Below are 56168 nucleotides of genomic sequence, written 5' to 3'. Positions count from 1 at the left end.
AGACGGTCAACCGCTCGACCCCGCCGTCCTTGTCGACGACACCACGAGCCGGGTGCAGCGGGTCGGCCGGCTGGGTGTCCGTCGGATCGTTCAGTGACCAGAGACGCTTTCCAGGCGCGCCGTCCAGCTCGCTCCACTCCAGCTCGGAGTAGCCCCGTTCGTCGGTGCCGGCCGGCGTGGGTTCGATTGCGAAGAAGTTCACCACTCTTTCCCTGGCATGCCCCAGGTAGGGCGCGTACACGCGGATCAGTCCGCGGGGCCCGGGCAGCGGTGCCAGCCCGATCTGCAGGCCGTCGGCGTGGCCCCAGCGCGGCTCGGCCGGCGCCTCGGCGGTGGGGCGTACCCACGGGCCCTCGGTCTTGGGGAGATTGCCGAAGGTGCTCACTTCCCGATCACCTCGCCGCTGCGACGTTCACTCGGCGCGGGCACGTACGCGGTCATGGGTGATCCTCCCGAAGCGGCAGCTGGTGGATGTCGTGCGTATGGAGGCGGACGGGGCCGCCGGCAAGGCGCCCGAGCCGCGGATGGTGGATGACGAGGCTGTGGAGATCGAGGTGGCCGCCGTACAGTTCGACTTCGGCGCCGCCGGGGGTCAGTCGTAGTTCTCCCCAGCCGGTGCCGGTGGTGAACGGCAGCCGCGTCCCGCCGGCCGCCGCGTGCGGATCGCCTGCGGCCGGCGGCTGGTCGGGCCGCAGCCGGGGCTGGAACGTGAGCGTGCGGGCGGGCGCGTCGTAGTCGGCTCCCGCGAGCGCCACCACCATCCCCCAGCTGGCGAGCGATCGGGCGTAGTGGTTGCCGCATTCGGCCTCGTTCCACGGGTTGCGGCGAATGCCGTCGTGGCGGTCACGGACCCCGCGGACGATCTGCAGGGCCTCGTCGACGAGCCCTTCGAGGATGAGGTGGGTGGCGACCTGGTACTCGACGCCCGTCCACACCTCGTCGCAGTAGACGAAGGGAATGCGCGGCCGGCCGCCGTTCGGCCATGAGCAGAGCACGAGGCCGGACTCGCCGTTGAGGGCGTAGGTGCGCTGCACGCTGTGCTGTCCGGTCAGGTCGGGCCGGAAGTTGTACCGGTGGACGGCAGTGATCGCGCTGCGGACATGGTCGGCGGGCAGCACGTGGCCCACCCCCGCGAGGTGGCCCAGCAGCTGACCGAAGACCTGGTCGCTCAGGCAGCCGGTGCCGTACTGGTAGCGGCGTTCGTCGACGTCCTGGATGTGCTGCTCGTAGTACTCGCCGTTGAAGAGCAACGCGTCCATGCGCTCGGCGCCTAGCTTGGCGGCCTCCCGGTAGCGCCTCGCCGTGTCGTCGTCGGCGAGGTACGCGGCCATCGCCGACGCGGCCGTCAGCGCGGCGAAGAACATGGAGTTCGCCAGTGAACTGACGCCGTAGAACTCGATGTCGTACGTGTTGTGCTGTTGGCTGTCGAGGACGAAGTCGTCGTCGGAGTCCCACACCCGGAACGCGTAGTCGACTGCCCGCTTCGCCGCCGGCCAGCACTGTGTCAGCAGGGTGTCGTCACCGCTGAACCGCCATTCGCGGTAGAGGCGGACCACCGCGCCCAGCTGGCCGTCGACGGCCGGGTGGAAGTCCCACGGCTCGTTGCCGAAGACACTGTTCGCGCGGAAGTTCATCCGTCCGTCGGCGCGTGTCTCGTGCAGGAACTCGGTACGCCTGGCGTCGCGCTCCAACGTGGGGAACAGGAAGGCCGCCGCCTGGGCATAGTTCCACACGTGTGTGCAGGTGCCTTCGCAGCTGCCGGAGTGGTCGAAGCTGCCCTCCCACGCCGCGAACCGGCCGCCCTCCAAGCGGAAGCATGTGGTGCTGCGCAGTACCACGAGGTTCGAGGTGGCCGCGTCGATCACCTCCGGCGGGAGCGAGCTGCCGAACAGCGCCCGGTGGAAGTTCCGGGTATGCCGTTCGAGTTCCGGAAGGTTGTCCACCAGGTGCGCGGCCACCGCCCAGGCGTCGTCGTACGAGGTCGCGTAGTGATTTCGGACGACCTGGTCGGCGTGGGTGTTGTCGAGGTTGATGTTGCCCTGCCAGGCCCGGCGCCGGTTGGGGAAGTGCCAGGTGAGCACGAACTCGAACGCCTGGCGTCCCGCGGGCGGCAGCCGGTGGACGATGCCGATCGACCCGACCCGCAGCTTCGTGAACCAGTCCGGATAGGGCGGTTGATCGAGGCTGAACTCGGTCTCGGTCTCGAGGCGGCCGTCCTCGCGCAGGTCGTCCCAGAACGCCTGTACGCCGTCCTGCCAGAAGCCGGACAACCATTGGGGTTTGACGGTCACCGAGGGGTCGGCGGTGGCGAGCACGGCGCTGCCGTAACCGAAGTCGTCCGGTGCGAGGTCGGTGCCGAAGCGCAGGCCACGCAGTCGGGGCTCGTCGAGCCAGGCGATCTCCGGCTGGCCGGCGTAGCGGGGGAAGTGGAAGACGTCGTGCCCGGTGATGCCGACGGGGTTCGCCAGCGAGCCGACGACGGTGACGTCCACCGGCTCGGGCAGCGGATTGGTGACCTCGTACCGCAGCACCGCCCCGGGTATGCCGGAGGCGTCCGCGTCGAGCGGCACGAACGGCGTGAAGGCCGTCAGTTCGACGTCGACGCCCAGGTCGGCATCCTCGAAGGCGATGCGCAGCAACGGGTACTCGCCCTGCATCCGGCTGGCGTCCAGTCGCGGTAGCCCGGCCAGCTTGCCCGCGTAGTACCCCTGATCTCCCTCGTGCGGCCCGGGCAGCCGTGCCTCCAGGACCTTCGTCACCGGTGGGTGGCCCGTCCGAGCGGCGCGGATGGCGAAGAACGAGAAGGGCAACTGGGCGCCCTTGTCGGGTCGATTGGCCAGCTCCCAGTCGCGAAGGTCACCCCGCGCGCCCACGGAGACGTTTCCGGTTCCGATCCCGCCCAGGGGGAACGCGGCCACGGTGGCGTCGGGACCGTGGACCCTCATCGCGCGCCGCCCTGGTCGACGAGCGCGCCTCTGCTGCGGGAGGGGCCGGTGTCGGTCCCGATCACGGGGGTGTGGCTCTGCATGCGCTACACCCTGGCAGAAATCGATTTCACTCGTCAACGGCGTCGAACCAGGAATGCGAGTCGGTTGACGGCTTACGCCGCCTGGTTGCGCAGCACGATGGTGCGTGGCGGCTGGTCGTCGCCGTTGATGCGGTCGAGGAGCAGGTTCGCGGCGGTGACGCCGAGGCGCCGGGCCGGCAGTGGAATGACGGTGATCGCCATGGGCGCGATCGGTGCGAACGGCAGGTCGCCGAAGACGGCCACACCGAGCGCGGGCGGCAGTTGGCCACTCTGGGCCAGCACCTGCAACGCGCCGACGCCCATCAGATTGTTCGCGACGAACACGGCGTCCGGGGGCTCCGGCATGTCGAGCAGCTCACGCATCGCCTTGTTGCCGCCGTCCACCCGGAAGTCGGCGTACTTCAGATAGCGCTCGTCGACTCGGCCGGTGGTGCGGGCCGCGTCCCGCCAGCCGTCGGCGCGATGGACGGCGGTCTCGACGTCGCGTGGGCCGGTGATGCAGGCGATTCGGCTGAAACCCTGGCTCTGCAGGGCGGCGGTGGCGGTCCGGCCACCGGCCCGGTTGTCCACCATCACGGCGTCGATGTCGAATCCGTGCGGGCTGCGGTCCACTGCCACGACCGGCCGATTGCGTTCGATCAGCCCGCTCAGGTCGCAGTTGTCGCCGGCCGCGGCGAGGATGACACCTGCCATCTTGGCCTCGATGGCGATGTCCAGGTACCGGGCCTCCTTGGCGTGATCCTCGTCCGAGTTGCAGAGCACGACCGAGTATCCGGCCGCCTGGGCGACGTCCTCGACGCCGCGGGCCATGGCGGTGAAGAACGGGTTCTCGATGTCCGGGATCACCAGCGCGATCACCTCGGAGGTCTGCAGTCGCAGCGTACGGGCGATGCGGCTGGGCGTGAACGACAGCGCCTTGGCCGCCTCGCGTACGCGCTTGGCCTTCTCCGCGGAGACATTCTGGCCGTTGAGCACGCGGGAGACCGTCGAGGGTGAGACGCCGGCCATCGATGCGACCTCGTAAATCGTTGCCATCACGTTCCTCAGGGGTGCTCACTGGGCCACGGGCGTTCCGGCCGGCAGGGGTGGCGGATGATTGACACGGCCGCCCCGCAACTCTAGCGTAGTGAAATCGATTGCAAGGACAGGCCCCGCCTGGTGCAACCAGCGCGCCCACAACCCGGTTGGAGAACGATGGCCAACGCCGACCTCGCCACGATCGCACGCCTGCGTTCGGTTCAGACACGGTCGATCAGTCCCGAGAACTTCGACGGATCGGCTGGTGGCGGGGGTCGCGCCACCACCGGGACCGGCGCCGAGTGCGCACGTGACCTCGGACCCGGCTGGAAGATCTCGCCGAGCGTGGACATCGCGGCAGGTGCCACCTTCGACCTGGCAACGATTTCGGGCGCAGGCCAGATCAGTCACATCTGGATCACCACGCACAAGGACAACTGGCGCACGCTTCTGTTCCGGGCGTACTGGGATGGCGCCGACGAGCCCGCGATCGAGGTGCCCTACGGTGACTTCTTCTGCTCCGGCTGGGGCGAATTCACGCAGGTCAACTCCCAGATGATCGCCGCGAACCCGAACGGTGGCTTCAACTCCTACTGGCCCATGCCGTTCCGCGACGGCGCCCGGCTGACGCTGGAGAACCTGTCGACCGTCCCGGTTCGCGTCTACTTCCAGATCACCTACGAGATCGGCGGCGACTACTCCGGCCTCGGCTACCTGCACGCGCAGTGGCGGCGCAGCAACCCGCTGGAGTACATGAAGCCGCACACGATCATCGAGGGCGTGACGGGGGCCGGCCACTACGTCGGCACGTATCTCGCCTGGGGTGTGAACAGCAACGGCTGGTGGGGTGAAGGCGAGATCAAGTTCTACCTCGACGCCGACGACGAGTACCCGACGATCTGTGGCACGGGCACGGAGGACTACTTCGGCGGCGCCTGGAACTTCGACGTCCCCGGCCGCGGCTACACCGAGTTCTCCACGCCCTACCTCGGCATGCCGCAGGTGATCCGCCCCGACGGGCTCTACGTCAGTCAGCAACGCTTCGGCATGTACCGCTGGCACCTGCCGGACCCGATCCACTTCGCCGAGCGGCTGCGGGTCGACATCCAGGCGCTCGGGTGGCGTTCCGGCTGGCGCTACCTGCCGCTGCGCGACGACATCGCGTCCACGGCCCTGTTCTACCTCGACCGGCCCACCGCACGCCGGCCGCGCACGCCCAGCGCCGACGACATGGAGGTTCACCTGGGTAGCGCACCGGTGCCGGACCTGGGCGCGCAACCGCCCCGCCCGCCCGCCTGACGGCGGCGGCGCAGAGACGACGGAGCGCCGGCCCTCCGGCCACTTCCGTGGCCGGAGGTCTACATCGGGTAGGGGCGGGCGCTCCGGGTACAGGGAGGAGCACCTTCCGTGTTCAGACTGATCCGCCGCGACGCGAGATCCATCCCCCGCGCCGCCACGGCGTTCGTGTTGGCCGCCGGCCTGGCCGGCGCGGCGATCCTCGCGAGCGCCGAGCCGACGTACGCGACGAGCGCCAGGACCAGCGCCACGCTGATCGAGAAGATCACCGGCCCGGACTCGCCGAATGAAACCTACGGCCGCTGGAACGTCAAGGCGACGGACCTCGGCATCATGTGGGACAACAACGCCGGCCAGGTCCTGACCGCTTTCGGCGACACCTTCGGCGACGCCTGGACCGGCCCGGGCGGCGGAGTCCTGGGCGGCGGCGACGCCAACTGGCGCAGCAACGTCCTGCTGCGCTCGTCGGACACGACGCTCGGCGATGGCATGGACTTCGCCAGCGCGGTGACCGGCCCCGACGGCCGGGCCCGCGAGATCCTGCCCGGTCTGCACCAGCCGGACGGCACAGGCGAAGTCACCAAGATCCCCACTGCGGGCATCGCCGTGGGCAACCGCCAGTACGTGTCGTTCATGTCGGTGCGCCACTGGGGCCCACCCGGGCAGTGGGACACCAACTACGCGAAGATCGCGTACTCCGACGACAACGGCGACACCTGGTCCACCACCGGTACGCCGACCTGGAACAACCCGTCGCTCACCGACACCTTCCAGCAGCAGGCGTTCGCCCGCAGCGGCGGCTACGTCTACGTCTACGGCACCCCGAGCGGGCGCAACGGCAACGCCTACCTGGCTCGCGTTCCTGAGGCGCGGATGCTGACACAGTCGGCGTACCAGTACTGGAACGGTAGTTCCTGGATCGCCAACGATCAGGCGGCCGCGGTCGCCGTGGTGAGCGCGCCGGTCTCGGAGCTGTCTGTCCGCTACGACTCCTACAGCGGCCGCTGGCTGATGATGTACCTGCAGGGCGAGGACATCGTCCTGCGGACGGCGACCAGCCCGCAGGGGCCGTGGAGCGGCGCGCAGATCGTGGTCAGCTCGGCCGACTATCCGGGCCTGTACGGGGGCTTCCTGCACCCGTGGAGCTCCGGCGGCACGCTCTACTTCACCATGTCCCAGTGGGATCCGTACAACGTCTACCTCATGAAGGTGCGGATCGACGCAACCGGAACCATCATCGCCCCGAACCTCGTGAGCGACCCCAGCTTCGAACGCGGCGCGCTCACCAGCACCGGCACCGGCGGTTCCTGGGCGTGCGGCGGCAACTGCGGCATCGACAACTCGTACTGGGGCTACACCGGCGTCCGCAACGGCTTCGCCCGTCACGACCGAGGCTGGCAGGACGTGCACCAGACCGTGCCGGTCGAGGCGAACACGGCGTACCAGCTGACCGGCTTCATACGCACGTCGTCGAACAGCCGGAACGGATTCATCGGCGTCCGCACGCAGTCCGGAGCCGTGATCAGCCAGGCCCACTACACAGCGATCGGTTCGTGGACGCGAATCGTCGTGAACTTCAACAGCAAGGCCAACACCTCCGTGGTGGTGTACGCCGGCGTGCGGACCGACAGCGGAGACATCTGGATCCAGCTCGACGATTTCTCCGTCACCAGGCGGTGATCAACCTGTTGGTGCGGCGGGCCGGTTGTCGGCCCGCCGCACTCCGGGATCGGACGGCGGCGGGCAGGTCTCAGGAGGCAGCCAGCGTTTCGAGGGTCGCCCGGGCGCCGTCGCGGTGCAGCGATTCCAATGCCCATCGGTACGCGGCAACGAACCGCTCGTCCGCGGCCAGGTCTCCGAACACGTCACTCTGCTTCAGGAAGGCGACCGGGTCCGTGCGGGCGGCCGCCGCGTAGCCATCACGCTGTCCCGGCGCCGGTCGACCACGTCGATCGGCCGTCCCTGCTCGTCCAGGCCCGTGGCGTAGCGAGCCCAGCTCGCCACGATCGCCGCCGACCGGCGGATGGTCCGGTCCGCGGCGAGCTGGTCCCTTATCACGGGAACCAGCCAGTTCGATATCCGATCGGAGGAGTCCGCGCACAGGCGCGCGATCGTGTCGCGGATGTACGGATTCGCGAAGCGGCCGAGCAGGGTCTCCTGGTAAGCGGGCAGGTCCACGCCGGGCACCGCATGCAGCGTCGGCGTGGCCTCCTCGCGCATGTACCTCGCCAGCAGATCCACGATCAGCGGGTCCTGGGCCGCCTCGTGGGCATACCGGTATCCGAGCAGGTGACCGAAGTAGCACAGACCCTGGTGCGAGCAGTTCAGCAGGCGCAGCTTCATCTGCTCGTACGGTTCGACGTCGTCGACGAGGCGTACGCCGGCCGCCCGCTCGAGCGGCGGCCGCCCGAGCGGGAAGTCGTCTTCGATCACCCACTGCAGGAACGGCTCGGCGACGACCGGCCAGGCGTCGGCGACGCCGAACTCAGCCGTGATCTGTTCCCGGTCGGCGTCGGTGGTGACGGGCGTGATCCGGTCGACCATCGAGTTCGGGAACGCGACGGCGCCGGCGATCCAGCGGCCCAACTCGGGGTCGATGCCGGAGGCGAACGCGGCCATCATCCTGCGCGTGACGTCGCCGTTGCCCGGGATGTTGTCGCAGGAGAGCACGGTGAACGGTGGGACACCGCGCGCACGGCGGCGGACCAGCCCGGCGACGATCAGCCCGAACGCGGTACGCGGAACCGCGCCCGGCTGCCGGTCGTGGCGCACCAGCGGATCGGAGTCGTCGAAATCTCCAGTGGTGGGGTTGATGTAGTACCCGCCCTCGGTCACGGTCAGCGACACGAGGCGCACGCCCGGATCGGCCAGCAGTTCGATGACGGCGTCCGGGGCATCCGGGGCGTACCGGTAGTCGACGATGGCGGCGATCTCGCGGGCCCGGCGGGTGCCGTCGGGGTACTTGAGCAGGAGCGTGTACCGGTGGTCCTGGGCGGTCAGGACGTCGCGCATCCGAGCGTCGCCGGGCAGGACACCGACCCCGCAAACGGCCCAGTCGTGGGCGAGACCCATGTTCATGAGTTCGTCGAGGACGGCAGCCTGGTGGGCCCGGTGGAATCCGCCGACTCCGAAATGGACGATGCCCGGTCGCAGCGTCGTGCGGTCGTAGCGCGGCCGGTCGAGAGGTGTCGTCATTTCATCCCCGAGATGCGTACGCCGTTGACGATGTACCGCTGGAAGATCAGCAGCAGCAGGACGGTGGGCATCGAGGCCAACGTGGATCCCGCCATCAGCATGCCCCAGTCATTGCCGCGATCGGAGCGGAAGGTGCCGAGGAACTGCATGATCTGGGTCAGGTTGGGGTCGGTGATGGTCAGGATCGGCCACACGTAGGCGTTCCAGTACGCCAGATACGAGGCGATGCCGACCACCACGAACGGCGCGGCCGACTGCGGCAGGAACACGCGTAGGAAGACCTGCCAGCGATTCGCGCCGTCGATCATCGCGGCCTCCTCGACCGCGATCGGGAAGTTCAGGTAGTACTGCCGTAGGAAGAACATCTGTGCGGCCGAGGCGACCCCAGGGATGATCAGCACGGCCATGGTGTTCAGCATTCCGAGCTTCGACACGACGACGAACGACGTCAGCAGGATCGCCATGGTCGGGATGAACATCGGCATGATGCAGTAGACCCACCAGAACCGCTTGCCCCTGAACTCCAGCCGCGCGAACGCGTACGCCGCCATGGAGTTCACCACGAGGCTGAGCACGGTGAAGATGAGCGCCCCGACGAAGGTCACGACCATCGCGCGGGTGAAGGTGTGGTCCTTGAGGATTGCGGTGTAGTTGCTCCACCGCCACATGTCGGGGAAGAACTGGAACGGCGAGCGGAGGACTTCGTCCTTGCCCTTGAAGCCGGCGATCGCCATCCATGCCAGCGGAAAGAGGACGCTGACGGCGATCAGGACGGCGAGCACGGCCGAGCCGGCCCTGCGGAATGTGCCTACAGGCATGGCGGTTCCTTCCCGGTCAGCCGTCGACGGCCTTGTCGGACCGGATCAGCCGGAAGATGACGATGGAGATGGCGCCCAGCACGACGAACAGCAGCAGTGACGCGGTCAGCGAGTAGCTGGTGGCGTAGGGCGTGAGCTCACGGAAACTGTTGAAGATGTAGAAGTTGGGGGTCGTCGTCGCGCCGGTCGGGCCGCCGTTGGTCATGATGAGCGGCAGGTCCAGCATCTGAATGGCGAGGGTGAATCCGGTGACGACCAGGTAGAGCAGGACGTTCTTCAACAGCGGAATGGTGATGTAGCGCAGGCGCTGGACGAAATTCGCGCCGTCGAGCATCGCCGACTCGTAGTAACTGTCGGGGATGTCGAGCAGTGCCGCAAGCAGGATCAGCGTGGTGATACCGAATCCGAGCCAGATGCCCGGCACCGCGATGGCGGGCAGCGCCCACTGCGGGCTGTTGAGCCAGGCGACCGGGGCGTGGTTGACCAGGCTGAGGAACCAGTTCACCACGCCCGCGTCCTGGTACATGAAGGTGAACAGGACCGACGCGATGACGGTCGACACGACCGCCGGCAGGTAGACCGTCACCTTCATGAATGCGGCGACACGCTTGCTCAGCGTCTTGATGAAGCTCGCCAGCAGCAGTGCGACGACGATGCCTGTCGGCACGACCAGCAGCGCGTAGTAGAGGCCGATCAGGATCGAGTGCCAGAAGTCCGAGCTCTCCAGGACGTACGTGTAGAACTGGGTGCCGACGAACTTGGGTGCCTTGTAGAAGCTGATTTCGAACGTGCTGAGGTAGACCGAATAGGCCAGCGGCCACATGACGAAGACGCCGAGCAGGATCACCATGGGCGCGATCATCAGGTACGCGGTGAGATTGTCCTGGCGCCGCGCTCCGACGCGCCGGGGCACCGCCCCCGGGGCCTTCGGCGAAGCCGCGGCACGAGTTGAGTCGAGCAGAGCCACGCTCATCCCTCGCAATCGATCGGTCCCCGGGGACGTGACACGGCCACGTCCCCGGGAACCAGGGCGGGTCAGGTCATCGCCGAGGCTGGGTACCGGCCAAAGACTGCTTCTTGATGACGTCGTTGATCTTCTCGTCGGCCTTTTTCAGGGCGTCCGGGATACTCGCCGTGCCTTTCATGGCGCTCTCCACGGCGGTCCCGAAGGCCAGCGCGATGTCGAGCGGGTACGCAGGCTCCTGCTTGCCGTACGGAACCACCTTCGTGGAGATCGTCTCCATGAAGGGGTCGGAAGAGGCGTCCGGATTCCCGGCCAGCGCCTGGTCCACCGAGGTACGCACCGTGTACTTGGAGAAGCCGCTGGTCTTGAAGAAGTCCGCCATGATTGCCGGATCGCCGGCGAGCAGCCACTGGACGAACTGCGCGGCCTGCTGCTTCGCCTTCGACTTGGCATCGACGGTCAAGGTCCAGCCACCCAGGGTGGCGGTCGTCTTGGTCTGGTCGCCGTCGATCGACGGGAACGGCGCGACAGCAGTCTTGGGGATCATGTTGGGGAACTCCGCCTTGAGCTGGCCGACCACCCACGACCCACCGGCCATCATGGCCACCTCACCTTGGCCGTAGGAGGCGCCGTCGGCGTACCCGACCTTCGGTGTCTTGGGCATGAAGCCGCCCTGGTAGAGCGTCTTGTAGAGCTGCAGCAGCTTCTCGAAGCACGGATCGGTCGCGGTCGCCTTCGACCAGTCGTCGGCGATCGGCAGGTGGCCGCAGGCGTTGTACTGCAGACCCCAGCTCGACCAGGCGAGGTCCGGAGCGGCCGACGCGATCGTCATGCCCTTGACCTTGGGAGTGGTCAACTTGGTCGACCACTGGACGAGCTCGTCCCACGACTTGGGCGGATTCTTCGGGTCGAGGCCGGCCGCGGCCGCCAGGTCGGTGCGGTAGTACAACACCGTCGACGGCTCCACGAGCATCGGATACGCGTAGCGCTTGCCGTTGAGCGTGACGAAGCTCTTCACGTTGTCCTTGATGTCGTCGAACGCGCTCGCCGGAAGCAGTCCGTCGAGTTCGGCGAGTTCGCCATTGGCGACCGCTGCCGGGATGTTGCCGTAGCTGGTCGTCTGCACGTCGGGGGCCTTGCCGGCGGCCTGCGCGGCCTTCAGCTTCTGAGCCCACGTGTCGGCCGGCTGAACCTGGTAGTCAACCTTCACCTTGTCCTGTGAGGCGTTGAAGGCGTCGACCTGCTTCTTGAACCAGGCCTGCTGGTAGTCCTCGAACTTCTGCTGCCAGAAGGTGATGACGGTCTTGCCGCCCTCCGTCCTGGCGCCGCCGTCGCTGCCGCACGCGCTGAGCGCGAGGGACGCCGCGACCGCCGCTGATATCACCAACGCGAGTGTGCTACGCCGTCGAGGCACTGCTCCTCCTCTTCCTGCGGCTCGTCGCCGAACCGCCTGCCGACCAACTTTCAGACGATTGACCTGGCCGCGACCTGTGGTGAGGGGTCTGCGCCCCTGGAAGCAACGACAAGATCAGGGTTCGGCCGCGGATGCATGAAGGCCACCAAGGCCGAACCACATCGCAGGTGGTTGCGAAACCGTGTCGTGCAGGTTTCCGGCATGGGTCCAGCGCCTTCGCTCGGGGGTCGAGTGGCTCGTAGTGAACAGCATGGAATCGATTTCGTCAAGAAGTCGGAGGCTGCCCCGCTGGAACTTGGTTCTAGCTGTGATAACTACACGAAACCGATTGCAAACGTTGCGCTGTGCGGGCCGAGGCAAGGCGCCCGGAGGGGGCATGAGGCGGCTGGACGGGATCGCCGTTGGCCGGCGCTGGATACGAGTCTCCTTCAGGAGGACGTCGTCATCCGAAATGGTGGCCGGTTCGGTGCCGCTGCCGGCAGATGCCGAGCCGCTGGTCGATGACCATGAGCGACGGGCGCCGCCCGGACCGACGGCGGCACGCATGTGGTGGCGAGGACGATCCCCGCCACCACATGCTCGCCATCAGCGATGATCAGCGCTCACGGTCCGGGGCCCGACAGCTGATCGTCGGTCTGGGTTGCCGCATCGACCAGACCGTTCCTGAGTTGTCACGGGCCGAAGGTGGACCGGCCCTGGCTGACGACTACCGACAGTACGCAGATACAGGCTGGCCTGGATGCACGCGCGGATGCCTCCCAGGCGTGCGGTCACCGACCCGGATGCGCCGTCAGCAATTCGTCGACCTCTACGGCGGTCGGCGCGGTCGCCGGGCCCTGCCGCGTGACGGCCAGCGCGGCGGCGGCGTTCGCGCGACGGACGGCTTGCACCGGGTCGAGACCGTGCACGAGGGCCGCGACGAACGCGCCCACGTGGGCGTCCCCGGCGCCGTTGGTGTCCACGACAGCCACCGGGAAGGCCGGCACCCGCAGGGTTCGGTCGGCCGTGGCGAGCACGGCGCCCTGCGGCCCGGTGCGGACCACCACGCCGGCCCGCGCGCCGCGCGTCGCGAGAGACGCGGCAGCCGCCTCAGGATCGGCCTGGTCGGTGAGGATCCGGGCCTCCCGTTCGTTGCAACTCCACCAGTCGGCGCGTTCCCAGGCCGACGTGAGGACGGCTGCCGGGATCTCGGCGACCAGCGGACCCGGGTCGATCACGACGGTGACCTCCGGGGGGATCGTCGGTAGCCAGGCCGCCAGTGCCGGGCCGTTGGACGGGTAGGCCAGGCTGTAGCCGGAGACGTACACGACGTCGCCGGGTCGCAGGTCGACCCGCGCCAGGTCCGCCGGTCCGAGCCGCGCCTCCGCGCCGACGCTCGTGGCGAAGGTGCGTTCCCCGGTCGGGTCGACCAGCGCGACGCTGAACCCGGTGTCGACGTCCGGCAGCGCCGGCTGCACGAGGTCGATGCCGGCCTGGGCCAGCTGCTCGCGGGCCTGGTCCGCGAAGGGGCCGGTGCCGTGCATCCCGGCGTACGCCACGGACAGGCCCTGGCGTGCCGCGCTGACCATGACGTTGAGTCCGCCGCCGGCGGTGATCCGGCTGCTGGAGGCGAGGACGTCTCCGCCGACCTCGGGCAGCCGCGGCAGGTACATCACCACGTCGATGACGACGTTGCCGGTGTGCACCAGCCGCGGCGACGGCGCGGTCATCGCCGTGCCTCCGCGGTCGGGTCGGCGGCGTCCGCCTCGGGCCGGGCGTCCCCGCGTTGCCCCGCGGTGCTGTTCTGCCGGGCGCTCCTGACGCCGAACAGCAGGTACAGGGCGCCGGCGACGACGAAGGCGGCGACCCAGCCGAGGCCGTTGGTGCCCAGCCACGAGTCCGCGAGCGGTCCGCTGAACCAGACGTCGTCCGCCGAGGTCGAGGCGGTCAGGAAGAGCAGACCGACGACGGTACCGGCCAGCCACGGCAGCACGGCCGACCAGCGGAACCCGCCGTGGTACCAGTAGGCGCTGGTTCGGGTGGTGTCCATCAGCCCGCGCGGGTCGTACTCCCGCCGGAAGAGCATGTCGGCCAGGAAGACCGCCACCCAGGCGGTGATCGGTACGGCGAGCAGTGAGATGAAGGTGATGAACGGCCCGTAGAAGTTCCCGGCGATCAGCATGAAGTAGATGCCACCGGCCAGGGTGAGCACGATGTCCAGGCCCACCGCCATCACCCGGCGGGTTCGGATGCCGAGGGTGATCATGGTCAGTCCGGCGGAGTAGACCGAGAGGTTGTTGGACAGCAGCAGGCCGCCGAACGCGGCGAGCAGGTACGGCACCGCCATCCACGACGGAAGCATCACCTGAATCGCCGAGACGGGATCGCTGGCGGAGGCGAGGCTGCCGTCGCCGGCCGAGAGCAGACCACCCAACCCGATGAGCAGGAACAGCGGGATTCCGGCGCCGGCCGAGGCCGCTGCCACGATCCGCCCGCCACGCACGTTGCGGTGCTGGTAGCGGGCCATGTCCGCGCCGGCGTTCGCCCACCCGATGCCGGTGCCGGCGGCGATCACACCGACTCCGGCGATGACGACGCTCAGCGGGGCGGCCGGGGCGTCGAGCACGGCGTGCCAGTCCACCCGGGTGATCAGGAACGCGGCGACGACGATGTTCAACGCGCCGAAGACGTACGTCGCCCACTGCTGGATCCAGACCAGCGTGGCGTGCCCCAGGCCGGAGACGACCAGGGTGAGCGCCACGAAGGCCAGCAGGCTGATCACCGTGAGCACCGGGTTCGCCGTGAGCCCGAACGCGATGTCCAGCAGGGCCAGCAGCGCGTACGCGGCGGTCGTCGTGTTGACCGTCTCCCAGCCGACCCGGGACAGCCACGAGATCACCGTGGGCCCGTGGTTGCCGCGCGGCCCGAAGATCGCCCGGGACAACGTCATGCTGGGCGCGCCACCCCACTTCCCGGCCACGCTGATCAGGCCGACGAGGGCGAACGAACCGAAGGAACCGATCGCGGCCACCAGCAGCGCCTGCCAGATGTTCATGCCGCGCAGCGCGACCAGGGTGGCGCCGAGCGGCAGCCCCAGGATCGAGATGTTGGCCGCGAACCAGACCCAGAAGAGCTGGCCCGGCCCGCCGGTGCGTTCGGTGGGGGGCACCGGTTCGATGCCTCGGGTCTCGATGGCGCCGACCCGGTTGGTGTCGGCCGGGATCGTGCCGGCCAGGTCTGTCGTGGACATCGTCGTCCTGCCTTTCCCTGCGGTGCCGGCCGTCAGCGGGGCTGACGAAGGGCGAGCAGTTGGGTCGCCATTTCTGCCAGTGGAAGATGGTTTGCTTTCGCGATCGTGTCCCGTGCCGTCTGCGGGAAGGATTCGACTCCGTGGCCGGCGCCGGCGATCGCGCCCACCATGGCGGCGATCGTGTCGGTGTCACCGCCGAGGCCCGCCGCGAGCAGGCAGGCCTGCCACGGGTCGTCGGGGTGGACGGCGAGCACCGCGAAAGCCGCCGGAACGGATTCCTGCGTCGCCACGCTCGTCCCGACCAGGCGGTAGATCAGGTCGGTCGCCTCCTCCGGCGTCCGGCCGGCGACGAGTTCGGCGGCCCAGGCGATCCGGGCGGCGATGTCCGCCGCCGCGATCCAGTTGCCGCGTCCGGCGGCGAGCTGCGCCGCCCGTACGGCGGTGGCCGTCGCGGTCGCGGTGTCCGCGCCGTCCAGGCCGGCGCTGACCGCGGCGGCGACCGCGGCGGCGCCGGCGAGGGCGACGCCGGTGTTGTGGGTGACCCAGCTCGCCTCGACGACACGGTCGACGAGCAGGTTCAGGTCGGTTGCGGGTACGGCGATTCCCACCGGCGCGATTCGCATCGCTGCCCCGTTCGTGGTGCCGAACCGGCCGGCCTCCTCGAGGGGACGGCCGGCGGCCACGGCGGCGACCGCGGCCCGGGTCGACGGGCCGAGCAGGTCCAGCGATCCGCGCCGGCGCATGTCGTCCTCCCAGGCGAGCAGCGCCCGGGCGAGCCGGTGCCCGTCGACGTGCCCCCGGCCGTCGAGGAGCAGCTGCCCGAGTAGCAGCGCCTGCTCGGTGTCGTCGGTCACCGTGCCGGCGGGCATTCCGGGTGCGATCGGCTGGTCCGCGGGGCCCGGCTCGAAGCCGGCCAGCCGGCGGTGGCGGGCGACTATCCGCTCGCGCGGCATGGACTGGGTCGGCATGCCGAGCGCGTCGCCGACGGCGAGCCCGGTCAGGGCCCCGACGGCTCGCGATTCGATCGGCACAGCAGGGTATGAGGTGTTCATTCCGACGCCTCCCCGAAGCGCAGGTGCAGCCGGAACCTGTCGGGGTTCAACAGGCTCTCCACGTACTCGACGAATTCACCCCGCGCGTCCCGGCTCAGCCGTTGGGTGCGCAGGTAGAGATCACCGGGGGCGCAACCGAGCAGCTCGGCATCCGATTGCGTCACTCGGGACAGATCCACCCATTCCTCGCCCTGCACCGGCGTGAGTCCGGCGGAGCGCAGCGCCGCGTACAGGGAGCCGGCGAGACCCTGTTCGGGCAGGTCGCGTAGCGGGCCGGTGGCAGGAATCAAGCTCCGTTCGATCGAGATCGCCCGGCCTTCGTCGAGCGACCTGAGCCGGTCGACGGCGACGTACTCGGTTGACGCCAGATCGAACCGCTCGGCCGGCTCGGGCTCGCGGACCAGCTCGAGACGCAGGATGCGTACGGTTGTGGGGACGCCCTGTTCGGCCAGGGCCCGGGACCAGCCCAACCGGTCGTCGATCGCCCGACCGTCGAAGGTCACGAACGATCCCTTGCCGGAGCGGGTCTCGATCAGCCCCTGGCGGATCAGGTCGGCGAGGGCTTGGCGGACAGTGTTCCGGCTCACATCGAACCGGGTGGCGAGAGCGTGCTCGCCGGGCAGTTGGCTGCCGAGGGTCAGGCGGCCAGCGCGGATCTCCCGGGCGAGCTGCTCGGCGACCCGCTCGTGCTTGAGCCTTAGAACCTGTCCAAACATGTTCAGGAGGGTACCCCTCGGCTGCGCACTCGGCCAACGATCAAGATCGGCCCCATGGACGGCGCGGGGTTGGTCAGGCGACAGGAGTTCTGTGCCCGGCGCGGCGTTCGGGCCGGCCGTGCTTGTAGGGCGACGACGCCGGACAGGCTGTACTCCAACGCCAACCTGCACAGCCAGTTGCTGACCACGCTCCGGTACCCCGCGCACCCTTGACCGCCCGGACCGAGCGAACTGCGGCGTCCGTTGGTGCCGCTGGCAGGGCCAGCCAGCACATCACCGGGCATCGATTTTGTCACTCAGATCGGCGCGGGTGCCGACAATGAGGAAATGAGAGCGCAGAGGTACCTGCAGAAGGCGCAACAAGCCGCGGCGCGACGTCGTACTCCGAAGAAGCAACCGGCCTCGACTCGGCATGCTCCATGGCCACTGATGGCGGCGCTGCTCGCGGCGGGAGCGGCCGTCGGAGCCGCGGCGGCACGGCGTCGCTGAGGCGCCGGCCGCGCCGGAGCCGGGACGGCGGGATGGCCTCAGCTGTGCACATTCAAAGGACCCGGGTTCCGACGTCGCGGCGACTTCTCGGCGGTCCGCCGTCCGGCCGTCGTCAGGTCGTACGGTCAGGCGCGGGTGCGCCCCCGCGACCAGCCCTGAGCTGCGGGGTGAGTCTCGGAAGCCGCCAAGAATGGTCCACCACTGAGCGCAGAAGAGGCACCCCCGGGCGAGGGTGCCTCTTGCTGGTTGTCGGCGGATCGTCAGCGCTGCGGGATCCCGGCTCGGCGGGCGGCCTGCTGACCGCCGAGCACGGGCAGCGAGAGGTGACTGACCTTGGTGTCGACGGTGATCGCCGGTCGCGAGGAAAGCGTTTCGGCGGAGTAGCCGCGGTAGCTGCCGACGATGATGACGCCGATCCGATTGCCGGCGGAGAAGACGTAGTCCTCCGGCAGCAGGGGGATGCTGATGTCGTACATCTTGCCGGGCGTCATGGGCTCCGGGGCCGCGACCGAGTCCCGGTTCTGCCCGTCGCGGATCCCCTTGGTCACCCGCCACTGCGTGACGTCGGTCGGCCGGTATGCGACGGGCCGGTAGCAGCCGTCGTCGGATGGGCTCGACTCGCCGTAGCACTGCTCGGGCAGCGTCGTCTGGAGGACGCCGTCGCCGCTCCGGTTGTTCTGCCTGCTCGGCCCGTACTCGACGAGGATCGCACCGAAGTACGCCTCATCGAGACTCGACGACGCGACGACGTCGACCACGGGGGTGCCGGAGATACGTAGGTCCTCGGCCAGCGGCGGGGACAGGAAGGCCAGCCGGTTCCCGTTCGGCTGATCCGGGTTGTTGATCATCATGGCTTCGGTCTGGCTCGGGTTGTCGATGAACGAACGTGTCGTCGGAGCACCCTTGGCCGGGGTGAGTGCGAGGTCCCCGGCGCTGTCGGCCCCGGGTCGCAGCCAGAGGTTGACGTTTCCGGTGCCGGGGATCGGCCAGTCCGCGTACTGTTCCCAGACGCCGACGGACGGTTCCACATCGACTCTCGGCTCACTCATGATCCCGTTGTCGATGCCCTGGAGCCAGTAGTCGAACCAGTGGTGCAGCGTGTCGACCCATTCATCCCGGCGGAACTCGAACGGGTCGATGTGCCCGACGCGGCCCATCCACAGCTTGCGTGGCACGTCGTACGTCTTCAGGGCCTGCCAGAACTTACTGAAGTGGTCAGCTCGGACGTTGTCGTCCTGGATGCCGTGCACGAGGAACACGCTGGCCTTGATCTTCGAGGCGTCGTCCAGGTAGTTCCGCTCGTGCCAGAACGGCGTGTAGTCGCCATGCTCGTCGCCGTCGTCGGCCGCGATCTCGCTCCAGACCGGCGCGCACTTCGCCTGACGGGCCGGGTCGTCGGCCGTGATGGTCCGGGCGAGCGACCCGAGATAGTTGTTGCCCCGCGTGACGATGCCGTTGCCGCGGGTGTAGTCGTAGTAGTTGTACGGACCGGAGATGGGAACAACGGTGGACAGGCCGTCAACACCGGACGCCGCCGCGGCCATCGCCAGCGCCCCGTCGTACGACTTCCCGATCATCCCCGACTTGCCGTTGTGCCAGTCGACCACCACCGGATCGCCGTCGGCGTCGTGCGCGCTCCGCCGGCCGTTGAGCCAGTCGACCACGGCCGGTCCGGTGGCATTCTCGTTCGCGCCCTGGATGGTCGGGCAGCCGGTGGAGCCGGCCGTGCCGACCATGTCGACGAGCGCGATCGCGTAGCCCCGGGGCACGAAGTAGTTGTCGTAGAACAGCGGCCAGCGGTCGAGAAGGCCGTCACCGTCGGTGTCCGCCTTGAGTTCGGACTCGTTGCCGCGCCCCAAGGTGGCGTAGTACGGACTGTTGTCGATGATGACAGGCGCCTTCAGGCCGTCCTCGGTGGCGGCCGGCCGGATGAGGTCGACACGGATCACGTCCTTGACGCCGTCGCGGTCACTGTCGTAGTCGGTGTCGACCCAGACCCGTTCGCGGATCGCATCGGCGTATCCGAACACCGGCTGGGTGACTCCGTCCGCCACCGTGACCGTCGGCGTCTCGATCCGCTCGGCGGCGATCGCCGGCGTCGTCACGGCCAACATCGTCATCACCGCGCCGACCGAAATGATCGTCCTCAAAACTAGCCTCCTCGTCCGGCCTGCGGGCGACGTCTCCTGGCGCGCCGGCGCGACCACCACCGCACGCTACGAAAAGGGCGATTGATCGTCTTCCGGCAGATGCACGAAGTCCGCGGCGCGCCGCATAGGCATCTGCCGAGACGCCGGCGTGGTCGTCGTCGACATCGTTCCGCGATCTCCTCGACGTCCGCGTTACGGCGCGTCGCCATCGAACCTCGCCCGGTCGGGGCTCGGCTCGATCCAGTCCTGGGCCCGACGCCACCACACCTCGGCGGACGGCTTCAGGCCCGAGGGGTCGTCGAGGGTGCCAGCCTTGACGATCATCAGATCGGGTCGTTCGTGAAGGACCGTGAGGATCGGGGTGCCGCACTCGCCGCAGAAGAGCCTGTCTCGGAGGTTCCCGTTCTCGATGCCGACGGTCTGGTGGGACCTGGGCGCGCCCTTGATCTCCAAGGCCTCGCGGGCCACCAAAACGTTCACCGTGAACGCCGCACCGCTGTGTCGCTGGCAATGACCGCAGTGGCACAGGACGATAGCTTCTGGCTCGACGTCGAAGCGGTAGCTGACCGCTCCGCACAGGCAGCGTCCGGTTCGCGCACCGGCACCCGGCACGGAGTCGATGTTGCTCATGTGGAGATCTCCCTTGTTGAGTTCGCTGGGTTTTCGCGTTGCGGAGTTCGTCGTCAGGAATTCCGAGGGAAGGCGTGTTTCCTGCCCCAGATGACGGTCGCCGCGGCGGCGATAAGGAGGAGCAGCGCCGCCCAGGTGATCGACGCGGTGCTCAGGCCCGAGAGCAGAAGACCACCGATGAGTCCGCCGACCGCGATGGAGGCGGAGAAGACCGTGATGGTGACGGACTGGGCGACGTCGGCGGCATCGCCGGTGGCGTTGATCGCCGCGCCGATGAAGAGGCTGGGGGAGCTGCCGAACGCGAAGCCCCACGCCGCGACGGCGACGTAGACCAGCACCGGAGCATCGGTGAGGACGGCCAGCACGAGCACGCTGGCCGCGAAGACCGCGGTGGAGCCCACCACGAGCTTGCGCAGGTGACGGTCGATGTGCGTGCCGACCACGAGAACGCTGAGCACGGAGGTGACCCCGAACGCGAACAGGACCCACCCCGTCTGGCCGGCCATCCCCGCGTAGGAGAGGAAGTCGGTGATGTACGTGTAGAGGATGTTGTGCGCGACCATGTACGCGGCCAGCGCGAGCAGGATGGGACGCAGCCCGGGGATGACCAGGACCTGCGAGATCGTGAAACGTGCCTCGGCCGGCCGTCCCGGCAGGTTCGGAAGGGTCGCCAGGACCCAGGCCATGGTCGCGACGGTCGCGGCGGCCGAGGCGTGGAAGGCGAGCTGCCAGCCGCCGAGACCGCTGAGCCAGGTCCCCACCGGGACCCCGAGAGCAAGACCGATCGGGGTTCCGGCCAGGGCGATGGCGATGGCACGTCCCTGTCGCCCCGCCGGTGCGAGACGGGCGGCGTAGCCACCGAGGAGCGGCCAGATCAGTCCGGTCCCCAGGCCGGCGACGAAGCGGATGACCAGCGTCAGCAGGTAGTCGTCGGAGAGCGCGGTGAGCATGTTGGTGACGGCGACCACACCCAATGCGAGTTGCAGGACGTGCCTGCGTTGCCAGGTGGCCGTCGCCCGCGCCAACGGGATGGCGCCGAGTGCGGTGGCGAGCGCGTAGAGCGTGACGGTCTGACCGGTCAGCGAGACGCTCGTGCCGAGCGTGCGGCTCATCTCCGGCAGCAGCCCGGCGGGAAGACATTCGGTGAGGATGCTGACGAAGCCGGCCAGGAAGAGGCCGAGCAGAGCCCTGCCGGGGAGGCGGTCCCGTCGGGCGGCGGCTGGGGTCGGCGTTACGGATTCGGTGCTGGTGCGGCTCATGGTGACGTTTCCCAGGCGGTACGTGGCCCGTCACGGCACGGAGCGCCCTGGCGTGAGCCGGGACGAGCCGCTGCAGCCGTGACCTGAAGGGCCGGGGCGGGCCACGGCTCGCGGGCCGTGACTCAGGGACCCGTCGAGCCTGCTTCCGGCGCGCGGGGTCAACCAGACACCCGCTTCGTCCACGTCTCGGCTGGCTACCACCGGCAGGGATAGGCTGAGTCGCCGAATCCGAGCAACACTTGAGAAATGGCAGTTCACCGCGCCGCCCGCAGCGCCCTACCGGCCGTCCCGCAATCGGTTCCGGGGCCGGAGCCGGAACGGCCCCTCGACCCGCGCGCGGAGTTGAGCGACTTCCTCCGCACGCGCCGGGCCCGCCTCAAGCCGGCCGACGTGGGGCTCGTCGACCACAGCCGGCGGCGGCGCACACCGGGCCTGCGGCGGGAGGAGCTGGCGCAACTCGCCGGGGTCTCCGCGGCGTACTACACCCGGCTCGAACAGGGCAACGCCCGTAACGCCTCACGAGAGGTGCTGGACGCGATCTCCCGCGTGCTCCAGCTCTCCGACGCCGAGCACACCCACCTGCTGCGCCTGGCGCGACCGAAGCGGGCCCGGCGGCAACCCGAACCTCCCCGGCAGCAGGTGCGGCCCGAGGTGCGAGAGCTGCTCACGGCGATGGAAGGCGTGCCGGCCTACGTGTGGGGCCGCCGCACCGACGTGCTGGCGTGGAACCAGACCGCGGCCGCCCTCTTCGGAGACTGGGCGGCCCGCGCCCCGCAGGAGCGGAACTGGGCCAGGTTCACCTTCCTCGACCCCGCGTCCCGAAAGCTGTTCACGGACTGGGAGTCCAAGGCGTACGACGTGGTGGGACAACTGCGGTTGGGGGCCGGCCTGCACCTGGACGACGGGCTGCTCGCCTCGCTGATCGGTGAGCTCTCCCTCAGAAGCGAGGATTTCCGCAGGCTGTGGGCCGCCCATGACGTCAAGAAGAAGACGTACGGCACGATGCGTCTGTCGCATCCGCTGGTGGGCGACGTGACGCTGCGCTACGAGACTCTCGCGCTCCCCGGTGATCCGGAGCAGTCGCTCGCGACCTACCACGCCGAGCCCGGCTCACCCTCGCAGGAGGCGCTGCGCCTGCTGGCCAGTTGGGGAGCGGATGCCACGCAAGAGCGACCGAGCGGCTTCGCCGAACTGCCGGCCCCGGAACGCGGCGCGCAGCGTCAGCACTGACGCCACCATGTCGGCGCAGACACGTACGGTGATTGCGCACATGCGCTGAGTAGTACAGCCCGTTGCGCGTCGCCCCCTGTCTCGTTTCGCCCTTCGGGTGGCGTGGATCCAGCTCCATGCCCCGACTGAGGCAAACGGGGGAAGCGATGGGATCAGTCCGGCGAAGACTGTCGGTGACATCGGTGGGACTACTGGTGGCCGGTGCCGCCGGTCTGGGGCTGGCGCCGCCGGCGTTCGCGGCCCCGGGCGACGCCGCCGCCCGGGGGGGTGGTCCTCGACCTGGTCGGAAACCCCGGCGACGAGTCGGTCGAGGCCCAGGGCACCTTCGGGAGCGTGACCGCCCCGCCCGGCGGCGGTACGAACAACGAGACGTCGGTGGATGTCACCGTCTCCGATCCGGTGAACGTGGTCGCCGCCGGCACGGTCGCGGAAGTCACCGCCACCCGCGGGCAGATCACGTCGTCCGCCTCGTCCCAGCTCGCCGACTTCACGCTCAGCGTCCTCGGCGTCGAGGTGCTGGACGTCTCCGAGCTGGGGGTGACCGCCCAGTGCCGCGCCGGCAACACCAGCGCCGGAGCCACCGGTGACGACATCACTGTCTTCGGTCAGCCGATCACCATCACTGACACGGCCCAGGAGTTCAGCGCGAACGTCACCGTCACCGGCCTCACCGGCGCCACCCTGCACGCCGTCGTCGACCGGCAGCTCACCGGCACACCGAACAACGTGATCGGAATCAACGTGCGCGCGGTGCTCTCCGTCGCCGGCCTCGACGGCGTCGAACCGGTGCGGTTCTCGCTCGGGCAGGTGATCCTCGCGGAGGCCTCCTGCCAGAGCCCGTCCGTGGTGCCGCCGACGGCGTCGTCCATCTCGCCGACCTCCGGCCCGCAGTCGGGTGGTCAGCAGGTGACGATCACCGGCACCGGCTTCGCGCCGAACAGCACGGTGACCTTCGACGGCGTGGCGGCCACCAACGTGGTCGTGGCCGCCGGCGGGACGTCGTTGACGGCGGTGACCCCACCGGGGGCGGTGGGCCCGGCGACGGTGGTGGTGACCACCTCCGTCGGCACGACAGCTCCGTTGACGTACACCTATCTGGCCGACGGCGCCAGCGCCGAGGTGACCGGCTTGACGCCGGGGGAGGGGCCGACCGCCGGCGGCACGACCGTGACGATCACGGGTTCCGGGTTCACCGGGGCGACCGGGGTGACCTTCGCCGGAGTGGCCGGCACCGGCTTCACCGTCAACCCGGCCGGCACCACGATCACGGTGGTGACCCCGCCGAACCCGGCGGGACCGGCGACCGTCGCGCTGGTCTTCCCGGCCGGCACCGCGAACGCCGGCACCTTCACCTACCGCCCGGTCGCGGTCGCGCCGACGATCGATTCGCTCTCCCCGAACCACAGCGGCACCGCGGGCGGCACCCTCGTGACCGTCCGGGGCAGCGGGTTCGTTCCGGGCCGGACCACCGTCGGCCTCTGCGGACGGACGATCGCCGCGGGTGAGGTCACCGTCGCGACGGACGGCCGGTCGTTGACCTTCCGCACGCCGCCGTGCGCGGCGGGCGACGCCGCGGTCCGGGTCACCACACCGGGTGGTACGTCGAACGAGGTCCCGTTCCACTACCGGGCGAACCTGCCGGTCACCGGCGCCTCGCTCGGCCTGCCCATCGCGGGCGGCCTCACCATGCTGCTCACCGGTGCGGCACTGCTGCTGGCCGCCCGCTACCGCAGGCAGCGGATCTGACCGGCCCGATCCGGCCGCGCCCCGAGTCCCGAGGCGCGGCCCCGCGCCGCCCGGTCGGCGAGGAGACCCTCACTACCCGGGCGGCGCGGAGGCGCCACCTCAGCGGTTACTCAGTCCAGACAGAACTCGTTGCCCTCGACGTCCTGCATGACGAGGCACGACTCGTTCTCCTCGTCGGCGGTCAGCAGCTCCAGGCGTGTCGCACCGAGCGCGACCAGTCGCGCGCCTTCGGCCTCCAGCACGGCCAGGCGCTCTTCTCCGACGAGCCCGGTGCCGACGCGTACGTCGAGATGCACCCGATTCTTGACGACCTTGCCTTCCGGAACGCGCTGGAAGTAGAGCCGCGGCCCCGCCCCAGACGGATCGGCGCAGGCGAACGCCGCATCCTGCTGCTCGGGCGGCAGCGAGCCGTTGTAATCGGCCCAGCTGGCGAAGCCCTCCGGGGGTGGCGGGACGACGTACCCCAACACCTCGCACCAGAAGCGGGCGACGCGCTCAGGTTCCGCGCAGTCGAAGGTGATCTGAACCTGCCGCACCGTTGCCATCGGTCAACCATAAGGGCGCGGGCAGCACACGTCCGACCCGGGACATTTGTCACCGCACCCCCGGTACCGGCGAATCTGGCCGGCGCCGTCCGCGCGTCCATAGCGTGACGGGCATGCGTGACCTCCTCGTACGCCTCATTCGACAGACTCGACAGCAGCCGCAGCACAGGGACTCCCGCCGGGGAACCGTGGTGCGGATCCTCAGGTGGAGCGCCCTGGTGCTGACCGTACTGCTCACGGTGCAGACGGCCCCGGCGGTGGCCGCCTCGGCAACGGCCGGGCCGGTCCTACGGACCGACCGCGGGCTGATCCGTGGGGTGACCGGCGACGGCTACCGGACCTTCCACGCCGTGCCGTACGCGGCGCCGCCGACCGGTGACCGTCGCTGGCGCGCCCCGCAACCGGTGACCGCCTGGTCCGGGATTCGCGACGGGCGCGAGCCGCACGAGAAGTGCGCGCAGAACCCGATCTTCGGGTCACCCGTCGGGGTCGAGGACTGCCTCTACCTGAGCGTCACCACGCCCACCACGCCCGGCCCGCACCCGGTGCTGGTGTTCGTACACGGCGGCAGCTTCCAGAACGGCTCGGGCGCCGACTACGACCCGGCCCGACTCGTCACCCAGGGAGACCTGGTCGTGGTGACCATCAACTACCGGCTCGGGGTGTTCGGCTACCTGGGGCTGCCCGCACTGGCAGGGTCCGGCACCTTCGGCCTTCAGGACCAGCAGGCAGCGCTGCGCTGGGTGCGGCGCAACGCGGCCGCGTTCGGCGGTGATCCCCGGAACGTGACCCTCGCCGGTCAGTCGGCGGGCGCGGAGAGCGTCTGCGCACAGCTCACCTCGCCGTCCGCCCGCGGCCTCTTCGACAGGGCGATCATGCAGTCCGGGTCGTGCCTGACCGACTGGCCGGACGCGCTCTTCCTACCGGGCATCGAGGCCGGATCGCAGTTCAGCCCCCGCGTGAAGGTCGCGCAGACCGGTTCGGCTCTCGCCGCCACGCTCGGCTGCCCTGCCGGAGACGCGCTCGCCTGCCTGCGCGCCAAGGACCCGGTGGCGCTGCTCAACGCGACGACCGGGACCGGCGTCGAGGCGTTCATCACCCCGGCGTACGGGACGGCGCTGCTACCGGTCTCGCCGGCGGCGGCGTTGCGGGCCGGGACGGCGCAGCGGGTTCCGGTGCTGGCCGGCAACAACCATGACGAGCACCGAGGAATCCTCGGCGTCCTCGAGATCACCCGAGGCGCCTACACCGCCGCCGACTACGAGGCGATGCTCGGGGCGGCGTTCGGCGATCAGGCGCAGCAGGTGGCCGCGCACTACCCGCCCGAGGCGTACGAGACGCCGGGCCTGGCATGGGCAGCGGCCGCCACCGACCGGATCTGGGCCTGCCCGACCCTCACCACCCAGCGCCTGCTCGCCCGACACGCCCCGACCTACGGCTACGAGTTCGCCGAAACGCACGGACCGGCGCTGACCGCGGACTATCCGTGGGGCGCCGCGCACGGCTACGAGCTGCCGTACCTCTTCGACATCGCCGACTTCCTGACGGTCGGCACGGTACAACCGCAGCTGGCCGCCGACATGATCAGCGCCTGGGCGCGTTTCGCGACCACCGGGCGGGCACCCTGGCCGGCCGTACGCCCGAACGCGGCGTACCACCGGCTCTTCGCCGCCGACCGCACCGGCGGTGTCGATCTGGCGGCCGAGCACCAGTGCGCCTTCTGGGACACCATCGCCGCGGGTGCCTGATCCGCATCAGGTCCGGCGCTGTCTGCGGCGCCGGACCTGATCGACGAGGCTCACCGGCCCTCGCCGTCCTGGCGTTGCTGCTGGTCGCCCCTGAAGCCCGTGCATCGCGACAGGCGCCAGATAGTTCGACCACGCGCTGCCGACCGACGCGGCTACCGGGATGCGGGCCAGTGCTCCGGCCTTCAGGCCGGGGGTGAAGGGCCGCGCTGGGGTGGGCCGCCAAGGCCGGAGCAGTGCCTTACGCTGGGCGGTTCTGCTGCTCGATGTACTGCTTCACGACGGTCAGCGGTGCGCCGCCGACGGAGCCTGCGAAGTACGAACCGGACCAGAGTTTGTTGGTCTGGTAGTAGTGGCGCGCGAGGTCGGGGAATTCCTGCCGTAGGCGGCGCGAGGAGACGCCCTTGAGGGAGTTGACCAGGCGGGCCACGGCCACCTTGGGCGGGTAGTTGACGAGCAGGTGGACGTGGTTGTTCTCGCCGTTGAACTCGACCAGTTCGGCCTCGAAGTCGGCGCACACGTCCCGCATGATCGCCTCCATGCGGGACAGGTGCCGGTCGGCGAACACCTTGTGCCGGAACTTCGTTACGAAGACCAAGTGGACATGCATCGCGAAAACACAGTGCCTGCCGGTTCGGATGTCTTGAAGCTCAGCCATAAACCAACATGGTACGGTGCTTTCCGTGCAGCTCCGTTACCAGTTCCGCGTGTATCCGACGCCCGGCCAGCAGATCGAGCTGGCTCGGGCGTTCGGGTGCGCGCGGGTGGTGTTCAACGACGGGCTGCGCCTGCGGCAGGAGGCCCGCGAGGCGGGCTTGCCGTACGTGTCGGACGCCGAGCTGTCCAAGCAGGTCATCACGCAAGCCAAGGCGACCCCGGAGCGGGCGTGGCTGGGCGAGGTGTCGGTCGTGGTGTTGCAGCAGGCCCTGGCCGATCTGAACACCGCGTACCGCAACTTCTTCACCTCAGTCACCGGCAAGCGTAAGGGCCGCAAGGTCGCCCCGCCCCGCTTGCGGTCCCGCAAGGACAACCGGCAGGCCATCCGGTTCACCAGGAACTCCCGGTTCAAGGTCCTCCATAACGGCCGCCTGCGACTGCCGAAGATCGGCGACCTGGATGTGCGCTGGTCACGGTCGCTGCCATCGGACCCGTCCAGCGTGGCGATCATCAAGGACGCGGCCGGGCGGTACTTCGCCTCGTTCGTCGTCTCGACCACGGACGAGCCGTTGCCCGAGCTGGACTCGGAAGTCGGCATCGACCTGGGCCTGACGCACTTCGCGGTCCTGTCCGACGGCACGAAGGTGGCCGCGCCCAAGTTTCTGCGCCGTGCGGCCCGCAAGCTCAAGCGGTTGCAACAAGCCCTCTCCCGCAAGCGGCGCGGGAGTCAGAACCGCAAGAAGGCCGTCGTGAAGGTCGCCAGGGCGCACACCCGCGTGGCCGACACCCGGCGGGACTGGCAGCACAAGCTGTCCACGACGATCATCCGTGAGAACCAAGCGGTGTACGTCGAGGACCTTGCCGTTGCCGGACTCGGCCGGACCCGGCTGGCGAAATCCGTGCACGATGCGGGCTGGGCCAGCTTCACCGCCATGCTGGAGTACAAGGCCGCGAAGTGCGGCAGGGCATTCGGCCGGGTGGACCGATTCTTCCCATCCACCCGCATGTGCTCGCAGTGTGGCCGCATCAACGACAAAATGGCCTTGAACGTCCGGTCGTGGGACTGCCCCTGCGGGACCACCCACGACCGGGACGTCAACGCCGCCATTAACGTGCTCGCCGTCGGGCAGGCGGAGAGCCTAAACGACCGTGGAGCGCACGTAAGACCGGGACTCGTCCCGGCGGCGCGCAGGGAAGCGGTAACCCACCCGGACGCCGCGTGTTCCACGCGCAGCGTGGAGGGAATCTCCGTCCTTTAGGGCGGAGAGGATGTCAAAGGCTCAGCTGCTCGCGTCCGACAGCGCGGCGCGGCGCAGCTGCTCCGCGAGCGCGCCGGTGACCCCGGACGGCCGCGCCGCCTTCGTACCCCAGGCCAGTAGGTGATGCCGGCGTGACCAGGGCTCCTGGAGGTCGCACATCGCCAGCGGTTGGTTCGGGTCGACGGCGCGACGCGGCACGACGGCCAACCCCACGCCGGCGGCGGCGAGCGCGACGACGGTGTTCAGGTTGGCGACGCTGGTGCGGTACCGGGGGACCGGGGCGTGCGCGCCCACGTGCTTCTCGATCCACCGTCGCAGCGACGCCCCAGCGTCGAGACCGACGAGCGGGTGCTCGGCGACCTCGCTGTAGGGCAGCGCGGTCCGCCCGGCGAGGACGCCCCCGGCCTGCCCGATGACCACGAGTGAGTCGTCGCCGAGGGGTTCGGTCTCCAACCCGCAGTCGCGCGCCTCGCCGTCGAGGACGATGCCCAGGTCCGCCTGACCGTCCGCGAGCCTCCGGACGATCTCCGGAGTGCGGTGCTCGGCGATGGTCACGTCGGCGTCGGGGTGTTCCCGGAGGAACGAGACCAGGGCCAGCGGCACCAGCCGGTGCATCGCCGAGCCCCCGGCGAGCAGGACCAGCGGCTCGAACGGAGGGCGACGGTAGCTCGCGACGGCGCCGTCGAGCCGCGCGGTCTGGGTGAGGACGTCTCGGGCGTGCCGCGCGAGCGCCGTCCCCGCGGGGGTGGGGCGGACGCCCCGCCGGCCTCGGATCAGCAGCGCCACTCCGGCGCTCTGTTCGAGCGCACGCACCCGGGCGCTCGCCGAGGGGAGGCTCAGGTGCATCCGGTCGGCGCCCGAGGTGATCGAACCCTCGGCGACGACGTGCAGGAAGAGGCGTAGATCGTCCAGGTCGTACCGCATCCCGCCCAGCCTATGGCACAGCCTAAGGCTGGCTACGTCGATAGCGCATTGTGCAGCACCGGCGGCACGGTGATGCTCGGCCTCATGCCGGAGATGATGCTCGTGATGTTCGCCGGCCTCGCCGCCGGGGCATTGAACGCGATCGGCGGCGGGGGGACCTTCGTGGCGCTTCCCGCCCTCGTCGCCGTCGGCGTGCCGCCGGTCACCGCGAACGCCTCGACGACCGTCGCCCTCGTGCCCGGGGCCGTGGTGAGCGCCTGGGTCTACCGCAGAGAGCTCGGCCCGGTCGGGAAGACCTCCCTGACCGCGCTCACCACGGCCAGCGTGCTCGGCGGCGGGATCGGGGCCGTACTGCTGCTGGCGCTGCCCTCCGCGACGTTCGACGCGGCGGTGCCGTGGCTGCTCGCCTTCGGCACGCTGGTCCTCGCCTTCGGGCGCCGGCTCACCCGCGCCCTGACCGCCGCGCTGGGCCGGCCGCTCGACCTCGGTGGCCGCGCGATCCTGCTCGGGCAGTTCCTGCTGGCGATCTACGGCGGATACTTCGGCGGCGCCGTAGGCATCCTCATGCTGGCCCTGTGGGGGATCGGCCTCGGACTCGACACCGCGAGCAGTAACCCGGCCCGAGTCGCCCAGGTCACCGCCGTCTACCTCACCGCGACCGCGTTCTTCCTCGTCGCCTCGGACGCCCTGAACGACCCGCTCCCTCTCGCCACGATGCTGACCGGCGCGGTGGCCGGAGGCTTCGCCGGCGCCCACGTCGCGCGTCGCCTCTCCGCCCGGCTACTGCGCGGCATCATCCTGGCCACCGCCGCCACCATGACCATCCTCTACTTCCTGCGCGGGTGACCCGGGCCCGGGCTGCGGCCGCGACCTCCCGGTCATTGGCCCGGTGACCCACCGTGCGCCGTCGGTGTCGGGGCCGGCATCGACGGGAGGGACTGTAAGTCGCGTGTCGGCGCGGTGGCGGCCGGGCGACGAACCCGTTACTCGTTCGACGCCCCGCCGCGTCGGCTTCAGGCCAGCAGGCTCTCGCGCATCCTTGCGCCCGGATTGATGCCACCGACCACACCCCGGTCGCTCGGGTCGTGTACGTGGACGGTGTTGTTGCGGCGCATCAGCTCCCGGACCGGCGGCGGCAGCCGGGGTGGGTCGTCCATGGCCGCGAGAATCTGAGCGGCGCTCGTTATCAGTCGATCGGCCAGGCTTGCCGCGTCGCTGTCGACCCGCACCCGGCCGTACTCCCAGCCGGCGGTGGTGAGGTCGAGCACCTCGAAGACGCTGGTCGCGAGTGGATTCGGGTCGGTCACCCGGTCGAGGCGGGACGCCCGGCTGCCGACGACCGTGACGGCGGCGGTCAGCTGCGCGTACGGGTGGAAGCCGGACGGCAACGCGAACAGCGGCCACCGCAGCGCGTGGCCCGCCTCCTTCCACAGCGGCCGGTAGTTCCGCCGGTGCACCAGGAGCCGACGGCCGGTCCGTCGGTGTATCTCGTGGGCCTGAGCCTGTAGGTCCGCGTGGGCTTCGTCGGCGACCTGGCTCACGATCCGGGCCGCCGCCACCAGGCCGTCGTCACCGTCGAGCATCGCGGTCACGGCCTCGACCTGCTCGGGAAAGCGCACCTGCGCGCCGGCGCCGTACCGGTGCTGGACGTCGTGGTGCAGCGCCGCCTGTCGCCCCGGGTCGAGTTGAACTCGCCCGCCGCCCAGCAACCGCCGCAGCCAACGCATTTCGCCTCGTTTCAGCATCGCCGTCCCGGACCGCGGCAATGCTAATGCGTGGGACTTAGCCCCTTCGGTGACGGGGTGGGGGAGCAGGCGAGCCAGGGCTCCTGCCTCGTACGGCGTCGGAGCCGGTGTCCACGGGATCGCCCATCGGCGAGGTGCTCGGCCTTCCGACCGCCTCGGTGACACCGGCGCAGGCCGTCGAGCACTTCGGCGGCTTCATCGGCACGTTCTTCGGCATGGACGTGCGGGCGTCGAGTGCCGCGACCCGCGCCGCCTTCGACTGGACGCCGACCGGACCGACGCTGCTCGACGACATCCGGGCGGGCGCCTACACCGCGGAGTGAGTCAGATCCAGCCCCGCTCGCAAGCGGTACGCGCGGCGGCGTACCGGGGCGGCGCCCCGAGCGTGGCCATCGCCGCCGTCAGGTCCTCCACGGGCCCTGACGTTGTCGGTCGCCAGAAGGTGCGGGGCGGCAGGTGCTCACCTGCCGCCCCGCGTGCCGTCGAAGGGTCAGTTGCTGGACGTCAACGGAGATCCTTGCGGTGGAAGTCGCGCTTGCACTGCTTCAGGTCGACCTCGACGCGCTCACCCAGGTCCACGTTGACCCGGGCGGTCTGCAGCACCGTGCCGTCCGGACGCTCACAGGTGAGAATCCACGGTTCGGTGTAGAAGCCGGTCTGGTTTCCGCGTACGCCGTCGGCCTGGTAGGCCGGAACGGGCCGGTACGACGGGTTGACCGCCCAGCGGAACTTGCCGTTCGGCCGCACGACGTCCAGGTCCGAGCTCAGCGTGGTGGTGAACGACGTCGGCCGGACGCTGCCGTCGGGCTGCGCGTACGGGCTGGTGTACATGTCGAAGGACTTGGTGAGCCGCAGCACCGCGTCCTTCGGCGCCTTGCCCTCGATGATCGCGTGCTCCGTGGAGTCCGCGGTCGTCTCGAGCGCCTCGAGCATCGCCGAGCGGTGCGCGGCGTACGTGTCGAGGACCTGCGTCTGGAAGGTCCGGGCCACACCGGCGTTCGGGCAGGTCTCGCTGGTGATGGAGAGGCCGCGGGTCGCGTAGTACGCCCAGTCGATCGCCTCACCGGTCGTCTCGTAGTCCTCGGCGGAGGGCAGCGCCCGGTACGTGGGCCCGTACTGCGCGGCGACGGTCGACGCTAGCCGGTGCAGGCGCGGTGTGTCCTGCGCCGCTCCGGCGGCGAGCTGCAACGGCGGGTAGAGCACCACCTGGATGCAGGTGTGCTGGGTGTTGAAAACCGTCGCCTGCCTCGTGGAGAGCAACCACGCGATGTTCCTGCTCTCCGGTTCGGACCAGGGGGCGGCACCGGCCGACGACAGCGGCAGCCACCCCAGCCCGTAGTTGCGGTTCATGTCCGTGTTGGTGTCGTTCTGCCGGCGGTTACGGACGAACCCGTCCACGTTCACCACCGGCACGACCACGACGCGCGCCCGGTCGAGCAGGTTCGCGATGTACGGGTCGCGGGCGTTCTCCACCAGGTCGACGGCGAACTCCAGGGTGAGTTCACCGCTGGGCCACTCGTTGCCGTGATGCATGCCCACATCCACGAAGACCGGCTTGCCGTCGTTCGCCTGGACGTTGTTGCTGATCTCGATGCCGCGTACGGTCCGGCCGGAGGTCGTCTTGTAGGGCAGCGTGATCGGCTTGACCAGGTTGGGGTGCTGGGCGGCCAGCTCGGCCATGTCGTTCTCGTAATCGGCAAGCGTCCGGTACGCGGTGTTGCCACTGGGCAGGGTGGACTCGGCGGCGGCGGCGCCGGTGGCGGGCGCGACCACGGCCCCGAGGCTGAGTGTGAGCGCGGCGGCGGCGGTCAACAGTCGGTGCTTCCATCGGAACGGATGAGCGTCGATCACGAATGGTCCCCTTCTAAGCGGGTGGTCCGAGTCTGCAAATTCCTTCGCTCGATCGATGGACTTGGTTATCTCTATCCAAGAGCGCCGCCGGTGCGCGGGCCACCCGACAACGATCTCCCTTTGGTAACTACCGCTCTAGTTCAGGCAGTGCACCCACACCACGGCTCTGGACGGCCAGTTGCCAGTGCCCCCGATGTCGAGGACTCCGAGTTCGAGCCGCTGCCCGGATGACCCGGGGAGCAGGCAGGTGGGGTCGGTGCCGCCGTGCATCTCGCCTGCGGCGTCGGTCCAGGGGACGTCCGCAATCAGCGCCAGGCCCTCACCTTCGCGGGTCCCGCTGTCGGCGGTGAAGCCGATCGCCGTGCCGTCGGAGTTCACCCCGGTCACCATTCCCTGGAGGATCGCCGGCTCGCCCCTGTCGCGGTTCACCTGCCAGGTCACCGCTGCGCCGAGCAATGTGCCGGCAAGGACCAGGAAGGGAAGCGTCCAGAGGGGAACCCGCAGGGTCCGGGATGTTGGCACGGTCGGGTGGGACGAGGCAGGGGTCGACATCGCGACAGTGTAGTGATCAGCAGGTGTAGATGAATCGCCCGTTGCAGGCGTTGCCGGCCGTTGTTGGACGAAGGCGAGGGGCCGTGGCGCTCGCTGTTCGGGCATCGCCTCAGCGGTGACGCGGCCCGGGAAGATCCATGCCGCGAGGGGATGTTGATCTCCGACCACGGCGACGCCGGGTGGCTCCGGCGGCCCGAAAAAAATTTCTGCCTACGGGTTGACCGCTCGAATGTCCGTGCGTAGCGTCCGCTTATGCGCATAAGCGGATCGGGGCGGAGCGGCCGGTCGCGGGTCTCGCAGGCAGACATCGCACGGCAGGCCGGCGTCACGCAGGCGGCCGTGTCGATGATTCTGCGAGACCGGGCCGATGGCATCCCGGAGGCCACCCGCCAGCGGGTTCTCGCGATCGCGCGGGAGCTCGGCTACCGCGCGGACCCACTCGCACGCCGGCTCGCCAACGGCCGTAGCCAGATCATCGGCGTGTTCACCTACGAGAAGGTGTTCCCCGTCGCGCACCGCACCTTCTACCACCGATTCCTCCTCGGCATCGAGGAGGCGGCGGAGGCACACGACCAGGACCTTCTGCTGTTCACGAGCGCCGCCGGGCGACGCGACGGCAACAGCGGGGGAGTGCGTACCATCTATGCCTCCGGCGAGAACAAGCTGCGGCTGGCCGACGCGACCGTGCTGCTCGGCCGCGACGAGATCCCTGCCGAACTGGAGCAGCTCTCCGCCGACCAGTACCCGTTCGTCTTCATCGGCCGCCGCTTCCTCGCCGACGGACGCGAGGTGCCGAGCGTCGCCCCCGACTACGCCGCGGCCACCCGCGCGCTGACGCAGCGCTTCGCCGCTCTCGGCCACCGGAAGATCGCGTACCTGGGCGCGGACCAGAGCTTGCCCGCCTCGATCGACAGGCTCTCCGCGATCACCACCAGCGAGCTGGACGCACAGCTGCACTTCGCACCCGTCTCCGAGGTCGACGAGGCGCTGCTCCACCGGCTGCTCGATGCCGGGGTGACCGGTCTGATGCTGGAGAACAGCGAGTACGCCGACCTGGTCGGCGGACTCGCCACCAAGGTGGGCGCGGAGAGAAACGCGCACCTGGCGCTCGCCGTGGCAGGGCTGACGGAGGAAGACGGCATCGACACCGCCTGGTCCGGCTTCACCGTCCCCGGCTATCGCATCGGCCACCTGGCCGTGGAGGAGCTTCTCGCGCAGCTGGAGGGCGCCCCGCCGGGCTGCCGGCTGGTGCCCTGCCCCGAGGCGCCCGGGCGAACCCTCACCGCCGTGCCCCGCTAGACACGGCGCCCCCGACAACCACATCCATCCGAAATTCCTGAAGATTCCCATTCCCTCGCACCAGGAGGACCATCAGCATGCGACGACTCCGAGCCCCCCTGCTCGGCGCCGCGGTGGCGGCCACCCTCGCCGTCACCGGGTGCGGTGTCGGCAGTGGCGACAGCGGCGGCGGTTCAGACAACATGACCATGACTGTCTGGACCACCAACCCCGACCAACTGAAGCTGCTCAACGACCTCACCGCCGAGTTCTCCAAGACACACGGCGGTGGCAAGGTCGAGATCCAGTCGATCCCCCAGGCGGACTACCTCACCAAGATCTCCATCCGGCTGTCCGGGGGCACCCCGCCCGACCTCGGGTGGATGGGTGCCCCGGACGCGGTCGGGATGGCGAAGAACGGCCAGCTCGTGGACCTCGGGCCGCAGCTGAAGGAGGACGCCTCGTACCAGTTCGACGACTTCGTGCCGGCCTCGTTCACCAACTGGCAGAGCGGCGACCAGGTGTGGGGCGTACCGTTCTCGACCAGCCCGTTCTTCACCATCTACAACAAGGACCAGCTCGCCAAGGCCGGCGCGCCGGATCCCGCGAAGCTCGCTGCCACCGGCGACTGGACCTGGCAGGCCCTGAGCGACCTCGGCCGTAAGGTGCAGCCGAGCCTGCCCACCGGAAGCTACGCCTTCCAGAGCAACGACGGCGGCATCTACGGCAAGCTCGTCTGGACCACCCTGGAACCGCTGATCCGCGCCTACGGTGGCGAGGTCTTCGACCCCGACACCGGCCAGTGCCAGCTCAACTCCCCCCAGTCCGTGGCGGCGGTCGAGGCCTACCGGGCGATGGCGTTCACGGACAAGACCGCGGTGCCACCGGGCAACGAGGCCGACTTCTTCGCCGGCAAGGCCGCCGTGACCTTCACCCAGACCTCGCGGCTCAGCCAGCTCAAGGGCGCGGGCTTCGACTGGGGAGTCGCCCCGCTGCCCGCCGGGCCGGGTGGCCCGGTCAACTTCACCGGGCAGGCCGGCCTGGTCGCCTTCAAGGGTGGCAAGCACGAGAAGCTCGCCACCGAGCTGATCAAATACATCAGCGGCAAGGAAGGCACCCAGAAACTCGCCTCCTTCTTCCCGCCGGCCCGCAAGTCGGTGCTCGCCGAGGCAGAGCAGATCTACGCCCAAGGCCCGCTGCCGAAGGATGCGATCAACTCCGTGCTGGTGTCCGGCATCGAGAAGGGTTACCCGTTCCGTTACCCGTCCGCGTGGGCCGAGGTGCTGCAAACCTCGGCTCCCGTCTTCGACAAGCTCTGGGCACGGAACGCGAACACGCAGGACGTCATGAACGACCTGTGCCAGCAGCTCGACCCGCTGCTGAAGCGCGACGTCGCGGGGTCCTGACGTCATGACCACAAAGTCAGCGACGGCGCCGCCGTCGCCCTACCAACCCTTATCTGGGCGCGCGACACAAGGCCGGGCAACGCAGGCCGGGCGCTCGGCGAGGCGTACGCGGCGCATGCGCGAGACGCTCACCGCGTACCTGCTGATCAGCCCGCAGATGTTGGGCTTCCTCGTCGTCGTCCTGATCCCGCTGATCACGGTGCTGGTGCTCAGCTTCACCGACAGCAACCTGCTCGCCCCGGACGCTCGGTCCGTGGGGCTGGACAACTACCGGACGATGGTCACCGAGGATCCGGCGTTCTGGCGATCCGTCGTCACCACCGGAATCTTCGCGTCCGGACTGGTCGTGATCAATGTTGCGATGTCGCTGTTCCTGGCACTGGTGCTGCACCGCAAGCTGCGCGGCGCGCAGCTGTTCCTGGCACTCGCCTTCCTGCCCGTGGTGACGTCCCAGGCGGCGTGGGCCATCGTGTGGAGGTTCCTGCTGCAGGGTGAGGGCGGCACCGTCAACAGCCTGCTCAGCGTCTTCTCGATCAGCGGGCCGAACTGGCTGTTCGAGGCGAAGCCGGCGCTGGCCGCGGTGACCGTGGTAGCCGCCTTGAAGACCGTCGGACTGAAAGCCGTCATCTTCCTGGCGGCGCTGCGCAGCATCCCGAAGGAGGCGGTCGAAGCGGCCCGTCTCGACGGGGCCGGCGAGTGGCAGGTTCACCGGCAGGTGATCCTGCCACTGCTCGCCCCCACCACCCTCGTGGTCGTCATCATCACGCTCATCGGCTCGTTCCAGGTCTTCGACTACATCATGTTGATGACGAACGGCGGCCCGTCCCACGCCACCACCGTGCTCGCCTTCGCCATCTACCAGCAGGGCTTCGAACTGATGCGCACCGGCTACGCCAGCGCGCTCGCCGTGGTGCTGTTCGTGATCACGCTGGGCCTGGTGGCCGTGCAGTGGTGGGCCCGTAAGAAGTGGGTGCACAGTGAGTGATCAAACCTCCGGCCGGGCGGCGCGCCTTCGGCCCGTGGCGCTGCGCGTGCTGTTGTACGTCCTGCTCGTCCTCGCCGTCGCGCCGCTGGTCTTCCCGTTCCTGTGGATGGCCTCCAGCGCGCTCAAGCCGCCGGCCGAGATCTTCTCGTACCCGCCGCGCCTGATCCCGCAGCACGTGGCGTGGGAGAACCTCAGCGAGGTGTTCCGCCTCCAGCCGTTCGCCCGTCAGATCTGGAACAGCGTCTACATCGCCGCGGCCGTCACCGTGTTGACCTGCGCGTTGTCGCTGCTGTCCGGGTACGCGTTCGCGCGGCTGCGGTTCCCCGGCCGCAACCTGCTGTTCTTCCTGCTGCTCAGCGCCCTGATGCTGCCGGCTGAGGTCACCCTCATTCCGCTGTTCAAGATGCTGCGCCTGGCCAACCTGGTCGACACCCACGTGCCGTTGGTCATCCTGCCGGTGTTCGGCGCCACCGGTGTGATGGCGACCTTCCTCATCCGGCAGTTCTTCCAATCCCTGCCGCCCGAGGTGGAAGAGGCGGCCCAGCTCGACGGGCTGGGCCGGCTCGGCATCATCTGGCACATCGCGATGCCGCTGGCCCGGCCCATGCTCGGCGCCGTCGCGATCATCGCGTTCCTCGCGAGCTGGAACTCCTACCTGGAACCGCTGGTCTTCCTCAACCGGGTGGAGCTGTTCACCGTGCCGGTCGCGATCACCGCGTACACCGACGCGACCGGGCATCCGCTGTGGAACGTGCAGATGGCGGCGACCGCAATCAGCACGCTGCCGGTGCTCCTGGCGTACGTGCTGGCGCGGCGCCAGATCACCGACAGCCTCGCACACGCCAACTCCCGTTAGACCCCCGACCGAAAGATTCACATGGAACTCGACTGCGACGTCCTCGTCGTCGGCGCGGGCTGTGGCGGCGTGGCCGCCGCCCAGTCGGCAGCCCGGCTGGGACAGACCGTCATCCTGACCGACTCGACCGACTGGATCGGTGGGCAGCTCACCGCCCAGGCGGTTCCGCCCGACGAGCATCCCTGGGTGGAACACACCGGGGTCACCGCGTCGTACCGTCAGATGCGCGACGCGGTACGCGAGGCGTACCGCCGCAACCGTCCGCTGACCCCGGCCGCCCTGGCCGCGGCACACCTCAACCCCGGCGAGGCCTGGGTCAGCAACCTGGCCGCCGAACCGACAGTCGTGCACGACGTCCTCCGCGACATGCTGCAACCCTGGCTCAGCATGGGTCAGGTGCGCCTACTCACCCGGCACGAGCCGATCTCGGCGGAGGTCAGCTTCGACCGGGTCGACGCCGTCACCTTCACCGACACCCGCGAGGGCGCGACGGTCCGGATCACCGCCCGCTACGTCCTCGACGCCACCGAAGAGGGTGACCTGCTGCCGCTCACCGGGTGCGAGCACGTCCTCGGAGCGGAGAGCACGGCGGAGACCGGCGAACTGCACGCGCTGGCGGGTCCGGCCGACCCGCACGACCAGCAGGCGATCACCTGGTGCGTCGCGCTCGAACTTCGTCCGGGCGAGGACCACACGATCGACCGGCCGAAGGAGTACGACTTCTGGAAGAGCTACCGCGCAGCGCACTGGCCCGGCCCACAACTCGGCTGGGTGACCGAGGAGCCGGAGACCGGTAAGCCACTGCGGCGGCCCCTCTTCGGCGCGCCCGGTGAACGCGACCTCTGGACGTTCCGCCGAATCCGCTACGGACAGCACGTGAATCCGGCCGTCACCGACATCACCCTCGTGAACTGGCCGCAGATCGACTACTGGCTCACCCCGATCACCGGTGTTTCCGCACCGGAACGCGCCGCGGGTCTCGAGCGTGCCCGGCAGCTCACGCTCTCCTTCGTCCACTGGGTGCAGACCGAGGCGCCACGCCCGGACGGCGGGGCGGGCTATCCGATGCTGCGTCCGAACGGTGACGTGCTGGGTACGACGGACGGGCTGGCGGCCGTCCCGTACATCCGGGAGGCGCGGCGCATCCGCGCCGAATTCACTGTCCTCGAACAGCATGTCGGCGTAGAAGCTCGACCAGGAGCAACCAGCGCGGAGACCTTCGCCGACAGCGTCGGAGTGGGCTGCTACCGCATCGACCTGCACCCGAGCACTTCCGGGCGCGGCTACCTCGACATCGCGACGTACCCCTTCCAGGTTCCGCTCGGCGCCCTGGTGCCGGTCCGGCTGGAGAACCTCGTGGCAGCCGGCAAGTCCCTCGGCGTCACACACATCACCAACGGCTGCTATCGGCTGCACCCCGTCGAGTGGAACGTCGGCGAGGCCGCCGGAGCGCTGGCCGCGTTCAGCATCAAGCGAGGCGTACCGCCCCGCGCGGTGCGGTCGAAGCCCGAGCTGTGTGCCGAATTCCAGGCCACCCTGGCCGACCTGGGCGTCCAGATGCACTGGCCGGACGACATCCGCGTGCAGACCCGGTGACGGGTTCCGGCCTCGCGGCGGCCGACACGGCACGACACCGGCGACCATGAGCCGTCCGGCGGTCCGCCGTCGGCACCGGCTTCCGAAGCCCGTGCCCCGGCGGACCGGCCGGTCGACCCCCGGCGTTGGTCGACGCAGGACCTCCCGGCGGCGATGCCTGGCCGTCAACTGGTCAGCTACCCGGCGTCGGGACGGGGTGCCAGGATCACCACCGCGGTCTCCGACGGCCGCAGCGTCGCGAAGGCGTCGATGTTCGGGTCTATCTCGCGCCAGCGGGCCCAGAGCCGCGACCGCTCGTCGCCTGTCGCGGCTTGACCGCGTACCAGCCGTCGACCGCCGACCAGGTCGACGGTCGCATCCGGATGTGCCCGCAGGTTGAGCCACCAGGCGGGCTCACCCGCACCCCACCCGTTCATCGCCAGCGTGAACAGATTCGGCCCGTCCTCCAGGTACGCGACGATGACGCTGCGCTGCCGGCCGCTGCGCCGTCCCGTGGTGGTCAACCGCAACGTGCCCCACCGGTCGGCGCGCGGCCGCCAAATGCCGATCCGGCCGCCGAAGACTCGATACAGGGCCCGGTGGACCGACCAGGCCGTACGGATGAACCAGCGCGGCGGAAGCCGCGGTACCTTCGTCCCGTCCTCGACCGGCATGGCGACCTCCTGCGCCTATCAGGCCACGGCCGGAAGAGGGCGTCAATCGCAGCTTCGGTCAGACCCGCGGCGCGAAATGGCCGCCGCCCTGACAGCCGGTAATCTCCTGACATCCGGCTCTGCCAACTGGGGTGCGTACCGTGGGGTCCGACGGTGTCATGGCGCGCGCCCTCAGGTGGTTGTGGCCTGTCCCTGCCGGTCGCGGATGGCCTGGAAGAGGGCGTCTTCCGCACACGGGTCGAGGGCGGACGACGGCTCGTCCATGATGAGCAGGTCGGCGTCGCGAAGGAAGCCGCGGGCGGCGGTGATTCGCTGCCACTGCCCGCCGGAGAGATCCTGTCCGCCGGCGAAGGTGCGGTCGAGCAGTGTCTCGTACCCGTGGGGCAGCTCTGTGATCATGTCGTGGGCGACGGCGCGGGCGGCGGCGGTCTGGATGCGGTCCTGAGCGGGCGCCGCGGTGATGTCTCCGATGGTGACGTTCGTGGCGGCGGTGAACGGCCACTTGTGGTACTCCTGCGTGACGACCGTGAGTCGGGCCCGCAGCGAGGGTGACCTGGTCAACGGCCGCCGCGTCGCGGTCGGGATAACGAAGGCTCACCGCGTCGACCGTGATCTCCCGCAGTGGGCCCGGCGCCGGCAATGCGGAAGCCGGGTCGGTCTGTGGCGGCAGGTAGCCGGCGGCGCGGGCCATGAAGCCGGTGTAGTCGCGGAAATGCTGCCCCTCGGTGTAGACGCGGTCGACCTGGAAGGTGACCACGGCGGGGGAGCGTTGAGCGGATTGGACGGCGATGACGCAGGTCGCGGCGGCGGCGAGGAGGATCTGTCCGTCGATGAGCAGCAGGCCGAGCAGGACGTAGACGACGGCGGTGGCTGCCCCACCGATCGTCGCGCCGACGGTGGTGGTCGTGGTGACCCGGCGGGCCAGGGTGAGCTGGATGTTGGTCTCGACGCCCATGACCCGGTCGTACTGGTCGAGCAGGAAGCCGCGGAGGCCGTAGGAGCGTAGTTCCGGGGCGGAGTCGCGCTCAGCCATCCGACCGACCGGTAGTCCGGGGCCTGGTCAGCGGCCAGAAACCGGAAGGCGACATCGTCCACGCACTTGCGCTCGATCGCCCGGGACGACCGGACGCCCGTGGTGTAGCCCTAGATCAGCAGGCGCACCATCAGCCGCGGATCGTAGGGTGGAAAGCCACGCTTGTTGGTGTAGTCGGCCAGGACCGCTCCCAGATCCAGCACGTCGTCGACCAACTCGGCGACGAACCGGGCCAGATGCCCCTCGGGCAGCCAGTCGTCCAGCGACGGCGGCAGCAGCAGCACCTGGTGCGGGTCGAACGCCCGGAACCGCTTGTCCGCCGGCGCGGACGGGCTCTGCGCCCGAGGTACTACCGCAACCGGATCGAACAGGCCAGGCTCATCGACGGACACAGCTCACCTTCTCCCGCCCGAAAATCATTGCGCGGGGCGAAGGTGGCCGCGATGCGTAACCCACTCATCGCCGAGCAGGGCCATGGTGTGCGCATCGATCCACTCGCCGTCCCAGCACAACGCATCCCGTTTGGTCCCCTCGTGGACGAAGCCGATCTTCTCGTAGACGCGCTGGGCCCGCGGATTGAACGCGTAGACCTCCAACTCGATCCGGTGCACACCGACGGTCTCGAAGGCATAACCCAAGATCATCCTGCTCGCCTCGGTGCCCAGCCCTCGGCCGAAGAACCGGCGGCCGAACAGGGCAATCCGAAACGAGCAGGAACGGTTGTGGACGTCAAGCTCCGTCAAGACCACCTCACCGACGCTTTCGCCGGTGGCTCGTTCGACGATCGCCAGATCCAACCGATCGTCGTGCTCGGCCCGGGAGGAATACCAGCGTTCCAACGCCTCAAGGCTGAACCTCGTGTGGGTGCCGGTCAGCCGATCCACGTCCGGATCGAGCGCTGCCGCAGCCAACGCCGGCGCGTCGGCCACGCCGACCGGACGCAGAACCACGAGGTCACCGGTGAGCGTCGGCTTCTCACCGAAAGAAATCTTGGAAGACACGGCAGCGATCATGCCCGGGACCCGCCGCCCATCGTCAACACGTTCACTGACCCACGCTCCTAGCTGCTCGACGGCCGGCGGTGACGCCGAGCTGTTGGAAGGGCATGCAGGCACGGTAGGACGCCCACCGGTGGACACGCCCGTAGCGCAATGCCCTGACGTTGTCGGCACCTGCCGAAACTGTCACAGAAGGCGACTACGGTCTCCAGTCATCGTGACCGCAGTGACCGGGGGATGGCAGCGATGGCCGACCACGACGAGATCGCCGCCTCCCGCCGCGCGCTCGGCCGCCACCTCGCCCGGTTGCGCAAGGCCGCCGGCCGCACCCAGCACGGTCTGGCCCGGCTCCTGAGGTACGGGCGCAGCTCCGTGGCGAACACCGAGACCGGCCGCCGGAATCCCGACCGATCGTTCTGGACCCGCTGCGACATCGTGGCCGAGGACGGCCTGCGACGCGTCGGGGCGACGTCAGTCCGCCCCGAACCCGTGCTGCTGACCAGGACCGACCGGTACGCGCGGCCCGGCGTTCCGGCCGGTCCGTCACCGCTGGCAGGGCAACGGCCGGTGGCCGTACGGCCTCCGGTGTCCGCCGGTACGATGGCGGCACCATGTCGAGGGAGCGCAGGACCAAGGCCGATCCCGCCCGTAGCCTGGCCATTCTGTGGCGGACGCGGGAGCCGACCAGCCGCAGCGCCGGGCCTGGGCTCAGTGTGGACCGGATCGTCCGGGCGGCGATCGAGATCGCCGACGCGGAGGGGATCGACGCTCTCACCATGCGCCGGGTCAGTGAGGCGCTGGGTGCCGGAACGATGTCCGTCTACACGTACGTGCCCGGCAAGGCGGAACTGCTCGACGTCATGATCGACACGCTCTACGGGGAGCTGGAGCGTCCGGCGGACGTACCCGGTGGCTGGCGGGGCAGGCTGGAGCGGATCGCGCGGGACAACCTGGCCCTCTACCGCGCCCACCCCTGGATGCTGCGCGCCGAGACCAGCCGGCCGGTGCTCGGCCCCAACATGCTCGCCAAGTACGACTACGAGCTGAACGCGGTGGCCGGCATCGGGCTCAACGACGTGGAGATGGACGCCGTGCTGACCCTGGTCCTCGGGCACGCCAAGAGTTCGGCGCGGGCCGCGTCGGAGGTCTCCGATCTCGAGCGCGAGACCGGCATGACGGACGGCCAGTGGTGGCAGCTGCACGCCCCCTGGCTGGAGAAGTTCATGAAGGCGGGTAGCTATCCGACGGCCGCCCGGGTCGGTACCGCGGCCGGGCGGGCGCACGGCGCGGCCTACGGCCCGGAGTACGCCTTCGAGTTCGGTCTCCGGCGGGTGCTCGACGGCATCTCAGTGGTCGTCGCCGAGCGTTCGGCCGAGGCCGGACCCGCCCGATAGGGCGCGCGGGCGGAGGTCCTGCGCCCGGCCGACCTCTCGACCGGGGCCCTGCCTGCCGCCATACCCTGGACCAATCGGGTCGGTGTCCGGTGCCGGCCCCGCACGGGGAGCCGCGATGACCGAGAGCGCTCGTAGCGCGGCTCAAGACGGGGACGCCACCGACGACGAATGGATGGCTCGGGTCGCGCGCGAGGCCGGCGTCGACGCCGGCGGGGTGCCGGTGGAACTGCTCGGCGACTATCTGCGGCTGCTGGCGGACGCGGCGGTGACCGGCCGCCGGCCACGCCGCAGCGATCTCGACGCGGTGGGGGCGCTCGGCCGGCGCGCCGCCGAGCAGGGCGTGTCGGCGGGGCGGGTCGTTCGTCTCTACCTGTCCGCGGCGCGGCGGCTTTGGCGGCAGTTGCCGCACCTGGCCCGATCCACCGACAGCGACACGGTAACCGCGGCGGCGGACGCTGTCCTGCACGTCGTCGACACCGCCGTCGCCACCCTCGCCGAGGGGTACGCGGCCGCCCGACGGGATCTGGTCCGACGGGAGGAGACCCTGCGCCGGGAACTCATCGACGACCTGCTGCGAGGCGACTCGGATCTCGGTGGGCTGGTCGAGCGTGCCGAGCCGTTCGGGCTGGATCTGGCGCGGGTGCACCAGGTGGCGCTGGGCTCGCCGAACCGGCGGCTGCCGGACACCGACACGGCGATCAGCGCTCTGGAACGGGTCATCTTCGACCGGTTGGGCGATCGGGACGTGCTGGTGGCCACGAAGGAGGGCCTGCTCGTGGTGATCGCGCCCGCGGATACGGTGACAGCCGAACGGGGCGACGGCGACGGCGGATCGGCAGGCGACCTGGGCCGGCTGATGCATGCCGAGTTGGACCGCCTGGCCCGAGGCCGGCCCTGGCAGGTGGCGGTGGGCCGCCCGCACCCTGGGCTGTACGGCATCGCCCGCTCCTACGAGGAGGCCCGCGAGGCACTGACCACGGCGCAGCGGCTACGCACCGACACCGCGGTGATCAACGCGCACGAACTGCTCATCTACCGTGTTCTGCTGCGGGATCAGCCGGCCATGGTGGATCTGGTGCAGGCGGTGCTGACGCCGCTGAGCCGAGCCCGGGGCGGGGCCGAGCCGCTGCTGGACACCCTGAACGAGTACTTCACGTGCGGCGAGGTCGCCACCGAGGCGGCCCGCCGCCTGCACGTGTCGGTCCGCACCGTCACTTATCGACTGAACCGGATCCGGGTACTGAGCGGCTACGACCCGGCCGATCCGCGGGACCGGTTCACCCTGCACGCCGCAGTCCTCGGGGCGCGGGCTCTGGACTGGCCGCGCCAGCCGCTCCCCACCTAGGAGGTCAGTTGGGGAGGGTGACGATTTCCGGGAAGCCGAGCAGGGTGGCCAGGGCCGTCGCCTCGCTGCGGGTGAGGGCGAGGGTGATCATGCGATCGGGGTCGTCCGGGTCATCGTGCACAACGTCTCGGCGGTCGCCGGCCTGGTACTCGACGATCCCGATCCGTCGGCCCTGATCGGTGGTGAAGGTCTGCCGCACTCCGATGCCGGGCAGGGCGGTGCGTTCGATGTTCATCGAGAGAGCTCCATTTGGGGTGGCTGCCCAAGGTCGGCCGGGAGCGGCTCGGCGTCAGGTCAACGCTGCGGACGGTCGGGCGGATGGCACGACGTCCGGTGGAGCTCGGTTGGCCGACCAGGCGGGAACGCAGGCCGCGACGGCGCGGGTCAGCCGGAACACGATGCACATGCCCAGCGCGCAACCCCTGCGAACGGCCGTGACGACAACCGCCAGCACAGCCAGCATCGACAGCACGAGCGGCCGCTCGACGCCGATGGGGTGCTGTTGGTTGCGCATGCGGCCCACCATAGTCGCCCGCCGGCCGCCAACGGAGGCCCCGTACGTGGATTTGCTCAGGTAGCCGATACGACTGTTCGGGCCACCCTCTCCGGTGCTGGCAGCCAGGCGGCAACCGACCTCGTATTTCCCGTGCTCGGCAACTGAGCAGGACGTTGTTGGCCGACGCCGGGCAATGTCAGCCCCGGCTTTTGGGGCGAAGCTGGAGGTCCGACGCGATACCCGAGTAGCGAGGAGGCGGTGATGATCCGTATGCCGGTGGCGTCGTCACGCGCGTCCGCCGGTCGTCCGCCGCTGCCCCGGCCGGGTCGTCCCGACGTCCCGTTCCGCTCGCGTCGGCCCGGCTCCCGAGACCGGTCACGTCCGCCCTGCCGGAGCGACGTCTGACGCTCACGAACCTGGCAACGCGACCGAGCCGGGCGCGGTGACCTGAGGGTCCCGTCCACGCCCGGCCGCCCGCGCACCGTTTCTCGTCCCATGCCGTCCCGTCGGACGGCCGGGCAGCCGTATCCCACCGTGAGAGAGGTCGGTATGACCGGCAACGTCACCTCCATCCACCCCTGGCCGCGCACCGGCATGGTGGTCGGCCACTCCCACACGACCCGCCCGGCGGCGACCGTCGACCCGGAGCCGATCGCCGTGGACCTCGGCAGCGCACACCTGCGGATCTGGCTGGGGCCCGGCGGGGTGCTCAGCGTCCCGGTCGGCCAGGGCCTCCGGACACCGGTCGTGCGGCGCGGCCGGATCGTCGACGGTTCCGCCTGCGCCGTCGAGCTTCGGCGGCTGCTGCGCGAGCACCGCGCCCCGCTGCCGGTGGGAGCGCTGGTCGTGGCCTGCCGGCCGGTACTGGCCACCGCGGCCGACCAGGAAGCGACCCGCCGTGTGCTCACCGCGGTGTTCGCGCCGTCCCGGCTGCTCTTCGTCGACAGCGTCCGCGCGGGCGCCATCGGGGCCGGTGCCGCCGCCGGCACCCTGCTGCTCGCCGACGTCGGCGCCCAGCTCACCGAGGTCGCCTTACTGGAGGAAGGCCGGGTGGTCGCTGCCCGGCGCGCCGACGTCGGCACCCGCGACCTGAACCATGCGGTGACCGCGGCGATGCTCGCCGACACCACTGCCGGGTTGATCCGTGAGCTGCGGCAGGTACCCGAGCTGCGGCCGATGATCTCCGCGTCCCTGGCCCGTGGCCTGATCGTCGTCGGAGACGGAGCCACGCGCCCCGACCTGACCGCCCGGCTGGTCGCCACCCTGGGCGCATCGGTTCACCGTGCGGCGTCACCGCGCACCGCCGCCCTGACCGGCGCAAGCCTGGCCGCCGTTGCGGCGACCCGGCACCCCGCCGCCGATTGACCGCGACATCTTGCCCGGAAGGAGCAATCGACGATGACGCATACCCTGAACGACCGTGCCGCTCTCTTGCGTGACTTGCTGGACCGCCAGCTCGCAGAGCAAACCAACCAGCTCACGGAGCTGACGATGCATTCGCGGCGGCCCGACCAGGGCGGCCACGACCCTTACACCCTGCGCCAGCTGATCGAAGGCGCGCGGCAAGGCGTCGCGGACGTGACTCGGGCGCTGAAGCGGATGTCCGAAGGCAGCTATGGTGTCTGCGAGGGGTGCGGCCGAGACATCCCGACGGCCCGCCTGGAGATCCTGCCCGCGGCCCGCCACTGCGTACCGTGCCAGCAACGGCGCTGACCTGCCGGCAGTTGGGCGCGGCTGTCACCGCTGGTCGGCGCCGGCGTCCAACGCCGGCGCCACAACGGCGAACGCCTGGTCGGTCAACTCGGCCAGGCGATGTTCGTCGTCGCCGGGCCGCCACTGCTGAAGCACCGCGTCCAGGGCCAGCATGGCCATGCCCGCGGCCATCTGCGGGTACGGATGGGCGCTCGGGTCGAGGCCGTGGCGGGCGGCGAGTTCGGCGGCCAACCCGCTGCGCCATTGGATCTGGCGCTCCAACCAGCGGGCATGCAGGGCGGGGGTGTCGAGGATGAGCCGGACCACGATCCGGATTCGTTCGGCGTGGTTGGGCTGGTCGGCGCAGCCCGAGAGCGGGCGCCAGATGGCACGACGCAGCGCGACCGATGTTGGTTCGTTCTCCGGCCGGGCGGCGAGCTCGGTGACGACGTCGGTGCCCATGTCGGCGAGGAACCGGACGACGACGTCCTCCTTGGACGCGAAGTAGCGGAAGAAGGTGCGCCGCGACATGCCTGCGGTCGCGACGATGTCGTCGACCGTGACGGCGTCGAAGCCGCGGGTGGCCAGCAGCATCAGGGCCGCGTTGCGCAACTCCTCGGCGACGAGCTGCCGTTTGCGTTCGGCCAGCGTGGTTTCCGACCTCGTTGCCATGCACTGATGCTATGCCATGCCCATTACGGCATTCCACGCATTGCTTGACACTGGGTGTCATCGATAGCACCGTAGGGCGCATGAATGCTGATCGCTGGACCGCGGACCGGATCCCGGACCTGAGCGGACGCACCTTCGTCGTCACCGGAGCGAGTAGCGGACTCGGCCTGGTAACCACCCGGAGGCTCCTCGCGCGAGGCGCCCACGTGGTGATGGCCGTCCGCGACGAGGAGAAGGGCCGGGCAGCCGCCGCCTCGCTCGGCGCAGCACCCGGCGCGAGCTGGGAGGTGCTCCGGGCCGACCTGGCCGACCTCGACTCGGTCCGTGAGTTCGCCGACCGGATGCACGCGTCACACCGCCGGGTGGACGTCCTGATCAACAACGCCGGAACAATGGCCACGCCGTACGCGCTCAGCCCCCAGGGCCACGAGCTGCAGCTGGCCACGAACCATCTCGGGCATTTCGCCCTCACTGGTCTCCTGCTCGACCTGCTGCTGGCCGGCCGTGACCCGCGCGTGGTCACGGTGACCTCGGTAAACCACCGAGGAGCCCGGCTGCCCTTCGACGACACCCGGCGGTACTCGCCGATGGGCGTCTACAACTCGTCCAAGCTCGCCAACGCCATTTTCGGCTGGGAGCTGCACCGGCGGCTCGGCGACGCGGGCAGCCCCATTCGCAGCATCCTGGCCCACCCCGGTTACACCGCCACGAACCTGCAGCTCAGCGCCACCACCAGAGGGTGGCGACTCGTGCTGGGCCGGCTGGGCAACCCGCTGCTGGCTCAGCCCGTCGACCGTGGTGCCCTGCCCCAACTGTTCGCCGCCACCGACGCCTCGGCCCGCTCGGGTCAGCTCGTCGTCCCCGACGGGCCGGGCGAACTACGCGGCTACCCCGTACCGGGGAAACTGTCGCCCGCCGCGACCGACCCGGACAACGGTAGTCGTCTCTGGAAACTGTCCGAGCAGGCCACCGGCGTACGGTTCGAGGCGCTCCGGCCATCGCGCTGACCTACCCGCCTTCGAGCAGGAAGGTCACCTCGGCTCGGCGGACGGCTACGCGTTCGGGCGTCTCAATCCCGCCCGAGACCGGCACGACGTCGTACGGCCTCGGTGACGGCGACCCAGTGCTGTTCGGACTGCCCGTGCGCCATGGCGTCGATGAACGCGTCCCGCAGCACTCCACCGAGCGGCAACGGCACCCCGTGCGCCTGCCCGGTGTCGAGCGCGAGATTCACGTCCTTGTGCCCGAGCGCCAGCTTGAACGCGACCGGCTCGTACTCGCGGGCGCCGATCATGCGGCCGTAGTTCGGGAAGACCACACCCGTGAACAAGTGCTCGCTGACGATGTCGATGAGCAGCTTCGGGTCGAGTTCGGCGGCCTCGGTGACGGTGGTCGCCTCGGCCATCGCACCGATCGAACAGGCGATCAGGTAGTTGACCATGATCTTGAGCAGGTTGGCCTGCGCAGGTTGGTCGCCGATCGTCCAGGTGCGGCGGCCGATCACGTCGATCATGGGCTGGACGACCGTGATCGCCTCCGCCTCGCCGGCCACGAGCACGGTAAGGTTCCCGGCGCGGGCCACCTCACTGTTGCCCAGTACCGGCGCGGCGACGTAGCGCAGGCCGAACTCCGCGTAGCGCTGATGAGCCAGGGTCGCCAGTTCGCTGCTGATCGTCGCTGTGTTCACGTGCACGGCGCCGGCAGGGGCGACCGCCAGCAGATCCTCGTCGAGAAGGAGACCGGTGACCGCGTCGTCGTCACTGAGCGCGCTGAGCACCACGTCGCAGGTGAAGATCTCGGCCAGGTCGACGGCCGCGGTGGCGCCCTGCTCGGTCATCTCCCGCACCGGCTCCGGCGAACGGTTCCAGACCTGAACGGGGTGACCGGCAGCGAGCAGGTTCGCCACCATCGCCTGGCCCATCGCCCCGAGCCCAATGAACCCGATCTTCATCGCTGGTCACGCTCCTGGCTCTCACGCTGCTCCGGGTGGCTGCGGTAACTCTACGGATCATGCTCGGGAGCTTCCACGGGTGGTGACGGACGTCCCGGTGAGGGTGCCGCGGTGCTGCAAACCGGCCGTGCGGAGCCGGGGCGTCCGGCCACCCGTCATCCGGCGCGGGAACCGTGCCCGGTCGACCGCCCAGGGTCACCAGCGGGTGCGGATGCGCCAGCGGGTGCGGTACACCGACGGCCCGAAGTGTGGCACGAAGGCGATCACCGCCATCACGGCGGTTATGGTGGCGGCGACCGCGAGGGGCGGCAGCGCTTTCATCATCGGCGCTGACACTGACAGGACGACCACACCGATAGGCATCCGCCACAGCATTGCCCGGAACGCCGCCAGCGCGTACACGGTCCGGCCGGCGAGGAACACCGTCGGACCGGCGACCACGACTGCCAACTGGGTGGTGTTCGTTTCCCCGGCGGGGTCCCTGGTGACGATGTCACCACCGGCGGCGATCAGCACCACGCCGGACACCATGATCAGATGCGCGTACGCCACGACCAGGCCGAAGCGACCGGGACTGGTGGCCTCGTCGATTCCGGTGGCGAGATGGTCGGCCACGTAGACGATGTAGATCCGCCACATGGTCACGGTCAGGACGAAAAGGAGGACCAGGCCGGCCGTGCGCAGCGACACGAACGGGGGGTCTCCGTAACGCCGCACTCCCACCAAGATGATCTCGCCCAGGGCAACGATGAACATCTGCCGGTAGCGCTCCGACAGATGTTCGCCCGCTACCCGCAGTTCCTCTGCGCTCAAACGACCCAGCCGAGGCAGCGGGTAACCGAAGAAGCTGACCGCATAGTCGGTCAGGACCGCCGTCGCCCAGATCGCCAGCCGGATCGGGCTGGGCAGGAAGGCGCCGACCACCCACAGCACGCCGGTCAGGCAGAACCAGATGAGCACCCGTAGCGACCGCCTCCGCAGCGCGTGACCGCGCAGGGCAGAGATGAGGACGAGCCCGCGAAACAGGTGCAGGCCCACGTACGCCCCGGCGAAGGCGATCCCGCTGACTCCCTCGAAGGCGCTGCTGACCGCCAGTGACATCAGCAATCCGCCGAACAACACGGTGAGGACGATTATCTGGATCACCGGCAGACGGGGGTCGTACCAATCGGTGGTGTACGCCGTGACCGTCCAGACCCACCAGACGGCAGCGAGCAGGACCATGGTCTCCACCGCATGGTTCAAGCTGAGGTCGCCGGTCAGGCGGTCGGACAGCCGGGTGAGCGCGACGATGAGACCGAGGTCGAAGAGCAGTTCCAGGTAGGAGATCCGGCGGGGGGCTTCCCGGCTACGCAGAATCCAGCCCCACCGTGCCTGCGTCACAGTCCCCGCTTTCGGTTGATCCCGTCCGAACTTCGTATCACGCCGGAACGGACACCACGCGGCTTTCACCCGTACCAGGCGTCCGCCCTCGGGTCTTGACGGTGCCCACTCCGGGCGGTGGTTGTCGCTGCAGCTCTCAGCCGTTCCGGCGACGCCGCTGTGGAGTGGCCATGCGGGTGTGGCCGTGTGCCTGCGGCCGACAACAGCCGTGCCGGGAGCGATCGCCGCGACTGCCGCGCTGTACCGTCAACTTGGCCTCCACTGCTGACAACGCCCACGCGCGTCCACGGGCATCGAAAAAGTTCCGGCGACGATGTCGAGAACCCATGATCGGTTCCGTCCCCGGGCTGAACGTGACCAGAATGGGTCGCACGAGCACCGAGGAGAACCAGATGGCCAAGTACCTGCTGCTCAAGCACTACCGCGGCGCTCCGGCTCCGGTCAACGACGTGCGGATGGACCAGTGGACGCCGGATGAGATCTCGGCGCACATGCAGTACATGCGCGATTTCGCCGCCCGGCTCGAGGAGACCGGCGAGTTCGTCGACGCCCAGGCGCTCGCCCCCGAGGGGACGTTCGTCCGGTACGACGGTGAGGGGCGCTCGCCGGTCACCGACGGCCCGTTCGCCGAGACCAAGGACCTCATCGCCGGCTGGATGGTGATCGACGTCGACAGCTACGAGCGCGCCGTCGAGCTGGCCGGGGAGCTGTCGGCCGCCCCCGGCGCGGGTGGGAAGCCGATCCACGAGTGGCTCGAGCTGCGGCCGTTCCTGACCGAGCCGCCCACCATCACGGAGTAGCCCCGACATGAACGAGGCACTGCCTCGGAGCCTCACGCCGAAGGTGCTCGGGATCCTCGTCCGCCGCGGAGCCGACTTCGCGGCGGCCGAGGACGCCGTGCAGGACGCCCTGGTCGAGGCGGTCCGCGTCTGGCCGGCCGACCCACCGCAGGACCCGAAGGGCTGGTTGGTCACCGTGTCCTGGCGACGGTTCCTCGACGCCGCCCGGGCGGACGCCGCCCGCCGCCGCCGTGAGGACCTCGTCGACGAGGAGCCCGCGCCTGGACCCGCGCGTGCGGTGGACGACACCCTCCAGCTCTAATTCCTGTGCGCCCACCCGTCGCTGACGCCGTCGTCGGCGGTCGCGCTCACGCTGCGCCCCGTCGGCGGGCTGGCCACCCGCCAGATCGCCCAGGCCTACCTGAGCGGATGTCTATGCCACACATGGCATTGACCAGCGGGCACGGCCGAGCGCCCGGCGGGGCCAGTGGCCTTCACTGCACGGTGAGTACCACCGTTGGTCAGTCACCCTGCGTGATTGTGCTCTGGGATTGCGATGAACCGAGTGACGGCTGCACGCGCGGATCGCGGCGTGTGCGTGCACCTGATCATGGCTGCGCCCGCCCGACGGCCGATGTCCACGTAGTCGACAAACTGTCGTACCCGAGTGGCAAGCTCGCGCCTATGCATGCAGACGCAGAGCACGCGACGCACCCCGAGGATCTGAGCCGTCTCATCGTCGAGCGGCTCAACGCCGGTGACGTCGACGGCTTGACTGCACTCTACGAACCCCACGCGGTGCTGGCGCTGCCCGATGGTGAAATCGCGACCGGCTCCGACGAGATCCGCAGGGCTTACGAGCACATGGTGGCCGACAGGCCCAAGTTCGAGCCGGGCACCCAGCAACCGACGCTGCTTAGCGGAGACTTGGCCCTCACGTCATCACGTTTGGCCAATGGAGTGGTGACCGTCGAGGTGGCGCGCCGCCAGGCAGATGGCACCTGGTTGTGGGTGATAGACCAGCCCAACGTCATCTCGTAGCTCAAGACCCGCGGGCGGTCGTCGTACACGGCCCGCGCCCCATCTCGGCAGATCCGTGCGCTGAGCGCCGCGATCCATCCGTTAGACGGTGCGACGCGCGGATCGCGGCAAATGAGGATGCCGTCGGGCCGGATGGCGACCTTCGCACCACGCTGGAAGACCCACGGCCGACTCATGTCTCGTAGGCGAGCGCCTTGTGGAGGTGGAAGTCCGCAACGTCGAGCATCCACTCCCGGTTTGGGAAGTCGCCCTCGGCGATACGGAGCGGGCCGCCGACCAGGTCTAGATGCATGACGTACTGGTAGTACTTGACACGCTGCGGGTCGAGGTCTGGGTTGCGGAGCGCCTCGTAGTGCGGGCCGAAGCGCATCCGCATCCAGCAGTGCTCTACTTCGATGTCGGTGTACATCAGGCCCTCGATGTCGATGATGACGGGCTCCCCGTCCGGCCCGACGAGCGTGTGTTCCGCGCAGAGTTCGCCGTGGACCACGCCGTGTTCTGCGCGCGGGCCGAGTGCGGCGTGCAGAGTGCGGAGTTTCCCCTCCAGCATTGCCTCACCTTCGGCCGCGCGGGCATCGCGGGGCACGGCGGTGGCAATGTTCACCAGCGCGCGTTCCAGGTAGGCCTGCTCGCAGGTCTTGTCCGGCGGTGCTCCTCCGCTGTCGATCCACGCGACCCGCCCGAACGCCGGCGCGCGGTAGGCATGCATGCGCCGAAGCATGTCCGAGAGCTGCGCGAGCGTTTGCCGGCCTGCGTTCGGGTCGCGTTCCAGCAGCGCCTCCAGCGTTCCGCCGCGGACGTCCTCAGCGACGGCGATGTCGGCCGGGTAGAAGTCCTTGCTGCGGTCGGCGAGCAACAGCCGCGGCGAACGAACTCCGACCGATTCCAGTCGACGGGTGGCACCCTCGAAGAAGTCGATACCCGAGGCGTGAGCAAACGGGTTCGACGGGTCGTTGTGGCCATCCGGGAGAAGCCCGTCCCAGTAGTCCTCGTCGGCGTTCCAGACGTAGACGATCACGCTCGTGGCGTCGTCCAGCATGATGCGGTAGACACCCTTCTTGGTGCCATTGAGTAGGCGGTCGACGGCGGCGATGCGGCGGTCAGTGCCGAAGACCTCCCGCATCACTGGGATCAGGGTTTCGGCGTCGGCGAATTTTCGTTCAGCGGTCATTTCCGGTCCCCGTCTGGAGCGCCTGTATCGATCCTCCGCCAGTGGTCCTAGCCTCCGCAGATTCACCCGCCGGTCGAGCCAAGCCCAGTAGCTGACGATCACCAAATCGCCCAGCCTAAAGCATCACGCGCGTGGATGCCTCTCACGGCTATGATGACGCGCACTGATCTCGGCTACTTGTTTCATTGACCTGCGACCGTGGCCCGGCCAGGCTTCGGTTGAGGCGCCCGGGTTGTCGTTCTCATTTCGGCTGCCCACGCTGGTCGTGTGGCTCTCATTTGGCCTGCGCGGCCCGGGCGTCGCCCCATGGGCGGGGAGAGGCTCAAGAGGGGTTTGCTCGGCTCGAAGTAGCGTTGCCCTCCCGGCTCGACAACCCAGGTGGATCGAGCACCGGAGGACGCGGTGAGTGGCACGTCAGATCGTGTGGTCATCGGGATGGACCCGCACAAGCGCTCTGCCACGGTCGAGGTCATGGCTGGCGACGAGACCATTGTTGGCGGCGGCCGGTTCGCCACCGACCGCGATGGCTACGTGGCGATGAGGAAGTACGCCAGCCAGTGGCCGCATCGGGTGTGGGCGATCGAGGGCTGCCAGGGCATCGGCCGGCACATCGCCAACCGGCTGCTTGCTGATGGCGAGCAGGTCGTCGACGTCCCGCCGAAGCTGTCGGCCAGGGCGCGGGTGTTCGCCACCGGGCAGGGCCGCAAGACTGATGCCACCGATGCCCACTCCATCGCGCTGGTCGGCACCCGCATGGCCGGGCTGCGCCCGGTGGTCAATGATGAGCAGTTGGCCCTGTTGCGGATTCTGGTCGACCGGCGCCGCTCCCTCGGCGAGGACCATACCCGGATGGTGTCCCAACTGCATCAACTGCTGCTGGAACTGATTCCCGGTGGGGCGAAGAAGAGTCTGTCCGCCGCACAGGCCAAGGCACTGCTGGCCACCGTCCGGCCCCGTGATGTGGTCGGGAAGGCTCGACGGCGGGTCGCCGCGGAGCTGATCGGGGACCTCGAACGGATCTACCAACGCTCCAAAGAGGCAGACAAGGAGCTGAAGGAACTGGTCGCTTCCACCGGCACCACCCTGATGGACCTGCACGGCATCGGCCCGTCCGGCGCGGCCCGGCTGCTGGTCGAGGTCGGTGACATCACCCGGTTCCCGAACCGGGCCCACTTTGCCTCCTGGAACGGCACCGCCCCCATCGACGCGTCCTCGGGCGAGCAGGTACGCCACCGGCTCTCCCGCGCCGGGAACCGGCAGATCAACCGGGTACTGCACATCATGGCCACCGTCCAGCTGCGCAACCCCACCGAAGGACGCGCCTACTTCGACCGCAAGAAAGCCACCGGCAAAACATCGATGGAAGCGATGCGCGCGCTGAAACGACGCCTGTCCGACATCGTCTACCGGTGCATGACCCAGGACGCCACAGCTGCCATGGCAGCGGGCCCGGGAGGACAACGGGGAACGACTACTGGCTCCAACGTGACCGACTCTCATCCCCCAGCCGGCTCTTCGGAGAAGTCACTTCCCGGACCCGCCGAGACCCAGGATAGAACTCTCCTCCCGGCGGTGTCTTGACACAGAGGGGAGCCAGATGCGTGCAGTATCGAGGGGCCATCGGCCGGAACTGGGCGCGGCGGGCGTGTAATCGACCAGCCGGGGCCGGCAGCATGCGCCGGGCGGGGCCGGGTCCGGGGGTGCGGGCTGGATCTCAGCGGCGCCCGTAACTGGCGCGCAGCTCGGCATCGGCGCAGTCGGTGCACCACAGCGGCGATCCGCTCGGCGTGTGCGTCGTGCGCGGGCCGAACCACTGGGCGACCTGCCAGCGCGGTCCGGGCAGGTCGGAGGCGGTCACCTCGGTTGGGGGCCACCACGACCGGCGCGGCCGGGCAGCCGGTCGCGGTCGGCCAGCGCGGCGCGGGTCG

General features: G+C 69.6%; 50 protein-coding genes and 4 pseudogenes (1 of these 54 running past the window's edge). 23 read left to right on the top strand and 31 right to left on the bottom strand.

What is annotated here, in order from left to right:
• The 3 genes from ABZS42_RS23495 to ABZS42_RS23485 all read right to left on the bottom strand — a co-directional run.
• A protein-coding gene (locus tag ABZS42_RS23495) for a hypothetical protein (RefSeq protein WP_355148591.1) crosses the window boundary here: on the bottom strand, positions 1-385 show its 5' portion. 566 nt of this gene lie to the left of the window's left edge; 385 of the gene's 951 nt are visible here — the first part of the coding sequence; its start codon is at positions 383-385; the stop codon falls past the left edge of the window.
• A gap of 52 nt (positions 386-437) precedes the next feature.
• Positions 438-2945, bottom strand: coding sequence for a GH116 family glycosyl-hydrolase (locus ABZS42_RS23490; RefSeq protein ID WP_355148589.1), 2508 nt, complete (start codon positions 2943-2945; stop codon positions 438-440).
• 155 nt (positions 2946-3100) lie between these two features.
• Positions 3101-4063 carry a LacI family DNA-binding transcriptional regulator gene (locus ABZS42_RS23485; RefSeq protein WP_355148587.1) on the bottom strand — a complete coding sequence of 321 codons (963 nt, stop codon included), beginning with the start codon at positions 4061-4063 and terminating at the stop codon, positions 3101-3103.
• 159 nt (positions 4064-4222) lie between these two features.
• On the opposite strand from ABZS42_RS23485, the gene ABZS42_RS23480 reads away from it, so the two are divergent.
• A complete protein-coding gene (locus ABZS42_RS23480; RefSeq protein WP_355148585.1) occupies positions 4223-5344 on the top strand; it encodes a glycoside hydrolase family 172 protein in 1122 nt (373 codons plus the stop codon).
• A gap of 108 nt (positions 5345-5452) precedes the next feature.
• The gene (locus ABZS42_RS23475) at positions 5453-7021 is read left to right on the top strand and encodes a DUF4185 domain-containing protein (RefSeq protein ID WP_355148583.1); all 1569 of its coding nucleotides are present in this window, start codon (positions 5453-5455) and stop codon (positions 7019-7021) included.
• Positions 7022-7216: 195 nt separating this feature from the next.
• Here the strand turns inward: ABZS42_RS23475 and ABZS42_RS23470 are convergent, their stop codons facing one another.
• From ABZS42_RS23470 to ABZS42_RS23420, 11 genes are all read right to left on the bottom strand, one after another.
• On the bottom strand, positions 7217-8536 hold the full coding sequence (locus ABZS42_RS23470) for a mannitol dehydrogenase family protein (protein ID WP_355148581.1): 1320 nt from the start codon (positions 8534-8536) through the stop codon (positions 7217-7219).
• Positions 8533-9354: a carbohydrate ABC transporter permease gene (locus tag ABZS42_RS23465; protein ID WP_355148579.1), complete on the bottom strand. Its 822-nt coding sequence runs from the start codon at positions 9352-9354 to the stop codon at positions 8533-8535. The genes ABZS42_RS23470 and ABZS42_RS23465 overlap by 4 nt, the downstream gene beginning before the upstream one ends.
• Positions 9355-9370: 16 nt before the next feature.
• On the bottom strand, positions 9371-10327 hold the full coding sequence (locus ABZS42_RS23460; protein ID WP_355148577.1) for a sugar ABC transporter permease: 957 nt from the start codon (positions 10325-10327) through the stop codon (positions 9371-9373).
• Positions 10328-10394: 67 nt separating this feature from the next.
• Positions 10395-11732 (bottom strand): extracellular solute-binding protein, encoded by a 1338-nt coding sequence (locus ABZS42_RS23455; protein ID WP_355148575.1) that lies wholly within the window; start codon positions 11730-11732, stop codon positions 10395-10397.
• Between the two features lie 770 nt (positions 11733-12502).
• The gene (locus ABZS42_RS23450) at positions 12503-13441 is read right to left on the bottom strand and encodes a PfkB family carbohydrate kinase (protein WP_355148573.1); all 939 of its coding nucleotides are present in this window, start codon (positions 13439-13441) and stop codon (positions 12503-12505) included.
• The gene (locus ABZS42_RS23445; protein ID WP_355148571.1) at positions 13438-14961 is read right to left on the bottom strand and encodes a cytosine permease; all 1524 of its coding nucleotides are present in this window, start codon (positions 14959-14961) and stop codon (positions 13438-13440) included. The genes ABZS42_RS23450 and ABZS42_RS23445 overlap by 4 nt, the downstream gene beginning before the upstream one ends.
• A gap of 32 nt (positions 14962-14993) precedes the next feature.
• Entirely contained in the window at positions 14994-16013 is a 1020-nt protein-coding gene (locus ABZS42_RS23440; protein ID WP_355148569.1) for an ADP-ribosylglycohydrolase family protein, read from the bottom strand.
• Positions 16010-16729: a GntR family transcriptional regulator gene (locus tag ABZS42_RS23435; RefSeq protein WP_355148567.1), complete on the bottom strand. Its 720-nt coding sequence runs from the start codon at positions 16727-16729 to the stop codon at positions 16010-16012. The genes ABZS42_RS23440 and ABZS42_RS23435 overlap by 4 nt, the downstream gene beginning before the upstream one ends.
• Before the next feature lie 749 nt (positions 16730-17478).
• Complete coding sequence (locus ABZS42_RS23430) at positions 17479-19368, bottom strand: CocE/NonD family hydrolase (protein ID WP_355148565.1); 1890 nt, start codon at positions 19366-19368, stop codon at positions 17479-17481.
• Between the two features lie 192 nt (positions 19369-19560).
• Positions 19561-19998: a GFA family protein gene (locus ABZS42_RS23425; RefSeq protein WP_355148563.1), complete on the bottom strand. Its 438-nt coding sequence runs from the start codon at positions 19996-19998 to the stop codon at positions 19561-19563.
• Between the two features lie 53 nt (positions 19999-20051).
• Positions 20052-21257, bottom strand: a complete 1206-nt coding sequence (locus ABZS42_RS23420) for an MFS transporter (protein ID WP_355148561.1) — start codon at positions 21255-21257, stop codon at positions 20052-20054.
• Positions 21258-21503: 246 nt separating this feature from the next.
• On the opposite strand from ABZS42_RS23420, the gene ABZS42_RS23415 reads away from it, so the two are divergent.
• Both ABZS42_RS23415 and ABZS42_RS23410 read left to right on the top strand, forming a co-directional pair.
• Positions 21504-22487 carry a helix-turn-helix domain-containing protein gene (locus ABZS42_RS23415; protein WP_355148559.1) on the top strand — a complete coding sequence of 328 codons (984 nt, stop codon included), beginning with the start codon at positions 21504-21506 and terminating at the stop codon, positions 22485-22487.
• Between the two features lie 201 nt (positions 22488-22688).
• Positions 22689-24233: an IPT/TIG domain-containing protein gene (locus tag ABZS42_RS23410; RefSeq protein WP_355148557.1), complete on the top strand. Its 1545-nt coding sequence runs from the start codon at positions 22689-22691 to the stop codon at positions 24231-24233.
• A gap of 110 nt (positions 24234-24343) precedes the next feature.
• On the opposite strand, the gene ABZS42_RS23405 is transcribed toward ABZS42_RS23410, so the two are convergent.
• A complete protein-coding gene (locus ABZS42_RS23405; RefSeq protein ID WP_355148555.1) occupies positions 24344-24778 on the bottom strand; it encodes a VOC family protein in 435 nt (144 codons plus the stop codon).
• Between the two features lie 113 nt (positions 24779-24891).
• On the opposite strand from ABZS42_RS23405, the gene ABZS42_RS23400 reads away from it, so the two are divergent.
• The gene (locus ABZS42_RS23400) at positions 24892-26526 is read left to right on the top strand and encodes a carboxylesterase family protein (RefSeq protein ID WP_355148553.1); all 1635 of its coding nucleotides are present in this window, start codon (positions 24892-24894) and stop codon (positions 26524-26526) included.
• Between the two features lie 238 nt (positions 26527-26764).
• Here ABZS42_RS23400 and tnpA read toward each other — a convergent pair whose 3' ends face one another.
• Positions 26765-27181 carry an IS200/IS605 family transposase gene (gene tnpA / locus ABZS42_RS23395; protein ID WP_355148551.1) on the bottom strand — a complete coding sequence of 139 codons (417 nt, stop codon included), beginning with the start codon at positions 27179-27181 and terminating at the stop codon, positions 26765-26767.
• Between the two features lie 16 nt (positions 27182-27197).
• On the opposite strand from tnpA, the gene ABZS42_RS23390 reads away from it, so the two are divergent.
• Positions 27198-28439: a transposase gene (locus ABZS42_RS23390; protein WP_355148549.1), complete on the top strand. Its 1242-nt coding sequence runs from the start codon at positions 27198-27200 to the stop codon at positions 28437-28439.
• 21 nt (positions 28440-28460) lie between these two features.
• On the opposite strand, the gene ABZS42_RS23385 is transcribed toward ABZS42_RS23390, so the two are convergent.
• Positions 28461-29363 (bottom strand): LysR family transcriptional regulator, encoded by a 903-nt coding sequence (locus tag ABZS42_RS23385; protein ID WP_355148547.1) that lies wholly within the window; start codon positions 29361-29363, stop codon positions 28461-28463.
• A gap of 12 nt (positions 29364-29375) precedes the next feature.
• Between ABZS42_RS23385 and ABZS42_RS23380 the strand changes: the two genes are divergently transcribed.
• Positions 29376-30209: a sulfite exporter TauE/SafE family protein gene (locus tag ABZS42_RS23380; RefSeq protein ID WP_355148545.1), complete on the top strand. Its 834-nt coding sequence runs from the start codon at positions 29376-29378 to the stop codon at positions 30207-30209.
• A 167-nt stretch (positions 30210-30376) separates the two neighbouring features.
• On the opposite strand, the gene ABZS42_RS23375 is transcribed toward ABZS42_RS23380, so the two are convergent.
• Positions 30377-31090, bottom strand: a complete 714-nt coding sequence (locus ABZS42_RS23375) for a hypothetical protein (protein WP_355148543.1) — start codon at positions 31088-31090, stop codon at positions 30377-30379.
• A 125-nt stretch (positions 31091-31215) separates the two neighbouring features.
• On the opposite strand from ABZS42_RS23375, the gene ABZS42_RS23370 reads away from it, so the two are divergent.
• On the top strand, positions 31216-31431 hold the full coding sequence (locus tag ABZS42_RS23370; protein WP_355148541.1) for a hypothetical protein: 216 nt from the start codon (positions 31216-31218) through the stop codon (positions 31429-31431).
• Between the two features lie 181 nt (positions 31432-31612).
• On the opposite strand, the gene ABZS42_RS23365 is transcribed toward ABZS42_RS23370, so the two are convergent.
• Complete coding sequence (locus ABZS42_RS23365; RefSeq protein ID WP_355148539.1) at positions 31613-32959, bottom strand: M14 family zinc carboxypeptidase; 1347 nt, start codon at positions 32957-32959, stop codon at positions 31613-31615.
• A 135-nt stretch (positions 32960-33094) separates the two neighbouring features.
• Positions 33095-33511, bottom strand: a complete 417-nt coding sequence (locus ABZS42_RS23360; RefSeq protein WP_355148537.1) for a hypothetical protein — start codon at positions 33509-33511, stop codon at positions 33095-33097.
• Between the two features lie 252 nt (positions 33512-33763).
• Between ABZS42_RS23360 and ABZS42_RS23355 the strand changes: the two genes are divergently transcribed.
• The 5 genes from ABZS42_RS23355 (at position 33764) to ABZS42_RS23335 (ending at position 39632) form a co-directional block, all read left to right on the top strand.
• A complete protein-coding gene (locus ABZS42_RS23355; RefSeq protein ID WP_355148535.1) occupies positions 33764-34810 on the top strand; it encodes a LacI family DNA-binding transcriptional regulator in 1047 nt (348 codons plus the stop codon).
• Positions 34811-34887: 77 nt separating this feature from the next.
• Positions 34888-36195 (top strand): sugar ABC transporter substrate-binding protein, encoded by a 1308-nt coding sequence (locus ABZS42_RS23350; protein ID WP_355148533.1) that lies wholly within the window; start codon positions 34888-34890, stop codon positions 36193-36195.
• A gap of 115 nt (positions 36196-36310) precedes the next feature.
• Positions 36311-37180 (top strand): sugar ABC transporter permease, encoded by an 870-nt coding sequence (locus tag ABZS42_RS23345; RefSeq protein WP_355148531.1) that lies wholly within the window; start codon positions 36311-36313, stop codon positions 37178-37180.
• Positions 37173-38036: a carbohydrate ABC transporter permease gene (locus ABZS42_RS23340; protein WP_355148529.1), complete on the top strand. Its 864-nt coding sequence runs from the start codon at positions 37173-37175 to the stop codon at positions 38034-38036. Before ABZS42_RS23345 ends, ABZS42_RS23340 begins: the two co-directional genes overlap by 8 nt.
• 21 nt (positions 38037-38057) lie before the next feature.
• Positions 38058-39632 (top strand): FAD-dependent oxidoreductase, encoded by a 1575-nt coding sequence (locus ABZS42_RS23335; protein WP_355148527.1) that lies wholly within the window; start codon positions 38058-38060, stop codon positions 39630-39632.
• 176 nt (positions 39633-39808) lie between these two features.
• On the opposite strand, the gene ABZS42_RS23330 is transcribed toward ABZS42_RS23335, so the two are convergent.
• The 4 genes and pseudogenes from ABZS42_RS23330 to ABZS42_RS23315 all read right to left on the bottom strand — a co-directional run bounded on the left by ABZS42_RS23330 (position 39809) and on the right by ABZS42_RS23315 (position 42331).
• A complete protein-coding gene (locus tag ABZS42_RS23330; RefSeq protein ID WP_355148525.1) occupies positions 39809-40285 on the bottom strand; it encodes a nitroreductase family deazaflavin-dependent oxidoreductase in 477 nt (158 codons plus the stop codon).
• Positions 40286-40474: 189 nt separating this feature from the next.
• Positions 40475-41318, bottom strand: a pseudogene (locus ABZS42_RS23325) (ABC transporter ATP-binding protein); the annotation flags it as partial.
• A gap of 2 nt (positions 41319-41320) precedes the next feature.
• A pseudogene (locus tag ABZS42_RS23320) lies at positions 41321-41689 on the bottom strand (transposase); the annotation flags it as partial.
• 45 nt (positions 41690-41734) lie between these two features.
• The gene (locus ABZS42_RS23315; protein WP_355148523.1) at positions 41735-42331 is read right to left on the bottom strand and encodes a GNAT family protein; all 597 of its coding nucleotides are present in this window, start codon (positions 42329-42331) and stop codon (positions 41735-41737) included.
• 231 nt (positions 42332-42562) lie between these two features.
• On the opposite strand from ABZS42_RS23315, the pseudogene ABZS42_RS23310 reads away from it, so the two are divergent.
• The 3 genes and pseudogenes from ABZS42_RS23310 to ABZS42_RS23300 all read left to right on the top strand — a co-directional run.
• Positions 42563-42748: pseudogene (locus ABZS42_RS23310) on the top strand (helix-turn-helix transcriptional regulator); the annotation flags it as partial.
• Between the two features lie 179 nt (positions 42749-42927).
• Positions 42928-43710, top strand: coding sequence for a TetR/AcrR family transcriptional regulator (locus ABZS42_RS23305; protein WP_355148521.1), 783 nt, complete (start codon positions 42928-42930; stop codon positions 43708-43710).
• Positions 43711-43825: 115 nt separating this feature from the next.
• The gene (locus tag ABZS42_RS23300; RefSeq protein ID WP_355148519.1) at positions 43826-45055 is read left to right on the top strand and encodes a helix-turn-helix domain-containing protein; all 1230 of its coding nucleotides are present in this window, start codon (positions 43826-43828) and stop codon (positions 45053-45055) included.
• Between the two features lie 4 nt (positions 45056-45059).
• On the opposite strand, the gene ABZS42_RS23295 is transcribed toward ABZS42_RS23300, so the two are convergent.
• Both ABZS42_RS23295 and ABZS42_RS23290 read right to left on the bottom strand, forming a co-directional pair.
• Complete coding sequence (locus tag ABZS42_RS23295; RefSeq protein WP_355148517.1) at positions 45060-45290, bottom strand: potassium transporter TrkA; 231 nt, start codon at positions 45288-45290, stop codon at positions 45060-45062.
• Between the two features lie 54 nt (positions 45291-45344).
• Positions 45345-45569: a hypothetical protein gene (locus ABZS42_RS23290; RefSeq protein WP_355148515.1), complete on the bottom strand. Its 225-nt coding sequence runs from the start codon at positions 45567-45569 to the stop codon at positions 45345-45347.
• A gap of 516 nt (positions 45570-46085) precedes the next feature.
• Here ABZS42_RS23290 and ABZS42_RS23285 point away from each other — a divergent pair.
• Positions 46086-46916, top strand: a complete 831-nt coding sequence (locus ABZS42_RS23285; protein WP_355148513.1) for a cell shape-determining protein MreB — start codon at positions 46086-46088, stop codon at positions 46914-46916.
• Between the two features lie 33 nt (positions 46917-46949).
• The gene (locus ABZS42_RS23280) at positions 46950-47264 is read left to right on the top strand and encodes a TraR/DksA C4-type zinc finger protein (RefSeq protein WP_355148511.1); all 315 of its coding nucleotides are present in this window, start codon (positions 46950-46952) and stop codon (positions 47262-47264) included.
• Positions 47265-47288: 24 nt separating this feature from the next.
• On the opposite strand, the gene ABZS42_RS23275 is transcribed toward ABZS42_RS23280, so the two are convergent.
• Positions 47289-47915: a TetR family transcriptional regulator gene (locus tag ABZS42_RS23275; RefSeq protein ID WP_355148509.1), complete on the bottom strand. Its 627-nt coding sequence runs from the start codon at positions 47913-47915 to the stop codon at positions 47289-47291.
• Between the two features lie 80 nt (positions 47916-47995).
• Between ABZS42_RS23275 and ABZS42_RS23270 the strand changes: the two genes are divergently transcribed.
• Positions 47996-48922 (top strand): oxidoreductase, encoded by a 927-nt coding sequence (locus tag ABZS42_RS23270; RefSeq protein WP_355148507.1) that lies wholly within the window; start codon positions 47996-47998, stop codon positions 48920-48922.
• Positions 48923-48984: 62 nt separating this feature from the next.
• Here ABZS42_RS23270 and ABZS42_RS23265 read toward each other — a convergent pair whose 3' ends face one another.
• Both ABZS42_RS23265 and ABZS42_RS23260 read right to left on the bottom strand, forming a co-directional pair.
• Positions 48985-49866: an NAD(P)-dependent oxidoreductase gene (locus tag ABZS42_RS23265; RefSeq protein ID WP_355148505.1), complete on the bottom strand. Its 882-nt coding sequence runs from the start codon at positions 49864-49866 to the stop codon at positions 48985-48987.
• 195 nt (positions 49867-50061) lie between these two features.
• On the bottom strand, positions 50062-51249 hold the full coding sequence (locus ABZS42_RS23260; RefSeq protein WP_355148503.1) for a low temperature requirement protein A: 1188 nt from the start codon (positions 51247-51249) through the stop codon (positions 50062-50064).
• 392 nt (positions 51250-51641) lie between these two features.
• Here ABZS42_RS23260 and ABZS42_RS23255 point away from each other — a divergent pair, with 392 nt between their 5' ends.
• The 3 genes and pseudogenes from ABZS42_RS23255 to ABZS42_RS23245 all read left to right on the top strand — a co-directional run bounded on the left by ABZS42_RS23255 (position 51642) and on the right by ABZS42_RS23245 (position 53069).
• Positions 51642-52049 (top strand): YciI family protein, encoded by a 408-nt coding sequence (locus tag ABZS42_RS23255; RefSeq protein WP_355148613.1) that lies wholly within the window; start codon positions 51642-51644, stop codon positions 52047-52049.
• Positions 52050-52056: 7 nt separating this feature from the next.
• A pseudogene (locus ABZS42_RS23250) lies at positions 52057-52452 on the top strand (sigma factor); the annotation flags it as partial.
• A gap of 260 nt (positions 52453-52712) precedes the next feature.
• Positions 52713-53069 (top strand): nuclear transport factor 2 family protein, encoded by a 357-nt coding sequence (locus tag ABZS42_RS23245; RefSeq protein ID WP_355148501.1) that lies wholly within the window; start codon positions 52713-52715, stop codon positions 53067-53069.
• 172 nt (positions 53070-53241) lie between these two features.
• Here the strand turns inward: ABZS42_RS23245 and ABZS42_RS23240 are convergent, their stop codons facing one another.
• Positions 53242-54240 (bottom strand): phosphotransferase, encoded by a 999-nt coding sequence (locus ABZS42_RS23240; protein WP_355148499.1) that lies wholly within the window; start codon positions 54238-54240, stop codon positions 53242-53244.
• A gap of 471 nt (positions 54241-54711) precedes the next feature.
• On the opposite strand from ABZS42_RS23240, the gene ABZS42_RS23235 reads away from it, so the two are divergent.
• A complete protein-coding gene (locus tag ABZS42_RS23235; RefSeq protein WP_355148497.1) occupies positions 54712-55821 on the top strand; it encodes an IS110 family transposase in 1110 nt (369 codons plus the stop codon).
• A 133-nt stretch (positions 55822-55954) separates the two neighbouring features.
• Here the strand turns inward: ABZS42_RS23235 and ABZS42_RS23230 are convergent.
• On the bottom strand, positions 55955-56168 hold a 214-nt coding region (locus ABZS42_RS23230), incomplete at its 5' end, for a hypothetical protein (protein WP_355148495.1).

This window comes from Micromonospora sp. NPDC005367, assembly GCF_040606825.1.
Lineage (GTDB): Bacteria > Actinomycetota > Actinomycetes > Mycobacteriales > Micromonosporaceae > Micromonospora.
This window is presented reverse-complemented; position numbering and strand designations above follow the sequence as displayed.

What these genes read in the sequence shown, in the direction of transcription:
- ABZS42_RS23240 (WP_355148499.1), bottom strand. Translation starts at nt 54,240, where the DNA reads ATGACCGCTGAACGAAAATTCGCCGACGCCGAAACCCTGATCCCAGTG.
- ABZS42_RS23400 (WP_355148553.1), top strand. Translation starts at nt 24,892, where the DNA reads ATGCGTGACCTCCTCGTACGCCTCATTCGACAGACTCGACAGCAGCCG.
- ABZS42_RS23245 (WP_355148501.1), top strand. Translation starts at nt 52,713, where the DNA reads ATGCATGCAGACGCAGAGCACGCGACGCACCCCGAGGATCTGAGCCGT.
- ABZS42_RS23345 (WP_355148531.1), top strand. Translation starts at nt 36,311, where the DNA reads ATGCGCGAGACGCTCACCGCGTACCTGCTGATCAGCCCGCAGATGTTG.
- ABZS42_RS23480 (WP_355148585.1), top strand. Translation starts at nt 4,223, where the DNA reads ATGGCCAACGCCGACCTCGCCACGATCGCACGCCTGCGTTCGGTTCAG.
- ABZS42_RS23360 (WP_355148537.1), bottom strand. Translation starts at nt 33,511, where the DNA reads ATGTCGACCCCTGCCTCGTCCCACCCGACCGTGCCAACATCCCGGACC.
- ABZS42_RS23425 (WP_355148563.1), bottom strand. Translation starts at nt 19,998, where the DNA reads ATGAGCAACATCGACTCCGTGCCGGGTGCCGGTGCGCGAACCGGACGC.
- tnpA (WP_355148551.1), bottom strand. Translation starts at nt 27,181, where the DNA reads ATGGCTGAGCTTCAAGACATCCGAACCGGCAGGCACTGTGTTTTCGCG.
- ABZS42_RS23385 (WP_355148547.1), bottom strand. Translation starts at nt 29,363, where the DNA reads ATGCGGTACGACCTGGACGATCTACGCCTCTTCCTGCACGTCGTCGCC.
- ABZS42_RS23295 (WP_355148517.1), bottom strand. Translation starts at nt 45,290, where the DNA reads ATGAACATCGAACGCACCGCCCTGCCCGGCATCGGAGTGCGGCAGACC.
- ABZS42_RS23270 (WP_355148507.1), top strand. Translation starts at nt 47,996, where the DNA reads ATGAATGCTGATCGCTGGACCGCGGACCGGATCCCGGACCTGAGCGGA.
- ABZS42_RS23280 (WP_355148511.1), top strand. Translation starts at nt 46,950, where the DNA reads ATGACGCATACCCTGAACGACCGTGCCGCTCTCTTGCGTGACTTGCTG.
- ABZS42_RS23490 (WP_355148589.1), bottom strand. Translation starts at nt 2,945, where the DNA reads ATGAGGGTCCACGGTCCCGACGCCACCGTGGCCGCGTTCCCCCTGGGC.
- ABZS42_RS23330 (WP_355148525.1), bottom strand. Translation starts at nt 40,285, where the DNA reads ATGCCGGTCGAGGACGGGACGAAGGTACCGCGGCTTCCGCCGCGCTGG.
- ABZS42_RS23255 (WP_355148613.1), top strand. Translation starts at nt 51,642, where the DNA reads ATGGCCAAGTACCTGCTGCTCAAGCACTACCGCGGCGCTCCGGCTCCG.
- ABZS42_RS23350 (WP_355148533.1), top strand. Translation starts at nt 34,888, where the DNA reads ATGCGACGACTCCGAGCCCCCCTGCTCGGCGCCGCGGTGGCGGCCACC.
- ABZS42_RS23465 (WP_355148579.1), bottom strand. Translation starts at nt 9,354, where the DNA reads ATGCCTGTAGGCACATTCCGCAGGGCCGGCTCGGCCGTGCTCGCCGTC.
- ABZS42_RS23375 (WP_355148543.1), bottom strand. Translation starts at nt 31,090, where the DNA reads ATGCGTTGGCTGCGGCGGTTGCTGGGCGGCGGGCGAGTTCAACTCGAC.
- ABZS42_RS23315 (WP_355148523.1), bottom strand. Translation starts at nt 42,331, where the DNA reads ATGATCGCTGCCGTGTCTTCCAAGATTTCTTTCGGTGAGAAGCCGACG.
- ABZS42_RS23300 (WP_355148519.1), top strand. Translation starts at nt 43,826, where the DNA reads ATGACCGAGAGCGCTCGTAGCGCGGCTCAAGACGGGGACGCCACCGAC.
- ABZS42_RS23485 (WP_355148587.1), bottom strand. Translation starts at nt 4,063, where the DNA reads ATGGCAACGATTTACGAGGTCGCATCGATGGCCGGCGTCTCACCCTCG.
- ABZS42_RS23290 (WP_355148515.1), bottom strand. Translation starts at nt 45,569, where the DNA reads ATGCGCAACCAACAGCACCCCATCGGCGTCGAGCGGCCGCTCGTGCTG.
- ABZS42_RS23415 (WP_355148559.1), top strand. Translation starts at nt 21,504, where the DNA reads ATGGCAGTTCACCGCGCCGCCCGCAGCGCCCTACCGGCCGTCCCGCAA.
- ABZS42_RS23460 (WP_355148577.1), bottom strand. Translation starts at nt 10,327, where the DNA reads ATGAGCGTGGCTCTGCTCGACTCAACTCGTGCCGCGGCTTCGCCGAAG.
- ABZS42_RS23335 (WP_355148527.1), top strand. Translation starts at nt 38,058, where the DNA reads ATGGAACTCGACTGCGACGTCCTCGTCGTCGGCGCGGGCTGTGGCGGC.
- ABZS42_RS23435 (WP_355148567.1), bottom strand. Translation starts at nt 16,729, where the DNA reads ATGTTTGGACAGGTTCTAAGGCTCAAGCACGAGCGGGTCGCCGAGCAG.
- ABZS42_RS23420 (WP_355148561.1), bottom strand. Translation starts at nt 21,257, where the DNA reads ATGAGCCGCACCAGCACCGAATCCGTAACGCCGACCCCAGCCGCCGCC.
- ABZS42_RS23265 (WP_355148505.1), bottom strand. Translation starts at nt 49,866, where the DNA reads ATGAAGATCGGGTTCATTGGGCTCGGGGCGATGGGCCAGGCGATGGTG.
- ABZS42_RS23355 (WP_355148535.1), top strand. Translation starts at nt 33,764, where the DNA reads ATGCGCATAAGCGGATCGGGGCGGAGCGGCCGGTCGCGGGTCTCGCAG.
- ABZS42_RS23450 (WP_355148573.1), bottom strand. Translation starts at nt 13,441, where the DNA reads ATGACCGCGCCGTCGCCGCGGCTGGTGCACACCGGCAACGTCGTCATC.
- ABZS42_RS23305 (WP_355148521.1), top strand. Translation starts at nt 42,928, where the DNA reads ATGTCGAGGGAGCGCAGGACCAAGGCCGATCCCGCCCGTAGCCTGGCC.
- ABZS42_RS23440 (WP_355148569.1), bottom strand. Translation starts at nt 16,013, where the DNA reads ATGAACACCTCATACCCTGCTGTGCCGATCGAATCGCGAGCCGTCGGG.
- ABZS42_RS23445 (WP_355148571.1), bottom strand. Translation starts at nt 14,961, where the DNA reads ATGTCCACGACAGACCTGGCCGGCACGATCCCGGCCGACACCAACCGG.
- ABZS42_RS23235 (WP_355148497.1), top strand. Translation starts at nt 54,712, where the DNA reads ATGGCTGGCGACGAGACCATTGTTGGCGGCGGCCGGTTCGCCACCGAC.
- ABZS42_RS23405 (WP_355148555.1), bottom strand. Translation starts at nt 24,778, where the DNA reads ATGGCAACGGTGCGGCAGGTTCAGATCACCTTCGACTGCGCGGAACCT.
- ABZS42_RS23275 (WP_355148509.1), bottom strand. Translation starts at nt 47,915, where the DNA reads ATGGCAACGAGGTCGGAAACCACGCTGGCCGAACGCAAACGGCAGCTC.
- ABZS42_RS23470 (WP_355148581.1), bottom strand. Translation starts at nt 8,536, where the DNA reads ATGACGACACCTCTCGACCGGCCGCGCTACGACCGCACGACGCTGCGA.
- ABZS42_RS23380 (WP_355148545.1), top strand. Translation starts at nt 29,376, where the DNA reads ATGGCACAGCCTAAGGCTGGCTACGTCGATAGCGCATTGTGCAGCACC.